The sequence below is a fragment of the Streptomyces sp. NBC_00236 genome (assembly GCF_036195045.1).
Classification (GTDB): Bacteria; Actinomycetota; Actinomycetes; order Streptomycetales; family Streptomycetaceae; genus Streptomyces.
This window is the reverse complement of record NZ_CP108100.1, coordinates 7,086,260-7,142,023: the sequence shown is the minus strand read 5'-3', so window position 1 is coordinate 7,142,023 and position 55,764 is coordinate 7,086,260. Positions and strand designations below refer to the sequence as shown.

The 55,764-nt window shown below is 68.0% G+C and carries 50 protein-coding genes and 10 pseudogenes (2 of these 60 only partly in view); 29 read left to right on the top strand and 31 right to left on the bottom strand.

Annotation, left to right across the window (positions count from 1 at the left end):
* On the top strand, positions 1 to 248 hold the 3' portion of the coding sequence (locus OG446_RS31845; RefSeq protein WP_328897250.1) for an NfeD family protein. The gene continues 187 nt to the left of window position 1, outside the view; only the last 248 of its 435 coding nucleotides appear in the window; the start codon falls outside the window, past its left edge; it ends in the stop codon at positions 246 to 248.
* 3 nt (positions 249 to 251) lie between these two features.
* A complete protein-coding gene (locus OG446_RS31840) occupies positions 252 to 1,319 on the top strand; it encodes an SPFH domain-containing protein (protein WP_328897249.1) in 1,068 nt (355 codons plus the stop codon).
* Positions 1,320 to 1,485: 166 nt separating this feature from the next.
* Here the strand turns inward: OG446_RS31840 and OG446_RS31835 are convergent, their stop codons facing one another.
* Both OG446_RS31835 and OG446_RS31830 read right to left on the bottom strand, forming a co-directional pair.
* Entirely contained in the window at positions 1,486 to 2,910 is a 1,425-nt protein-coding gene (locus OG446_RS31835) for a sensor histidine kinase (RefSeq protein WP_328897248.1), read from the bottom strand.
* The gene (locus tag OG446_RS31830) at positions 2,907 to 3,641 is read right to left on the bottom strand and encodes a response regulator transcription factor (protein ID WP_328897247.1); all 735 of its coding nucleotides are present in this window, start codon (positions 3,639 to 3,641) and stop codon (positions 2,907 to 2,909) included. Before OG446_RS31830 ends, OG446_RS31835 begins: the two co-directional genes overlap by 4 nt.
* A 170-nt stretch (positions 3,642 to 3,811) precedes the next feature.
* On the opposite strand from OG446_RS31830, the gene OG446_RS31825 reads away from it, so the two are divergent.
* The 4 genes from OG446_RS31825 to OG446_RS31810 all read left to right on the top strand — a co-directional run bounded on the left by OG446_RS31825 (position 3,812) and on the right by OG446_RS31810 (position 6,925).
* Positions 3,812 to 5,173, top strand: coding sequence for a ferredoxin reductase family protein (locus OG446_RS31825; RefSeq protein WP_328897246.1), 1,362 nt, complete (start codon positions 3,812 to 3,814; stop codon positions 5,171 to 5,173).
* A 9-nt stretch (positions 5,174 to 5,182) separates the two neighbouring features.
* On the top strand, positions 5,183 to 5,620 hold the full coding sequence (locus OG446_RS31820) for an FMN-binding protein (RefSeq protein WP_328897245.1): 438 nt from the start codon (positions 5,183 to 5,185) through the stop codon (positions 5,618 to 5,620).
* Positions 5,613 to 6,380, top strand: a complete 768-nt coding sequence (locus OG446_RS31815) for an FAD:protein FMN transferase (RefSeq protein WP_328897244.1) — start codon at positions 5,613 to 5,615, stop codon at positions 6,378 to 6,380. The genes OG446_RS31820 and OG446_RS31815 overlap by 8 nt, the downstream gene beginning before the upstream one ends.
* 122 nt (positions 6,381 to 6,502) lie before the next feature.
* Positions 6,503 to 6,925: a DUF302 domain-containing protein gene (locus OG446_RS31810; RefSeq protein WP_328897243.1), complete on the top strand. Its 423-nt coding sequence runs from the start codon at positions 6,503 to 6,505 to the stop codon at positions 6,923 to 6,925.
* Positions 6,926 to 7,067: 142 nt separating this feature from the next.
* On the opposite strand, the gene OG446_RS31805 is transcribed toward OG446_RS31810, so the two are convergent.
* Positions 7,068 to 7,973 (bottom strand): universal stress protein, encoded by a 906-nt coding sequence (locus tag OG446_RS31805; protein ID WP_328897242.1) that lies wholly within the window; start codon positions 7,971 to 7,973, stop codon positions 7,068 to 7,070.
* Positions 7,974 to 8,244: 271 nt separating this feature from the next.
* Between OG446_RS31805 and OG446_RS31800 the strand changes: the two genes are divergently transcribed.
* The 7 genes and pseudogenes from OG446_RS31800 (at position 8,245) to OG446_RS31770 (ending at position 14,503) form a co-directional block, all read left to right on the top strand.
* A complete protein-coding gene (locus OG446_RS31800; protein ID WP_328897241.1) occupies positions 8,245 to 8,922 on the top strand; it encodes a CBS domain-containing protein in 678 nt (225 codons plus the stop codon).
* Positions 8,923 to 8,994: 72 nt separating this feature from the next.
* Positions 8,995 to 9,656 (top strand): annotated as a pseudogene (locus OG446_RS31795) (CBS domain-containing protein).
* A gap of 162 nt (positions 9,657 to 9,818) precedes the next feature.
* On the top strand, positions 9,819 to 10,694 hold the full coding sequence (locus OG446_RS31790; protein ID WP_328897240.1) for a universal stress protein: 876 nt from the start codon (positions 9,819 to 9,821) through the stop codon (positions 10,692 to 10,694).
* A gap of 303 nt (positions 10,695 to 10,997) precedes the next feature.
* Positions 10,998 to 11,897, top strand: a complete 900-nt coding sequence (locus tag OG446_RS31785) for a universal stress protein (RefSeq protein ID WP_328897239.1) — start codon at positions 10,998 to 11,000, stop codon at positions 11,895 to 11,897.
* A gap of 111 nt (positions 11,898 to 12,008) precedes the next feature.
* Complete coding sequence (locus OG446_RS31780; protein ID WP_328897238.1) at positions 12,009 to 13,010, top strand: Acg family FMN-binding oxidoreductase; 1,002 nt, start codon at positions 12,009 to 12,011, stop codon at positions 13,008 to 13,010.
* 46 nt (positions 13,011 to 13,056) lie between these two features.
* Positions 13,057 to 13,704, top strand: a complete 648-nt coding sequence (locus tag OG446_RS31775; RefSeq protein ID WP_328897237.1) for a CBS domain-containing protein — start codon at positions 13,057 to 13,059, stop codon at positions 13,702 to 13,704.
* A gap of 106 nt (positions 13,705 to 13,810) precedes the next feature.
* A complete protein-coding gene (locus OG446_RS31770) occupies positions 13,811 to 14,503 on the top strand; it encodes a response regulator transcription factor (RefSeq protein ID WP_328897236.1) in 693 nt (230 codons plus the stop codon).
* 24 nt (positions 14,504 to 14,527) lie between these two features.
* On the opposite strand, the gene OG446_RS31765 is transcribed toward OG446_RS31770, so the two are convergent.
* Positions 14,528 to 16,261: a sensor histidine kinase gene (locus OG446_RS31765; protein ID WP_328897235.1), complete on the bottom strand. Its 1,734-nt coding sequence runs from the start codon at positions 16,259 to 16,261 to the stop codon at positions 14,528 to 14,530.
* 194 nt (positions 16,262 to 16,455) lie between these two features.
* Positions 16,456 to 17,316, bottom strand: coding sequence for a universal stress protein (locus tag OG446_RS31760; RefSeq protein WP_328897234.1), 861 nt, complete (start codon positions 17,314 to 17,316; stop codon positions 16,456 to 16,458).
* Between the two features lie 378 nt (positions 17,317 to 17,694).
* Between OG446_RS31760 and OG446_RS31755 the strand changes: the two genes are divergently transcribed.
* Positions 17,695 to 18,684 (top strand): Acg family FMN-binding oxidoreductase, encoded by a 990-nt coding sequence (locus OG446_RS31755; protein WP_328897233.1) that lies wholly within the window; start codon positions 17,695 to 17,697, stop codon positions 18,682 to 18,684.
* A 44-nt stretch (positions 18,685 to 18,728) separates the two neighbouring features.
* Here the strand turns inward: OG446_RS31755 and OG446_RS31750 are convergent, their stop codons facing one another.
* From OG446_RS31750 to OG446_RS31740, 3 genes are all read right to left on the bottom strand, one after another.
* Complete coding sequence (locus OG446_RS31750) at positions 18,729 to 21,128, bottom strand: glycoside hydrolase family 65 protein (protein ID WP_328897232.1); 2,400 nt, start codon at positions 21,126 to 21,128, stop codon at positions 18,729 to 18,731.
* Complete coding sequence (locus OG446_RS31745) at positions 21,125 to 21,736, bottom strand: HAD family hydrolase (protein WP_328897231.1); 612 nt, start codon at positions 21,734 to 21,736, stop codon at positions 21,125 to 21,127. Before OG446_RS31745 ends, OG446_RS31750 begins: the two co-directional genes overlap by 4 nt.
* A gap of 156 nt (positions 21,737 to 21,892) precedes the next feature.
* On the bottom strand, positions 21,893 to 22,972 hold the full coding sequence (locus tag OG446_RS31740) for an alcohol dehydrogenase catalytic domain-containing protein (protein ID WP_328897230.1): 1,080 nt from the start codon (positions 22,970 to 22,972) through the stop codon (positions 21,893 to 21,895).
* A gap of 246 nt (positions 22,973 to 23,218) precedes the next feature.
* Between OG446_RS31740 and OG446_RS31735 the strand changes: the two genes are divergently transcribed.
* Together OG446_RS31735 and OG446_RS31730 are read left to right on the top strand one after the other, a co-directional pair.
* The gene (locus tag OG446_RS31735; RefSeq protein ID WP_328897229.1) at positions 23,219 to 24,568 is read left to right on the top strand and encodes an MBL fold metallo-hydrolase; all 1,350 of its coding nucleotides are present in this window, start codon (positions 23,219 to 23,221) and stop codon (positions 24,566 to 24,568) included.
* A 62-nt stretch (positions 24,569 to 24,630) separates the two neighbouring features.
* Complete coding sequence (locus OG446_RS31730; RefSeq protein ID WP_328897228.1) at positions 24,631 to 25,281, top strand: CBS domain-containing protein; 651 nt, start codon at positions 24,631 to 24,633, stop codon at positions 25,279 to 25,281.
* Between the two features lie 5 nt (positions 25,282 to 25,286).
* On the opposite strand, the gene OG446_RS31725 is transcribed toward OG446_RS31730, so the two are convergent.
* Positions 25,287 to 25,673: a cation-translocating P-type ATPase C-terminal domain-containing protein gene (locus tag OG446_RS31725; protein ID WP_328897227.1), complete on the bottom strand. Its 387-nt coding sequence runs from the start codon at positions 25,671 to 25,673 to the stop codon at positions 25,287 to 25,289.
* Between the two features lie 43 nt (positions 25,674 to 25,716).
* Between OG446_RS31725 and OG446_RS31720 the strand changes: the two are divergent.
* Positions 25,717 to 26,704, top strand: a pseudogene (locus OG446_RS31720) (Tn3 family transposase); the annotation flags it as partial.
* Between the two features lie 72 nt (positions 26,705 to 26,776).
* Here OG446_RS31720 and OG446_RS31715 read toward each other — a convergent pair.
* The 4 genes and pseudogenes from OG446_RS31715 to OG446_RS31700 all read right to left on the bottom strand — a co-directional run bounded on the left by OG446_RS31715 (position 26,777) and on the right by OG446_RS31700 (position 29,882).
* Positions 26,777 to 27,346 (bottom strand): annotated as a pseudogene (locus OG446_RS31715) (rhodanese-like domain-containing protein).
* Positions 27,347 to 27,382: 36 nt separating this feature from the next.
* On the bottom strand, positions 27,383 to 28,126 hold the full coding sequence (locus OG446_RS31710) for a sulfite exporter TauE/SafE family protein (RefSeq protein ID WP_328897226.1): 744 nt from the start codon (positions 28,124 to 28,126) through the stop codon (positions 27,383 to 27,385).
* Positions 28,123 to 28,482 (bottom strand): rhodanese-like domain-containing protein, encoded by a 360-nt coding sequence (locus OG446_RS31705; RefSeq protein WP_328897225.1) that lies wholly within the window; start codon positions 28,480 to 28,482, stop codon positions 28,123 to 28,125. Before OG446_RS31705 ends, OG446_RS31710 begins: the two co-directional genes overlap by 4 nt.
* A 29-nt stretch (positions 28,483 to 28,511) precedes the next feature.
* Positions 28,512 to 29,882, bottom strand: coding sequence for an MBL fold metallo-hydrolase (locus OG446_RS31700; protein WP_328897224.1), 1,371 nt, complete (start codon positions 29,880 to 29,882; stop codon positions 28,512 to 28,514).
* A gap of 122 nt (positions 29,883 to 30,004) precedes the next feature.
* On the opposite strand from OG446_RS31700, the pseudogene OG446_RS31695 reads away from it, so the two are divergent.
* A pseudogene (locus OG446_RS31695) lies at positions 30,005 to 30,406 on the top strand (DUF302 domain-containing protein).
* The gene (locus tag OG446_RS31690) at positions 30,403 to 30,720 is read left to right on the top strand and encodes a metal-sensitive transcriptional regulator (protein ID WP_328897223.1); all 318 of its coding nucleotides are present in this window, start codon (positions 30,403 to 30,405) and stop codon (positions 30,718 to 30,720) included. The pseudogene OG446_RS31695 and the gene OG446_RS31690 overlap by 4 nt, the downstream one beginning before the upstream one ends.
* Positions 30,721 to 30,922: 202 nt before the next feature.
* Here the strand turns inward: OG446_RS31690 and OG446_RS31685 are convergent, their stop codons facing one another.
* The 5 genes from OG446_RS31685 to OG446_RS31665 form a co-directional block, all read right to left on the bottom strand.
* Entirely contained in the window at positions 30,923 to 31,225 is a 303-nt protein-coding gene (locus tag OG446_RS31685; RefSeq protein WP_328897222.1) for a cation-transporting P-type ATPase, read from the bottom strand.
* Complete coding sequence (locus OG446_RS31680; RefSeq protein ID WP_328897221.1) at positions 31,218 to 31,805, bottom strand: Rv1733c family protein; 588 nt, start codon at positions 31,803 to 31,805, stop codon at positions 31,218 to 31,220. Before OG446_RS31680 ends, OG446_RS31685 begins: the two co-directional genes overlap by 8 nt.
* 50 nt (positions 31,806 to 31,855) lie before the next feature.
* Entirely contained in the window at positions 31,856 to 32,350 is a 495-nt protein-coding gene (locus OG446_RS31675; protein ID WP_328897220.1) for a flavodoxin domain-containing protein, read from the bottom strand.
* 1 nt (position 32,351) lies between these two features.
* The gene (locus OG446_RS31670) at positions 32,352 to 32,804 is read right to left on the bottom strand and encodes an Hsp20/alpha crystallin family protein (protein WP_328897219.1); all 453 of its coding nucleotides are present in this window, start codon (positions 32,802 to 32,804) and stop codon (positions 32,352 to 32,354) included.
* Positions 32,805 to 32,909: 105 nt separating this feature from the next.
* The gene (locus tag OG446_RS31665; RefSeq protein ID WP_328897218.1) at positions 32,910 to 33,815 is read right to left on the bottom strand and encodes a universal stress protein; all 906 of its coding nucleotides are present in this window, start codon (positions 33,813 to 33,815) and stop codon (positions 32,910 to 32,912) included.
* Between the two features lie 176 nt (positions 33,816 to 33,991).
* On the opposite strand from OG446_RS31665, the gene OG446_RS31660 reads away from it, so the two are divergent.
* Complete coding sequence (locus OG446_RS31660) at positions 33,992 to 34,876, top strand: universal stress protein (RefSeq protein ID WP_328897217.1); 885 nt, start codon at positions 33,992 to 33,994, stop codon at positions 34,874 to 34,876.
* A gap of 44 nt (positions 34,877 to 34,920) precedes the next feature.
* Here OG446_RS31660 and OG446_RS31655 read toward each other — a convergent pair whose 3' ends face one another.
* The 3 genes and pseudogenes from OG446_RS31655 to trhA form a co-directional block, all read right to left on the bottom strand.
* On the bottom strand, positions 34,921 to 35,601 hold the full coding sequence (locus OG446_RS31655; protein WP_328897216.1) for a helix-turn-helix domain-containing protein: 681 nt from the start codon (positions 35,599 to 35,601) through the stop codon (positions 34,921 to 34,923).
* A gap of 120 nt (positions 35,602 to 35,721) precedes the next feature.
* A pseudogene (locus tag OG446_RS31650) lies at positions 35,722 to 36,127 on the bottom strand (transposase family protein); the annotation flags it as partial.
* A gap of 5 nt (positions 36,128 to 36,132) precedes the next feature.
* On the bottom strand, positions 36,133 to 36,846 hold the full coding sequence (gene trhA, locus OG446_RS31645; protein WP_328898474.1) for a PAQR family membrane homeostasis protein TrhA: 714 nt from the start codon (positions 36,844 to 36,846) through the stop codon (positions 36,133 to 36,135).
* 326 nt (positions 36,847 to 37,172) lie between these two features.
* Between trhA and OG446_RS31640 the strand changes: the two genes are divergently transcribed.
* Entirely contained in the window at positions 37,173 to 37,733 is a 561-nt protein-coding gene (locus OG446_RS31640) for a hypothetical protein (RefSeq protein ID WP_328897215.1), read from the top strand.
* Positions 37,734 to 37,908: 175 nt separating this feature from the next.
* Here the strand turns inward: OG446_RS31640 and OG446_RS31635 are convergent, their stop codons facing one another.
* Positions 37,909 to 38,055 carry a hypothetical protein gene (locus OG446_RS31635; protein WP_328898473.1) on the bottom strand — a complete coding sequence of 49 codons (147 nt, stop codon included), beginning with the start codon at positions 38,053 to 38,055 and terminating at the stop codon, positions 37,909 to 37,911.
* A 255-nt stretch (positions 38,056 to 38,310) separates the two neighbouring features.
* Here OG446_RS31635 and OG446_RS31630 point away from each other — a divergent pair, with 255 nt between their 5' ends.
* Positions 38,311 to 39,600: a PP2C family protein-serine/threonine phosphatase gene (locus OG446_RS31630; protein ID WP_328897214.1), complete on the top strand. Its 1,290-nt coding sequence runs from the start codon at positions 38,311 to 38,313 to the stop codon at positions 39,598 to 39,600.
* Between the two features lie 515 nt (positions 39,601 to 40,115).
* On the opposite strand, the pseudogene OG446_RS31620 reads toward OG446_RS31630, so the two are convergent.
* Both OG446_RS31620 and OG446_RS31615 read right to left on the bottom strand, forming a co-directional pair.
* Positions 40,116 to 40,697: pseudogene (locus tag OG446_RS31620) on the bottom strand (transposase); the annotation flags it as partial.
* Positions 40,698 to 40,885: 188 nt separating this feature from the next.
* Complete coding sequence (locus OG446_RS31615; RefSeq protein WP_328897213.1) at positions 40,886 to 41,413, bottom strand: DinB family protein; 528 nt, start codon at positions 41,411 to 41,413, stop codon at positions 40,886 to 40,888.
* Between the two features lie 287 nt (positions 41,414 to 41,700).
* Between OG446_RS31615 and OG446_RS31610 the strand changes: the two genes are divergently transcribed.
* The 3 genes and pseudogenes from OG446_RS31610 to OG446_RS31600 all read left to right on the top strand — a co-directional run.
* Positions 41,701 to 41,964, top strand: a complete 264-nt coding sequence (locus OG446_RS31610) for a hypothetical protein (RefSeq protein ID WP_328897212.1) — start codon at positions 41,701 to 41,703, stop codon at positions 41,962 to 41,964.
* Positions 41,965 to 42,096: 132 nt separating this feature from the next.
* On the top strand, positions 42,097 to 42,486 hold the full coding sequence (locus tag OG446_RS31605; RefSeq protein WP_328897211.1) for a hypothetical protein: 390 nt from the start codon (positions 42,097 to 42,099) through the stop codon (positions 42,484 to 42,486).
* Between the two features lie 435 nt (positions 42,487 to 42,921).
* A pseudogene (locus OG446_RS31600) lies at positions 42,922 to 43,146 on the top strand (hypothetical protein); the annotation flags it as partial.
* Between the two features lie 105 nt (positions 43,147 to 43,251).
* On the opposite strand, the gene OG446_RS31595 reads toward OG446_RS31600, so the two are convergent.
* The 6 genes and pseudogenes from OG446_RS31595 to OG446_RS31570 all read right to left on the bottom strand — a co-directional run bounded on the left by OG446_RS31595 (position 43,252) and on the right by OG446_RS31570 (position 47,397).
* Complete coding sequence (locus OG446_RS31595; protein WP_328897210.1) at positions 43,252 to 43,563, bottom strand: SCO5918 family protein; 312 nt, start codon at positions 43,561 to 43,563, stop codon at positions 43,252 to 43,254.
* Positions 43,564 to 43,619: 56 nt separating this feature from the next.
* Positions 43,620 to 44,024 (bottom strand): CBS domain-containing protein, encoded by a 405-nt coding sequence (locus tag OG446_RS31590; protein WP_328897209.1) that lies wholly within the window; start codon positions 44,022 to 44,024, stop codon positions 43,620 to 43,622.
* A gap of 46 nt (positions 44,025 to 44,070) precedes the next feature.
* A complete protein-coding gene (locus OG446_RS31585; RefSeq protein WP_328897208.1) occupies positions 44,071 to 45,585 on the bottom strand; it encodes a DEAD/DEAH box helicase in 1,515 nt (504 codons plus the stop codon).
* A 319-nt stretch (positions 45,586 to 45,904) separates the two neighbouring features.
* Positions 45,905 to 46,108 (bottom strand): cold-shock protein, encoded by a 204-nt coding sequence (locus OG446_RS31580; RefSeq protein ID WP_214981215.1) that lies wholly within the window; start codon positions 46,106 to 46,108, stop codon positions 45,905 to 45,907.
* 558 nt (positions 46,109 to 46,666) lie between these two features.
* Positions 46,667 to 46,863: pseudogene (locus tag OG446_RS31575) on the bottom strand (hypothetical protein); the annotation flags it as partial.
* Positions 46,864 to 47,061: 198 nt separating this feature from the next.
* Complete coding sequence (locus OG446_RS31570) at positions 47,062 to 47,397, bottom strand: helix-turn-helix domain-containing protein (protein ID WP_328897207.1); 336 nt, start codon at positions 47,395 to 47,397, stop codon at positions 47,062 to 47,064.
* A gap of 968 nt (positions 47,398 to 48,365) precedes the next feature.
* Here OG446_RS31570 and OG446_RS31565 point away from each other — a divergent pair.
* Together OG446_RS31565 and OG446_RS31560 are read left to right on the top strand one after the other, a co-directional pair.
* The gene (locus OG446_RS31565) at positions 48,366 to 48,755 is read left to right on the top strand and encodes an ATP-binding protein (protein ID WP_328897206.1); all 390 of its coding nucleotides are present in this window, start codon (positions 48,366 to 48,368) and stop codon (positions 48,753 to 48,755) included.
* Positions 48,756 to 48,809: 54 nt separating this feature from the next.
* Positions 48,810 to 48,893: pseudogene (locus OG446_RS31560) on the top strand (DUF475 domain-containing protein); the annotation flags it as partial.
* Between the two features lie 117 nt (positions 48,894 to 49,010).
* Here the strand turns inward: OG446_RS31560 and OG446_RS31555 are convergent.
* Positions 49,011 to 49,618: pseudogene (locus OG446_RS31555) on the bottom strand (Mu transposase domain-containing protein); the annotation flags it as partial.
* A 1,439-nt stretch (positions 49,619 to 51,057) separates the two neighbouring features.
* On the opposite strand from OG446_RS31555, the gene OG446_RS31550 reads away from it, so the two are divergent.
* A complete protein-coding gene (locus tag OG446_RS31550; protein WP_328897205.1) occupies positions 51,058 to 52,512 on the top strand; it encodes a hypothetical protein in 1,455 nt (484 codons plus the stop codon).
* 81 nt (positions 52,513 to 52,593) lie between these two features.
* Positions 52,594 to 55,764: the 5' portion of a hypothetical protein gene (locus tag OG446_RS31545; protein WP_328897204.1), read on the top strand. 2,706 nt of this gene lie beyond the right edge of the window; the window shows 3,171 of its 5,877 coding nt (coding positions 1-3,171); it begins with the start codon at positions 52,594 to 52,596; its stop codon lies beyond the right edge, outside the window.

Below are 55,764 nucleotides of genomic sequence, written 5' to 3'. Positions count from 1 at the left end.
TCGTGCGCCCCTTCGTGGTGCGTCATGTGCTGGACCCTCCCTCTGCCGAACGGTTCGGCGTCGAGGCCCTGGTGGGCCAGACCGCTCGGACTGTCTCGGAGGTGACAGCACTGGACGGCAGGGTGCGCATCGGCGGCGAGGAGTGGAGCGCCCGCTCCTACGACGAGACGCAGACCATTCCACCCGGTACAGCCGTCGACGTCATGGAGATCAGTGGCGCCACCGCGTTCGTATACCCCCGGGAGTGAGCCATGGAAGTCTCGGCGCTGCTCATAGCCGGCGTGATCGTTGCTCTGATAGCCGTCTTCACGGTGGTGCGGGCTGTTCGGATCGTGCCACAGGCGCGCGCTCGCAATGTCGAGCGACTGGGCCGCTACCGCCGCACGCTGAACCCTGGCCTCAACCTCGTCATCCCGTACATCGACCGGGTGTATCCCCTCATCGACCTGCGCGAACAGGTCGTTTCATTCAAACCACAACCGGTCATCACCGAGGACAACCTGGTCGTCGAGATCGACACCGTCCTGTACTTCCAGGTCACCGATCCACGAGCGGCCGCTTACGAAATCGATGACTTCCTCCACGGCGTCGAGCAACTCACCGTGACCACGCTGCGCAACGTGGTGGGCTCCATGGACCTGGAAAAGACGCTCACCTCGCGCGACACCATCAACAACCAACTCCGCGGTGTTCTGGACGAAGCCACCGGGAAGTGGGGACTGAGGGTCAACCGGGTCGAGATCAAAGCCATCGACCCCCCGCAGTCCATCAAGGACGCGATGGAGAAGCAGATGCGGGCCGAGCGGGACAAGCGGGCCGCCATTCTCGGGGCAGAAGGCCAACGCCAGTCGCAGATCCTCACCGCCGAAGGCGACAAGCAGTCCGCCGTCCTACGCGCAGAGGGCAACCGCACCGCCGAAATCCTCAAGGCCGAGGGCCAGGCCCGGGCCGTCGACGAAGTCTTCCAGGCCGTGCACCGCAACGATCCCGACCCCAAGCTGCTGGCATATCAGTACATGCAAATGCTGCCCCAGCTCGCGCAAGGGGCGGGCAGCACATTCTGGGTCATCCCCAGTGAGGTCACCTCGGCACTCGAAGGCGTGTCCCGGGCTTTCGGCGAGAAGCTGCCCCCGTCACCGGCAACCCGCGAGAAGTCCTCGGACGACAGGGCAGCGGAGGTCGCTGACGACGCTGCGCAGGCCGCCGAGGCCGCTGCACAGGCTCTCGCCGACGCGGCCGAGGCCGACACCGACACCGCCCCCTCAGCCCTCCCGTTCGGCTCACCCACCGATGGCAGTCACGATTCCGATGGCCGGTGATCTCATCGAGACTGACGCCGCCGCCTCGTCGATGTCACCAGCATCGGCGAACCGCGCGCAGTGACTGCAGCGGAACCAGTCTGGCGAAAGTCTTGAGGGGGCTAGAGAAAGGCGTCGGCCTTGTTTCCTGGAGACCCTGAACCGCCTGCGGCACGGCCGGGCGGTGTCAGCCGGGAAGGGTCAGCCGGAAGGTGGTGTGCCCGGGCCTGCTGGTTACAGTGGCGCTGCCGCCGTGGGCGGTGATGACGGCATGGACGATGGCCAGGCCCAGACCCGTGCTCCCGGTACTGCGGGAGCGTGCCTGGTCAGCGCGGACGAAGCGTCCGAACACCTCGGGTTGCAACTCTCCGGGGATACCCGGCCCGTTGTCACGCACACTCACACAGACGCCGGTGGTGTCGGTGGTGACGGTAACTGTCACTTCGGTGCCGGGGGGCGTGTGGGTGCGGGCGTTGGCGAGAAGGTTGCCGATGGCTTGCTGGAGCCGGTGCGCATCACCTGTGACGGTGACCGGCTCTTCTGGGAGTTCGAGGAACCAGCGGTGGTCGGGGCCGGCGGCGCGTGCGTCGTCCGTTGCGTTCAGGATCAGCAGCGTCAGGTCGACCGGCAGGTGTTCGAGGGGGCGTCCGGCGTCCAGGCGGGCGAGGAGGAGCAGGTCGTCGACGAGGCGTGTCATGCGCTGAGACTCGCCGTTGATGCGCTCCAGAGCGTGGCGGATTTCGCCGGGCACGGGGCCGCGGTGGCGCAGGGCGAGTTCGGCGTGGCCTCGGATGTTGGCGACAGGGGTGCGTAGTTCGTGGCTGGCGTCGGCGGCGAAGTGGCGGAGGCGTTTCTCGCTTGCCTGGCGGCGGGTGAGGGCGTCCTCGACGTGGCGAAGCATGTGGTTGAGGGCGGTGCCGACCTGGCCGACCTCGGTGCGCGGGTCTGTGTCCGGGAGCGGCCCCGGCATGGCGATCTCGCCGCTTGCGAGCGGTAGTCCGGCGACCTCCGCTGCTCTGGCGGTCACTCGTTGAAGGGGGCGCAGGGAGACCCTCACCCACAGGGCGCCGGCGATGCCGGTGACCACGAGGGCAGATCCGAACAACACGGCTTCGACCGCTTCGAGGCGGTGCACTGTCTCCTCCACCGGGTGCAAGGGCAGGCCGGTGATCAAGGTGTCCTGATCGTCGCCGTGGACGGCGACAACGCGGTAAGGCCCCAGAGCAGAGAGGCGGATGCTGTGTCCGTTTCCGTCAATGGGGACCCTCGCCAGTGCGTTGCGGTCCCTGGCCGTGAGCTGCAGGGGCCGGTCACTGGCGTCATCGACGACGGCGGCCTGGGTGACGATGCCGTTGAGGAGCCGGACGCCGAGGGTGGATTCGGCCTGGCCGCGGGTGTCGGGACGGTTGTCGCTGTCGGGCTGGGCCTCGTGTTCCAGGCTGGCAGCGAACCTGCCGCCCGAGACGGAGAGTTGTTCGTCCAGGCGCCCCATCAGGAAGCCTCGCAGGGCCAGGGCGGTAGTGATGCCGACGGCTAGGCAGGCGAGTGCGAGCAGGGTGACGAGGCCAACGGTGAGCTGGGCACGCAGGGTGCGGGGCAGCGGGCGTTTCATGGGGTGCCCGGCTTGAGGACGTATCCGACGCCGCGAACGGTGTGGATCATGGGGGTGCGTCCGGCGTCGATCTTCTTGCGCAGGTAGCTGATGTAGAGCTCGACGATGTGAGCGCGGCCGCCGAAGTCGTAGGCCCAGACCCGGTCGAGGATCTGGTCCTTGGACAGCACCCGGCGTGGGTTGCGCATGAGGAAGCGCAGGAGTTCGAACTCGGTGCGGGACAAGTCGACGGTGATCTCACCGCGCCTGACCTCCCTGGCCTCCTCGTCCATGCTCAGGTCCCCCACCGTCAGCAGGTGCGCTCCCGGCTCGGCTGTCATGCCCGCCCGTCGGAGCAACCCGCGCAACCTGGCCAGGACCTCTTCCAGGCTGTAGGACTTGGTGACGTAGTCGTCGCCGCCTGCGGTGATTCCCGTGATGCGGTCTTCGACCGCATCACGGGCGGTCAGGAACAGCACGCACACACGGGGCGCCTCGCGTCTGAGCACGCGCAGGACCTGCAGGCCGTCGAGGTCGGGCAGCATCCAGTCCAGGACCACCGCGTCGGGCCGGAAATCACGGGCCGTCGCGAGAGCGCTCGCGCCGTCCGCTGCGGTACGGACCTGCCAGCCCTCCGCGGTCATGACGCCGGACAGCACGTCCGTGACGTCGGGTTCGTCGTCGACGACCAGGACTCGGACGGGGGTGCCGTCGGGGCGGTGCAGAAGGGATGTCGTCAGCGGCTCGTCCATGGTCCTTCCAGCATCCCCCGGCACGGGCCGTGACCGCGTGAGGCGTACCTCTGAGTTTTCTCTGAATCGGTGCCGCGAGCCGCAGGCGGGTCCGTTTCAGAAGGTACGCAGAGGTTGGGCTGTGAGGCTGGCCGCCCATCGCCGGAGCAAGTCCGTGCCGGAGGAGCCCCATGACCAGCACCCTCACCACTCCCCCTGTGAGCCGCGGGATGCGCCACCGGCGTCCGCGCCGCAGTCCTGTGCCGTTCTTCGCGCCTTTGGTGATCTGGGCCGGTGCCGCAGGGGTGCTGGCGCTGTGGTGGAGCGACACAGGCTCGGTGGTCGGACCGGCGGGGTGGCTCACCGGGGCGGGACGCATCACGGGGCTCCTGGCCGGTTACGCCTGTGCGGTACTTCTCGCCCTGATGGCCCGCATCCCACTGCTGGACCACACGATCGGCACCGACCGGCTCGCCCGCTGGCACGCCCTGGGCGGGCGCTGCACCATCTCCCTGGTCCTCGCCCACACCCTGCTGATCATCTGGGGCTACTCCCTGACCTCACACACCGGCGTGGTCAGCCAGACCTCCACCCTCGTCCTGCACTACCCCGACCTCCTCAAAGCCACAGCAGCCTTCCTGCTCTTCCTGGCCACCGGGATCCTCTCCGCCCGTGCGGCCCGTCGCCGCATGAGCTACGAGACCTGGCACTACCTGCACTTCGCCACCTACCTCGCCGTCTTCCTCGCCTTCGGACACCAGCTCTCCAACGGAGCCGACTTCGTCGGCAACCGACCCGCCCAGATCGCCTGGTACACGCTGTTCCTCGGCGTCGCCGCCCTTCTCGCCTGGTACCGGTTCGCCGTCCCCGTCCGGCGGGGACTGCGCCACCGGATGCGCGTCAGCGCGGTACGCCCCGAGGCACCGGGCGTGGTGTCCGTTCACCTCACTGGCGAGCATCTGGACGAGCTCGGAGGTGAGCCGGGACAATTCCTGCGCTGGCGCTTCATGACCCGTGGTCTGTGGTGGACAGCGAACCCCTACTCCCTCTCCGCCCCCGCACACCCCCGCCACCTGCGCATCACGGTCAAGACCGCAGGCGGGCACAGCGCCGCACTGGCCCACCTGACTCCGGGCACCCGGGTCTGGGCCGAGGGGCCCTACGGCGCCTTCACCGCTAACCGGCGCACCACTCCCAAGGTCCTGCTCCTGGCCGGCGGCGTCGGCATCACACCCCTGCGTAGCCTCTTCGAGACGCTGCCGGGACAGGTAACCCTGGTCTACAGGGCCCGCCGGCCCGACGACCTCGCCCTGCGCGGTGAAATCGACGCGATAGCCGCACGCCGACAGGCCGCCGTGCACTACCTCGTCGACGAACCCGCCGAGCGCCCATCTCCTCTCACCGCCGCGGGGCTGAGCGCGCTGGTTCCGGACCTGGCCTCGCACGATGTCTACGTCTGCGGCCCGCCAGGCATGACACAAACCGCCAAAATCGCCCTACGGGAAGCCGGCGTACCCGCACGGCGCATCCACCACGAGTCGTTCGCGTTCTGAGGAGAAACCATGCGCAGAGCCGTCCTCGCCACCACCGGGATCAGCGCCCTGATCGTCGCGCTGCTCTCCCTCAAACCCCACCATCTCCCCGCCGTCGCCGGCAGCCCGCCGTCAACGCCCTCGTCGTCTCCTCAGACCTCCACAAGCACTTCGCCGGGCGCATCCACAGGCACCGGCACGTTCACCGGTGATCCCATCGACACCCAGTACGGGACGGTGCAGGTCGCAGCGACCCTCTCCCAGGGAAAGATCACCGCAGTCAAGGTTCTTCAGGCCCCGGACAGTAACGGCCGCGACCAGCAACTCGCCGCCTACGCCCTGCCCCGCCTCACCCAGGAAACCCTCGGCGCACAGAGCGCGCACATCGACGCCGTCTCCGGCGCCAGCTACACCAGCCAGGGCTACATCCAGTCCCTGCAGAGCGCACTGGACCAGGCCCATGCCTGACACCTCAACCGGGCTGCGTCACGTCGAGCACGTGATGGGCACGGTCTTCTCCTTCGATGTCCGGGACAAGCCCACTCCGGCCATCCACAACGCCGTCCAGGAGGCCGTACAGCTGCTCCACCGGGTCGACGCCGTGTTCTCCACCTACCGCCCCGACAGCCACATCAGCCGCCTCGGCCGTGGCGAGATCCACCTCGGCGACTGTCCTCCGGAAGTCCATGAGGTGCTGGCCCTCTGCGCGCAGGCCACCCGTGTCACCGACGGCTGGTTCAGCACGACGCCAGCCGGAACGCTCGACCCCTCGGGGCTCGTAAAGGGCTGGGCCACCGAAGCCGCATCCCAACTTCTCCACACATCAGGCGCGCGCAACAGCTGCGTCAACGGCGGCGGAGACCTCCAACTCCGCGGCCAGGCAACCACAAACATCCCCTGGCGCGTCGGCATCGCACACCCGCTGCACCCCGGCGAACTGGCCACCGTCATCACCGCCGACCGCACCATGGCTGTTGCCACCTCGGGCACCGCCGAACGCGGCGCCCACATATTCGACCCGCACACCGGTGTACCTGCCACTGCGTTCGCTGCCCTCACCGTCATCGGGCCCAGGCTGACCATGACCGACGCCTACGCCACCGCAGCCTTCGCCAGGGGCCGGGACGCGCGGGACTGGCTGGAAACGATGGACGGCTACGAGGCGCTCGCGATTCTGCCCAACGGCCGGGTCTGGCGGACGTCGGGGTTCAGTCGATACGCAGGGTGAGGTGGCCTCAGCCGATGGGCCGGCACGAATCCGGCTCGCCGGCTGTCCAGCTGCGCCTGCCGAGGCCGGCCCGCACCCTGGAGGTGCGCCTCCGATCGCGAGAAGAGAAGAGGTCTCACACCATGTCCTACGAGCGCACCGTGACACTGCGTGGCACCTTCGACGAGACCGTCGCCGCTGTGCGCAAGGCTCTGGCCGACGAGGGCTTCGGCGTGCTCACGGAGATCGACATGCAGGCCACGCTGAAGGCGAAGCTCGGTCACGAAATGGAGCAGTACCTCATTCTCGGTGCCTGCAATCCGGCTCTGGCGCGGCAAGCACTGGACGCGGACCCGTCAGTCGGGCTCTTGCTGCCTTGCAATGTCGTTGTCCGAGCGGCTGGCGACCACGTAGTCGTGCAGGCCATCGACCCCGACACCATGGTCGCCTTGACCGGCCTTGATGCCATGGAGCCGGTCGCGGAGCAGGCGACCCGCCTCCTCGACGCCGCCCTCGCAGTTCTCGCGGAGGATAGGGGCGGCGGGCACTCATATGGATTGGAATGATCAACTACATGACGGTGGGAGGAATGAACGCGAGCCAATTCGGCGCCTACCGCTCCCCGCCCGCAATAGTGCGCGTGAGCGGGGCCCGGCGACAACATCTGAGTTCGGTGGCACTCTGCAAGCCGCGGGAGGGCCGGTGCGTTCACAGATCTCCGTCCTCGGACGCCGGGCGGCACCAAGGCACGACGGCGACGGGACACGAAGCGTGGTGCAGCGCCCGATGGGCGACCCTGCCGAGTTCCAGACCGACCAGCGCGTCACTCCGTCGTGCTCCGACAACCAACAGGTCCGCGGCGGCCGAGCGCTGTGTCAGCACCTTGTGGGCGAGGCCCTCGACCGTACTCCTGCGGACGCGCACCTGGGGATGTTCACGCACCGCCGTCTCCAAGGCACGGTCGAGCAGCTCCGACGCCCTCTGCGCGTATTCCGTCACCTCACCGGTGAGGAGGAGGTGCTCGACCGGTTCATGCGCCGGCCGACGCCAGGTATGGAGCACCTCCAGTTCCGCGTTCCGGACTGCCGCCTCGCGGAAGGCGAACCGCACGGCGGGCGCATCCACGTCCTTGCCCCCGATGCCCAACAGGATGCGCTGATGTCGCGCCTCCAACGCCTGCCGGTCTCCTCTGATGACGACAACCGGGCAGTGGGCACGTGCGGCCACGGTGAGACTGACCGATCCCAGCAGTAGGTCGGCGATTCGACTTCTGCCCCGGCATCCGACAACAAGGGCTGCGGCTTCGTCTCCCTCCCTGAGCAGACCCCGCGACGCGTCCTCGGCGAGCACCTCCGTGGTCACGGTGAGTCCTGGTTGGCGGCGTTCGGCCCGCGCCCCGGCCACAGCGACGATGTTCTCCGCAAGGATCTGATCGGCGGGCCGGTCGGTGGTCAAGGCCGGCACGGCCCCCTCATACCGCTCCCACAGTGAGGCATGCACAATGCGCAGCGGCCGTCCATATCGTGCCGCTTCGTCGGCTGCCCAGTCCACTGCCGTGAGACTGGCGTCCGACCCGTCCACTCCTACCACCAAGGGTGATTCCACCGTCCCCACCTCCTTCCCAGTGCAGGGTGGCTCGGTCCCACGCTCGCACCGGAGTCCGTCGCGGGGTAGGGCCGGCTGGCCCCAACATGACCCGCACGGCCGCGTCGCCCCTCCATCCGTCCGCGACGAGGGCTCCTCCCTTGCCACTGTGTCCCGGCCGGCCTGCGTTCGAAGGGCCGATGGTCCCGGGAAAGGACCGTTCGGCACTGCCCACGGCCTCGGACCCGGCACCAGAGTGGGAGCTGCCCCGCGTACGGCACATCCGTGAAGGAGGAACGTCATGCAGCACCGCACCGTCTTCGAGGTGATGACGCACGACGTGGTCACGGCCGATCCTGCGACTTCCTTCAAAGAGATCGCCCGTCTCTTCAGGGAGAACGACATCTCGGCGGTTCCCGTCGTCGACGAGAACCGGCGCCTTCTCGGCGTGGTCTCCGAGGCCGACCTGCTGCGGGCCACTGCTGAACTTCCGGACCTGGAGGGCCGCTGGGCGGGCGTCCGGCTGCTGTCCGAGGAACGCGGGATGCCCGACGCGGAGACGGCGGCCGACCTGATGACCTCCCCCGCCGTCACAGCGCAGTCGGGGTGGAGTCTCGTCGAGACGGCCCGGACGATGCACCGTAAAGGAGTGAAACGGCTCCCCGTATCCGATGAGACCGAGCGGCTCGTCGGAATCGTCAGCCGCAGCGATCTGCTCAAGCCCTTCCTCCGCCGCGACTCCGCGATCCGCGACGAGATCAAGCACGACGTCCTGGTCGGCACCCTGCGCCTGGCCCCTGACGCGATCGACGTGACCGTGGAGGAGGGAGTCGTGACGCTGACGGGGCATGTCCACGAGCGCGCCGACATCCCTGTCATCGTGCGCCTCTGCCGCTGGGTGGACGGAGTGGTGACCCTGCACGAGTCGATCGACTACACCTACGACAATCTCGCCCTCGACGTGGACCAGCCTCGATGAGGTCTCCTCGGGTGGCACCGGGCATGCCTGACGGCGAGAACGTCCGGGCCGTGTGCACGGAAGGAGCGGATGATGCGGCATCGCAGGATCGAAGAACTGATGACCCGTGAGGTGGTGAGCGTACGCGGCGATGCCCCGTTCAAGGAGATCGCACGCCTGCTCGCGGAACACCGTGTCACCGCGGTGCCGGTGTTGGACAGCAGTGACCGGGTGGCCGGGGTGGTTTCGGAGGGTGACCTGCTCCGCAAGACCGCCGACCTGGTCACCGCACCGGACGGCCAGCCGGCCGTACCGGGACTGGAGGCGTGGGAGCGGGCCAAAGCTGAGGGAACGCGCGCCGAAGAGCTGATGTCCGCGCCGCCCGTCCGGACTGGACCGTGGCTGAGGCCGCGCGGCTGATGGAGGTGCACAACGTGAAGCGGCTCGTCGTCGTCGACGATGCGGATCGCTTGGTGGGGATTGTCAGTCGCCGAGATCTGCTGAAGCTTTTCCTCCGCGAGGACGCCGACATCCGCCGGGAGATCAATGAGGACGTACTCACCGACACGCTGTGCCTCGATGCGGCCGCTCTCACCGTCGAGGTGCGGAACGGACGGGTGGAGCTCAGTGGCCGGATTGCGCTCCGGAGCGTAGTCCCGGCAATCGAGCGCATGTGCGCCACGGTCGACGGAGTGGTCTCGGTCTCCACCCACCTCGACTACGACGCCGACGACCTGCCTGATCCAGCAGCCTGAGAGTCGATGCCAAGATCTCGCGCGGCGGCACGCGCTGTCGGGTCGGTACGCCCGAAGCAGCCACAGCTGAGGACCGGATAGCCCGACCCGGCCCGCTGCTCCTCCTCGGCAGAGGCAGGGAAAGAGATTCCCCTCATACGAACCCCGCCAGGGAAGGCACCCATGAACGACGTCATCGTGGTCGGACTCGATGGGTCCCCCGCAAGCGACGCGGCAGCCCGTTGGGGAGCGCGAGAGGCACTTCTGCGGAAGCTGTCCCTCCGGCTCGTCCACGCCGTGGACCGATGGCCCCCCTTCGCCCTCCCTGTCCCCACGATCGACACGCACCCCATGAGAGTCCAGGCATTGCTGAGCGGAACCGCCGATGATCTACGCACGAGGTACAGCGAACTCGAAGTCAGTGCAGTGTCCTTCGTCGGGAGGCCGGCTGACGTTCTCCGAGACGCGGCCGCGAACGCACACATGATCGTCCTTGGTGCACGCGGGCTGAGCAGTGTCACAGGGTACGTACTCGGGTCGGTCGGGATGGCGGTCATCCGGGCGACGGTCCGGCCGGTCGTCATGGTGCGGGCCGGTGACGAGTCGGCACCACCCACGAGCGGTCGGCACGCGTCGCATGACCTGGTGGTGGGAGTGGACATCAGCCGCCCCTGCGACGCTCTGCTCGCGTTCGCCTTCGATGAAGCCGCACGGCGGGCCTGCACCCTTCACGTCCTGCACAGTTGGTCACTGCCTCCACTGTTCGGATATGGCGCCGCCTTCGATCCGAGAGTGCATGCCCAGCTCGAACTGAACGCGAACGCCGCGCTGGCAGACGCGCTGAGCCCCTGGAGAGCAGCACACCCCGCTGTGGACGTCACCACTCGAGCAAGCGTCGGGCACGCCGCCACGGACCTCCTCGACAGCAGGTCAGAGGCAGGACTCGTCATCGTCGGCCGCCGCATTCGACAGTCGCCGGTCGGAACACACATCGGGCCGGTCACCCACGCGGTCCTCCACCATTCCAGCACTCCCGTCGCCGTCATCGCACACGCCTAGCGAATAGCCCGTCGCCCCTGTTCAACGCTCCGGGCAACGCTCACGGCTCGATCAGTCAGACATGCATGGCGGCGAGGGGCTCACTGTCCGCGCCCCGCTCCAGATTTACGGCCCGCCTCACCCATACGCATCCGCACCGAGGGCGCCGACGTCGGCGCCCTCCCCACGGGAGTGGCGCCCTCAAAAGGGGTCGAACGGCCCAGGACAGAGCCTCGACGGCTCATGCCCTGGGGGCTCGCGCCACCCCATCGTGGAGAAGCAAGACACCACGACCGTACCTGGAGGTGCGCTGTGCCACGCCCTGTGACTGTCGGCCTGAACGGAACGCCGGCAAGCCTCGCCGCCGCCGCCTGGGGCGCCCGCGAGGCAAGCATCCGGCGCCTTCCCCTGCGCCTTGTGAGCGCCTGGGAATGGCAGCCCTACTCCCACGCCCCACTCTCGGGGACGGAAATGCCGGAACAGTGGTCACGGCGCCTGCCGGAGGAGGCCGCAGCGCAACTGACACATAGATTTCCTGACCTGTACATAAGCACGAAGCAGCTCACCGGGCCACCCCCCGAAATGCTGTGCCGGGAGGCTGCCCAGGCAGAGCTCCTGGCCATCGGAACAGCGGGCCTCGGAGCACTCACCGGCTTCCTCATGGGATCTGTCGCCATGGCGACAGTCGCCCACACACACCGGCCCGTGGTGCTCGTGCGTCCCGAGGGAACGCCGCCGCCCGCCGACGATGCGGACCTGGCGCAGCGCGTTCAGGAAGTGGAGAGGCGGGACACCGGCGGTCCGGTGGTCGCCGGCATCGATCTGGGTCCCACCACCGATGGTGTACTGCGGTTCGCCCTCGAAGCGGCGGCCGTGCGCTCCGGAGACCTGCGGATCGTCTACAGCTGGAATCCTCCGGTGGGCTACGTGCAGGGCATCGGCGGCGACCTGCGCTGGCGAGCCGATATCGCTGCCGAAGGAGCGAGCATGGTGCGCTCCCTGCTGAAACCGTGGTCGAAGGAGTACCCGGGCGTGTCCGTGAGTGAGCAGAGCGGGATCGGATCGCCTGCGCGTCACCTCGTCGAGGCCGGGGTGCGAGCGTCGCTGGTCGTCATCGGCCGGCGAACGAATCGCTACTGGCCCCGGGAGCCGCGCATCGGGCACGTCGCCCACGCGGTTCTGCACCATTCTCCGGCGCCGGTCGCGGTCGTGCCCCAGGACTGACCACGCGGCCATCCGGCCCTCTTCGGGGAAGAACGGCCCCTGTCCGTGCCCGTGCGCACAGGCCGAGGCTGGATGAGTAGCACTTCCGCACAGTTTCGCCGGGAGATTCAGATGCTGACCACTTCGCCGAGCGACACCACGGTGACCGCTCTGGTAGCCGACGCAACTGCCGCACCTTCCCTGCACAACTCGCAGCCCTGGCAGTTCCGTTACGCCCGATCCACCCACGTCATCACGCTACGGGCCGACTTCGCACGCACCATGCCGGAGGCGGACCCCTCGACCCGCGAACTTCACATGGGCTGCGGAGCCGCTCTGCTGAACCTGCGAGTGTCAGCTGCCCACCACGGTCTGGCAGCGGTGATCGCGCTCCTGCCCGCACCGGCGGATCAGGCCCTGCTGGCCGAAGCCCGTCTGGCTCCGCTGACGGACGATCCGGCAGGAGCGGCAGACCCGCAGCTCGCGGGGCTGCATTCAGCGATACAGGACAGACACACCTGCCGCTTCCCTTTCGCCGAGCAGCCGATTCCCCCGGAGCTCCGCTCGCTGTTCTCCGATGCTGCACTTGCTGAGCATGCGGATTTCCGGTTCATCGATTCCATCCACCTGGACACCGTGCTCCAGTTGATCAGCGATGCCGCGGGTTACGACCGCATGGACCCTGCGCGTGATGCGGAACAGCGCTACTGGACCCGCGACACGAAGGCCGACGCACCCGTCGACGGAGTTCCGGACTACGCGTTCGGTCCGGGCGACGCATCCGGCAGTTCGACCACCCGCGACTTCGTGGGAACAGCCGCCCTACCAGGACGTATCCGGGTTCGGTTCGAGCGTCGGCCTCAGCTGGGCCTGCTGAGCACGGAGGGCGATCGTCCGCTGGACTGGCTCAGGGCCGGCCAGGCACTGGAGCGCGTCCTGCTCTCGGCGACCACGAAGGGCGTCTGCGCCTCCTTCGCGACACAGCCACTTGAGTGGCCCGAGCTGCGATGGACGTTGCGGGACCCCGTGCTGGGCGCGGGACATCCCCAGATGATCGTCCGCATGGGATACGGCCCCGTGGGTCCTCACACACCGCGTCGTCCTCTCCGTCAGGTGCTGGTCATCGAACCGTAGAAACGGATGCCGATACGGCACGTCGACCGATTTCCCGGAGGGCCCTGTGACTGATTCTCCGCACACCGTCAGCGACGTCATGACCCACACCGCCGTCGCGATCGGCAGTCGTGCCCCGTACAAGGAGATCGTCCGTCTGATGGCCGAGTGGAAGGTCAGCGCGCTGCCGGTCCTCGCGGGCGAGGGCCGTGTCGTCGGCGTGGTGTCGGAGGCCGATCTCCTACCGAAGGAAGCGCTCCGGAGGGACGGTCCCGGCCGCCTCGCGCCGCTCGACGAGACTTCCAAGGCCGGTGCGGTACTGGCGGAGGGTCTGATGTCGAGCCCGGCCGTGACCGTTCACGCGGACGCGCCGATCGCCGAAGCTGCTCAGATCATGGCGCGCAAGCGGGTGAAGCGGCTGCCCGTGGTCAATGACGTCGGCCTGCTCGAAGGAGTGGTGAGCCGAGGAGACCTGCTCAAGGTCTTCCTCAGGCCGGACGCAGAACTCGGCGCGGAGATCCGGCACAGCGTGCTCGGCCAGATCTCGCCACCGCTCCGGATCGATGCCGTGGTGGAGGATGGAGTCGTCACGCTCAGTGGCTCGCTGCGGGACAGATCCATGGTGCCCCTGCTGGCACAGGCCGTCCGGGCCGTCGAAGGCGTCGTGGACGTACGCATGGACCTTGACGAGCATCCGCCAGGCGTCTCTGCGTAGGCAGCACCCACGCAGGGCGGAGCATCGCTCCCCGGGTGCATCGGGCTTGTCCCTGAGACAATGGCGGGAGGAGGGGCAGAGCGCTACCGACCTCCAGGGACTGCAGATGTCCGACGACTCGACCGCCTCGGCAGATTCGCAGATCCGTGTCTTTCTTCTCGATGATCATGAAGTGGTCCGCAGGGGAATCCGCGATCTCCTGGACGCAGAACCCGGGCTGGAGGTTGTCGGCGAGGCGGCCACCGCCGACCAGGCACTGGCCCGGGGGCCGGCGCTCAGGCCCGATGTCGCCGTGCTCGACGTCCGGCTGTCCGACGGTGACGGCATCACAGTGTGCCGGGAACTGCGCTCGCGCATGCCGGACCTGGCCTGTCTGATGCTGACGTCCTTCGACGACGAGGACGCCCTGCTCGATGCGATCATGGCTGGTGCCGCCGGGTACGTACTGAAGCAGATCAACGGGTCGGATCTGGTGGCGGCCGTTCGGACGGTGGCGAAGGGCCAGTCGATGCTGGATCCCGCGACCACGGCCCGGCTCCTGCGCTCCGTGCGCGGTCCCGACGCGGACAGTCCCCCGCAGGACGAGAGACTTTCGGTGCTGTCGGAGCGGGAGCGGTCCGTCCTTGAGCTGATCGGCGAGGGCCTCACCAACCGTCAGATCGCCAAGCGCCTGTATCTGTCCGAGAAGACTGTCAAGAATCACATCTCCCGGCTTCTCGGGAAGCTCGGGGTGGAGCGCCGCGTACAGGCGGCCGTCATCGCCGCGGAGGTCCGGGAGCACATGGAGCAGGAGAAGTGACCTGTCCCCGCATCGGTGCGCGGTTCAGTCGTCTCCCGGGAGCAGCGGTACTTCCCATGTAAGTACGGTTCCGCCGCGAGGGCTCGGGCACGTGGTGACGGACAGGGTCCCGCCCAGTTGCTCCGCCCGCTCTGCCAGATTCCGCAGGCCGCTGCGGCGGGCTCCTTCCGGCATACCGACACCGTCATCTGTCACGGTCACCATGAGCATGCCGGCGTCGGCGACCACAGCAGCCTCCACATGGTGCGCCCGCGCATGGCGGGCGACGTTGCTCAGCGCCTCGCCGATGACCGCGATCACCTGATCGGCCACCTCGTTCGGGACGTCCGTGTCGATCAGGCCCTCCATGCGCAGGGCTGTGGCGAAGCCCAGTGCAGGCGTGGCGTTGTCCACCACCTGGAGAACCCTGGATCTGAGTTTGGGGGTCTTTCCCAGCGTCTCGTGCTCCCGGAGACCGAAAATGGTGGTGCGGATGATCTTGATTGTTGAATCGAGATCGTCGATGGCGCGGTTCAGCCTCTCGGTGGCTTCGGGGTGCTCGACGAACGGGCGCGCACTCTGCAGCGTCATCCCCGTCGCGAACAGTCGCTGGATCGCCAGGTCGTGCAGATCACGCGCAATCCGGTCCCGATCCTCCAGCATGCGCATTTGTTCAGCGTCTCTTCGACGGCCGGCCAGTTCGAGTGCCAGGGCGGCCTGCCCGGCGAAGCTCGGCAGCGCGGCAACTTCCGCCCCGGCGAACGACGGCATGCCGTGACGTCGTGCCAGGACCAGGACGCCGCTCAGGTTCTCCCTGGTCCCTACGCTGACTGCCACCGCAGGCCCGAAACCGTCCCACCGCTCCGGCTGCGTCGTGACCCGGGCGTCGGTCCCGACGTCCGCCACTGCGATGAGGCCGCTCTCTGCGAGTGCGACAGCGGCAAGGGTTCCCTGGCTGCTCGGCAGCACGATGCCTCGATGTGCCTCGGCCCCTTCCCCCAGAGCGAGAGAGCCGGTCAGTTCCCCGTTGGGCCCGATGAGGTAGAAGGCGCCCAAATCGGCACCGGCGATGTCCACGGCGCGTTCCAGCATTCCGCCGAGAACCTCGGACTCGGTGGAACCTGACAGCAGGGCGCTCGTGAAGTCGGAGCTCGCAGCCAGCCAGCGTTGCCTGCGGCGGCCCTCTTCGTAGAGACGGGCGTTCTCGATGGCAATGCCGGCTGCCACGGCCAGGGTGGCCACGACCGCCTCGTCCTCGTCGTCGAAGTCAGGCGCTCCCCGCTTCTCGGTGAGATAGAGGTTCCCGAAGACCTCGTCGCGGACCCGAACGGGCACGCCGAGGAACGAGTGCATGGGCGGGTGATGGGGCGGAAAGCCGTACGAGGCCGGGTGGTCCGAGAGTTCACTCAGCCTCAGTGGCACCGGGTGGCGGATCAACTCACCGAGAATTCCGTGCCCGGCGGGGAGGTGGCCGATCCGCTCCCGCACGTCGTCGCTGATGCCAATGGGGATGAACTCGGCCAGCTTCTCGCCGTTCCCGATCACGCCCAAAGCACCGTACTCGGCGTCGACCAGCGTGACAGCAGCCTCGACGATGCCGCGCAGAACCTGCGGAAGGTCCAGTTCCCGGCCCACGGACATGACGGCCTCAAGCAGTCCGTTCAGGCGGTCTCTCGTTCCCCGGACCTCATCCAGGCGACCCTGGAGCTCATCCAGCAATTCGTCGAGTCTCAGGCGCGGAATCCTGGCCGCCCGGTCCTGAGGGTCATCCCGGCCCATGGGATACCTCCGAGGACACAATGAGGCCGGACAGCGCGGGTCCGCGCGTGTTCCCAACCTAAGCCCGGCCGTCCATCGGCTCATCTCGGAGCGCTGTCCTGTTGCTCCGCGTGACGCACGAGGGCCCCGTGCGGGTAGACCTGCGCAGCGCACGGCGCCGTTGTCCGGTCACCGACGGAGTCGCCACAGCCTCTTCAGGCAGCGGGAACCGTGATCACTGGGCAATGCGCTCGGTGCAGCAGGCCGCGAACGACGGAGCCGACGCGCATTCCGCTGTAGCCGCCTTGCCCCCTGCGTCCGACCACCACTGCCAGGGCATGCTCGGCAGCCTCTGCCAGAACCTCGACCGGGGATCCGGTCAGCACCTCCCGGTGCAACCGGACGTCCGGGTACTTCTCCGCCCAGCCTGCGACGGTCTCCGACAACAGGCGACGCTCGGCCTGAAGGGATTCATCACCCCGGTGGAGCGAGAAGACCGGGGGCTGCCACACCGCGAGGGCGCGCAGCGCGCAACCGCGTATGGCTGCCTCCTCGAAAGCCAGGGCCAAGGCTGCCTTCGAGGACTCGCTTCCGTCGACACCCACCACCAGGTACGGCGGCTCCTGGGTGCTGTGCTCCACATCGCCGACGACGACAACCGGGCAGTGCGCCTGCGCGGCCACGGGGACCCCAAGTGAGCCGGCGCTGAGAAACTCCTCCGCACGGTTCAGATGCCGTGAGCCGAGCACCACCATGCGCGCGTCCTTCGAGAGATGCGCCAGCGTCGGCCCAGGACGTCCGCCCAGGAGCGAAGCCGTCGTCCCCACGTCCGGCCACCGGGCGTGCGCCCAGGCGACCGCCGCCTCCAGCGCATCCGCACCAACGCGTTCGAGTTGCATTTGGCGAGGGGTGTCGTCTACGTGCTGGGTGTCGTGCCGGGGCGGGACGACAACGACGAGCCGCAGCGCCGACCGGCGGCGGTGGGCCTCGTCCACGGCCCATGCCAGGGCCAGGTGCCAGTCCTTGACGGGGTCGATACCGACGACGATTTCGCGGCGATCCACGTTGCTGCTCATGACAGGTTCCCCATGTCCGGGTACGGAGCGGGTGATGAGTCCGGCTGAACGGCGCGCGTGAGCCGGCGGGCAGGGACCGTGCTTCGTAAGCCGGTCCGGTTGGTGCAAGCGTCGGGGCACGGACTTACCTTCAGGGTGCCATCACAGGCCGCGACGATCAGGGGGCCTCAGGGGCAAGAAGGGGCCCAAAGGTCCCATCGCAGTGGCTGGCCCCACCGGAGGCAGTGGGGAGCGGCCCGGTCGGCCCGGCCCAAGGACCGTTCGGCCCCTCCTGTGCCAGTCATTCCTGTCGGAAACTGTGACTGAGAGCAGTTCCGGACGACGCACCGGGCACCGATAACGTGGCGCCGATGATCACATGCAGAGACAGGACTCCTCATGTCGATGACTGACGATGATGCGGCAGTGGTGACATCGCTGGTCGAGGATGCCGTGATGGCGCCCTCCATGCATAACTCCCAGCCCTGGAAGTTCGTCCTCTCCACCGGTACCGGGGTCCTCGCCGTGTACGGCGATCCGGTCCGGACCATGCCGGTCGGTGACCCTGACAATCGTGGCCTGCACCTGGGGTGCGGCGCCGCACTGTTCAATCTTCGCGTTGCGGCGGCCCATCGCGGCTGGACTGCCCTCCCGCGCTTGCTCCCCCACTCGTCGGATTCCTGGCATCTGGCTGATGTGGTGCTCCAGGAGGCCGGCTCCCCGGAAAGGGAGTTGGCGGCGCTGTATCCCGCCGTACGGCAGCGGCACACCAGCCGCTTTCCCTTCTCCGACGAGCAGATTTCGACGGCGATACTCGACGGACTCTCCGCAGCGGCTCAACTGGAAGGCTGCACGCTTACTGTCCCAGGAGCCTGGCACACGGAAACCGTCATGGAACTCGTCCATGACTCGGAGCTCTTCGAGTCGGCCAGTACCTCGATGCGCGAGGAGATCGCCGCCTGGACCCGCACCGGCAGGGCCGGCGAAGGGCCGAGCACCGAAGGGATCCCCAGTGATGCCTTCGGCCCGAGGCAGTTCGGCGTGAGCGCCCCCGTACGGGACTTCGACACCCTCCACACCGAGCGGGACCGCGCCGAGGCAGCCTTCGAGAAGCAACCGCAAATAGCGCTGCTCGGCACTGTCAAGGACAGGCCCGTGGACTGGCTGAGGGCAGGCCAGGCCCTGCAGCGCGTGCTTCTGCAGGCCACCCTGGACGGACTCGCGACCTCGCTGATGTCACAGCCTCTCGAATGGCCCGAACTCCGGTCCTTCGCACGCGATCCCAGCTCCGCCACCGGCTTCGTCCACATGCTGCTCAGGCTCGGCTACGGTCCCACGGGAGCGGCCACTCCGCGCAGGCCGGTCGACGAGGTCCTCACCATCAGGTGACCGTGTGTTCAGGACAGGACAGGGTGTGGCATGCGCTCTTCCGGTCAGTGGCGGGGCAGCCGGAACCATCGCTCTCCCCCGGCAGGCACCACGACCCGTCGTCCCTCCGCCAGCAACACGACGAGCGGGCCAAGTGGAGAGGCGGGAACGCTGATGCCGATCCGGCCGGGCATCATGCGGATCCGGATGCCACGATGGCCACGGAAACACAACGTGAAAGAGACCCGGGGGATTTCGGGCAGCGCGACGGGATCCACATGAAGCCCCTCGGACCCGGCCTCCAGCCCGGTGATCCCACGCTGGACCATGTCCAGCGTGCCCGCCATGGCGCCCAGGTGTATGCCCTCGCCGGTGGTGCCGCCCTGGATGTCCGCCACGTCGCTGAGGAGTGCCTCTTCGACGTGGCTCCACGCTTCCGGCCCCTTCTGGCGAGCGAGAACCCAGCCGTGGACAAGACTGCTGAGGGTCGAGCCGTGACTCGTGCGCTTCGCGTAGTACGCGACGGTCTTCCGCCATACCTCGTCGTCGAGCCGGTATCCGAGCCTGGTGAACAGTCCGTCGAGATCGGCGGGCCGGAAGAGGTAGCCGAGCATGAGCGTGTCGGCCTGCTTGGACGCCTTGTACCGGTTGACCGAGTCGCCCTCTGCCTCCAGGATCCGGTCGAGTCGGCGGATGTCCCTGTAGCGACGGCTGTATCGAGCCCAGTCCAGTTCCTCGAGCCGGTCGTAGTTCTCGAACTGGCTGACCACGCCTTGGTGGAAGGGCACATACATGCGGCGGGAGATGTCGTCCCAGCGCTCCCGTTCCGTTTCGTCCAGGGAGAGCTGCTCCATCAGTTCCCGGCGCCGCGCGTCGGGAAGTTCGTCGAGCAGGTCGAGGCCGCGGGCCAGTACCCAGGCTGCGGTCACGTTGGTGTAGGCGTTGTCGTCTATCCCTGGGGTATCGGCTTCCGGGTAGGCGTCGTGGTACTCGTCGGGTCCGACGACTCCTCGCAGCCGGTAGCGCCGCTGTCCGTCGTCGAAGGTGACGGCGCCCGCCCAGTACCGGGCGACCTCCAGCAGGATCTCCGCCCCTGCGGAGTGCAGGAATCCGCGGTCTCCCGTGGCCTGCGCGTACCGCCACCCGTTGAGCGCGACTGCCGAGCCCACGTGGCGCTGGAGGTGTGAGTGGTCGGGCAGCCAGCGGCCGGATTGAGGGTTGAGGTGCAGCGACTGGGTCTCCTCGCGCCCCGAACCAGCGCTCTGCCACGGGTACATGGCGCCGCTGCCTCCAGCTTGCCTCGCCGCGGCCCGAGCCGCGGGCAGCCGGCGGTGGCGGTACATGAGCAGCGCGCGGGCGACCTCGGGAAAGTGCATGGTCACGTAGGGCAGCACGAACAGCTCGTCCCAGAAGACGTGCCCCCGGTACGCCTCCCCGTGCAGCCCTCTGGCCGGCACGCCCACGTCCAGTTCCGCGGAGTGGGAGGAGAGCGTCTGCAGCACGTGGAAAAGGTGCAGGCGCAGGATGTGTCCCGCTTCTCCGGGCACATACAGCTCCGCCTCGTGCCACAGGCGCTGCCAGGCGGAACGGTGTGAGGCCAGCAGTGCGGAGAAGTGGGGCGCGTGCGCGACGTCGTCCACGGCTGCTGCCAGGGGGTCGGCGACCGGCCGGTCGCGCGAGGTGTGCAGCGCGACGGTTTTCGTGACCATGGCAGACCCGCCGGGGGACATCGGAAGCATGTATCGCTGCACGGCGGCGGTTGCGGTGTGGTCGTCCACGACCGGTGCGGCAGGAACGGTAAGTGTGCGGGCGGCCAGCGCGAACCGGACAGCTGATTCGGCTGTCCGGCAGGTGAGCCACGCGACTCCACGGGGTTCCGACCCGGCGCGGTGGGCTTGCAGGTGACGTCCGTCGAGTGCACGGTAGCGCTCGACACCGGCATTGGTGACGTCACCGTCGAGGACCGATTCGACTTCGAGGGTTCCGCTCCAGCCGTATGCGCGGAACAGGCTGCGTTGCGCGGCGAGTTGCGGGGCGGCCATGTGGACGATCCGGTGATGGGTGACGCGCAGACCGCGGCCTTCGGCATCCTGGAAGAGGAGGCGGTGCGTGAGTATCCCCGCGCGGAGGTCGAGGCGGACGCTGTACCGTCGCAGGTCCTCGGAGTCGGGGGTCAGCCACTTGCCGGGCGGTCGCCCCTCGGGCAGGCAGCGGTAGCGCAGCAGCGTCCAGTTCGGCAGGTTGACCATGTCCTCGTTCTCGACCCGTCGGCCGGCCACCACCGAGGTGAGGCGGTCGTAACCCCCTGCCATGTACGTCCCGGGATAGTGGACGGTGTCCGCCCGGCACTCCGGTGCGGAGCCACGCGTGGCGAACCTACCGTTGCCGAGCGTGCACAGTGTCTCGACGACGTGCTCCGCGTGCGGGTCGTACGTGCTGTAGTTCCAGGTCCAGGCCGCTGTCATGAGGGTGCTCCCGGTGGGTCACCGATGAGTTCGGTCAGGTCTCGCACGACGAGGTCGGCGCCGCGATCGGTCAGCGCAGCTGCCTGACGGGGGTCTGACGTGCGGTTCACACCGATGACGAGACCGAACTCTCCGCGTCGTCCTGCCTCCACGCCGGCGACCGCGTCTTCCACCACTGCGGTGTGCCGGGGGTGCACACGCAGACGGGATGCCGCCTCCAGGAACAGAGCGGGGTCCGGTTTGCCGGGGAGGCCCAGTCGTGCCGCCTCTCCGCCGTCGACGACGACGTCGAAGAGACCGTGGATGCCGGCTGATTCCAGGAGCTCTCCGGCATGCCGGGACGCGGATACGGCGGCGCACCTCGTGCCCCCCCGCCCGCAGCGCGCCGAGTGCTGGTGTGACGTCGGCGAATGACGGGACTGCCCGGGTTCGCAGTATTTGTGTGAAGGCCCGCTCCTTGCGTGCGGCGACCGCCCACACGCTCGCGCAGCCGGGTGGGTCGTCCGCGTTTCCGGAGGGCAGTGGGAGACTGCGGGCCTCCAGGAACGCCCGGGCCCCGTCGAACCGCGCCTTCCCGTCCACGAACTGCCGGTACTCCCCGTCCGCATCGAAGGGTGCCTGTCTCCTCCCCTCGGACGCCAGCGCCTCCAGACAGCCGTCGAAAGCCTCCTTCCACGCCGAGGCGTGCAGGGAGGCGGAGTTGAGCAGCACACCGTCCGTGTCGAAGACAATGCCGTGTATGTGCGGGGCGCCGCGCATGGTGGTCATCGGTCGGCCGGGGCGCGGACACTGACAGTGTTGTGCTGCGGCCCGCCCAGCGCCACCTTGAGTGCTCCGGTGTCTGCCGCGCGCCCGAACACGTCGTATGCCTCCTCCATCTGCCCCAGTTCGAACCGGTGGGTGATCAGCTCTGCCGCCGGCAGCCTTCCGGCTGCCAGCAGGCGCAGCAGCATGGGGGTGGACGAGGTGTCCACGAGGCCGGTGGTGATGGTGATGTCCTTGATCCAGAGGTCTTCGAGGTGCAGTACAGCCGGCTTCCCGTGGACGCCTATGTTCGCGACGTGGCCGCCCGGCCGGGCCATGCGCGTGCACATCTCGAACGATTGCGGAACTCCGACGGCTTCGATGACGACATCGGCCCCCAGGCCGCCTGTCAGGTCTGCGACGAGCTGTTCCGGCCGCTCGTCGGCACGTGCTGTCGCCTCCGTGCCCAGGGCGCGTGCAGCAGCCAGTCGGGGCTCGGTCAGGTCCACGGCGATGACCCGCTCGGGAGCGTAGAGGCGAGCGGTGACGACGGCCGCCAGGCCGATGGGTCCGGCGCCGACCACCACAACTGTGTCGCCCGGTCGTACCGCGCCGTTCAGAATGCCCACCTCGTACGCGGTCGGGAAGATGTCGGCCAGGAGCACGGCGTCGAAACTGTCGACGGCGTTGGGAAGCGGGTGGACGGAGAGATCGGCGAAGGGCACCCGGACGTATTCCGCCTGTGTGCCGTCGATGGTGTGCCCGAGGGCCCATCCGCCGCCGCCTCGGCATTGGCCGTACCTGCTCTCGCGGCAGAAACGGCACCGCCCGCAGGCGGAGATGCAGGAGATCAGGACGCGGTCACCGGGACGGACCGCACGGACGTCGCGCCCGGTCTCCACTACGGTGCCCACCGCTTCGTGGCCGAGCACGCGCCCGGGTTCCACCTCGGGCACATCGCCCTTGACGATGTGCAGATCCGTCCCGCAGATCGTCACGGCGTCGACCCGGACGATCGCGTCGGCGGCGTCCTCGACTCTCGGGTCCGGCGCGTCCCCCCACTCGATGTGGCCGGGGCCGCGGAAGAGGAGTGCCTTCATGACGTGGCCTGCTTCCTGTCTCTCGTCCACAAGGTCACCGCCAGGTTCACCCAGGGCCCGGGGGAGCCGCATGGGCCGGTCGGTCCCCATCAGGGCCCCTGGCGGGCCCATCCGACTTCCTTCACCAGGTGCGATGGTGGAACTGCCCACTCACGTCAAGGGGTGTCCATGTCCGAAGCGACTCCTCGGCCCGTCCGAACCGGCCTCCGACCTGCACTGCTCACCTTCCTGGGCGGCGTGGGAACCGTGACCGGAAGCAAGTTCCTGATCGAGGGCGACCGCTCCCGCATACTCGTCGACTGCGGCCTCTTCCAGGGTTTCGCAGACCTGAGGCGGCGCAACTGGGAGAAGCTCGCCCGGGACGCCCGCGACATCCACGCCGTGCTCGTCACCCACGCGCACCTGGACCACTGCGGCTATCTGCCCCGCCTGGTCCGACAGGGATTCCGGGGACCGATTCTCATGAGTGCCGACAGCGCCCGTCTCGCAGAGATCGTCCTGCGTGACAGCGCCCACCTCCAGATGGAAGCCGCCCAGCACGCGAACGAGCACGGCTGGTCCAAGCACCACCCGGCAGAGCCCTTGTACGACGACGCCGACGTGGAGAAGACCCTGTCCTACTTCGATCCCATTCCTGTTGGCAGCGAGACCGAGATCGAGGCCGGCACCCGAGTGACCCTGCACCGCGCAGGGCACATCCTCGGCGCCACGTGGGCGCACCTCACTTTGGAGGACGGGCACAGTCTTGCCGTCTCCGGCGACCTCGGCCGCCCGGGCCACCCCCTGCTCCTGCCTCCGGAGCCGTTCTCGGGTGCCGACGTGCTGCTGGTGGAGTCCACCTACGGCGACCGCCGCCACGACCAGGAGAGCGGCCGGTCCGGCTTCGCCTCGGTCATCGAGCGCACTGTGTCCCGGGGAGGCACCGTCGTCATTCCCGCCTTCGCGATCGACCGCACCGAAGTCGTCCTGCATGAACTGGCCGGGCTCCGAGACAGCGGGGTGCTGCCGGGATCCGTGCCGATCTACGTTGACAGCCCCATGGCTCTCGCTGCCCTGGACGTGTACCGGGAGGCACTGCGCAACCGGTCTTCCGAGCTGCGGCCCGAGGTCCTCGATCGGGGGCCCAACGCGCTGAGCCCGGAACCCTTCCTGGCCGCCCGGACGGTGCAGGAGTCCATCGCCATCAACAGGTCACGGGGCCCAGCCGTCATCGTCTCCTCGGCAGGCATGGCAACGGGCGGCCGTGTCCTGCACCATCTGCACCGGCTGCTGCCCGATCCCCGCAACAGCGTCGTCATCGTGGGCTTCGCCGCCGCCGGAACACGTGCCAGAGACTTGGTGGACGGTGCTCGCGCCCTCAAGATGTTCGGCGAGTACGTTCCGGTGCGCGCCGAGGTGGCCGACGTGCCGCACTTCTCCGGGCACGCCGACGCGGGCCAGATTCTCGACTGGATGCGCAACGCTCCACCGCCGCACACCACTTATCTGGTTCACGGCGAGGAGACGTCATCTCAGGTGTTGCGGGCCCGCATCGACCACGAGCTGGGCTGGACAGCCGTCGTCCCGCGCCCCGGCGAGGCGGTGCTGATCCGATGACGCACAACCACCGTCCCTGGTACATCGTCCGTCCAACCGTCAACTCCCCTGAGGACAGGACCATGAGCACGCGCCCCTACAACGTCGCCGACGTCATGACGAAGAAGGTTGTGGCGGTTGCACCAGGAGCCGGTTTCAAGGAGATCGTCGAAGCCATGGCCCGGTGGAAGGTCACCGCCCTTCCCGTTCTCGAAGAAGAGCACCATGTCATCGGGGTGGTCTCGGAAGCGGACCTGCTTCCCAAGGAGGAATTTCACGAGCGAGGCCCCGGTCTCATCGAACAGATGCGCCGCCTGGGAGACACGGGAAAAGCCGGCTCCCTGTGTGCCAGAGACCTGATGACAAGTCCGGCCGTCACCATCTCCCCAGACGCCCTTCTGCCTCAGGCCGCACGCCTCATGGCCACCCACCACGTCAAACGCCTCCCTGTCGTCGACATGGGCACGTTGGCAGGCATCGTGAGCAGATCTGACCTGCTGAAGGTGTTCCTCAGGCCGGACTCCGAACTCGCCGACGACATTCGGCACCAGGTCATCGAGCGTCTCTTCCCTCTCCCTTCGGCACACGTGCGGGTAGACGTCACCGACGGTGTCGTGACCCTGTCCGGCGAGGTACACGACAGGACTCTGATCCCGGTGGCCGCCCGGCTGGCGCAAGGTATTGAGGGCATCGTGGACGTACGGTGCGAACTCACCGCTGCCGAATCCCCCTGAAGCGATCACCGATGACTGCGACGCCACGCGCGTCGCAGTTCGTCCGTGCCCCAGACAAGAACGGGAAAGACCGCAATAAGGACGACAACGTCCAGAGGGAGGGAGGCCGTACCGAAGAGATCCTGCAGGATTGGCACGTAGACGAGTACGGCGGTGAAGGCGAGTTCGAAGCCAATGCCAGCCAGCAGCAGCGGGTTGGTGAACAGGCCGATGTCTCGCAGGGCGGCATGGTCGGTGCGGGCGGCCAGTGCGGTGCCGATCTGACAGGTGACGATACCCGCGAAGGTGGCTGTGGTGGCCGTGATGTACGTCCCGCGCAAGGGCGAGCCCTCGCCGGTGGGCCGGCCGGACTGCCAGCCGCCGCGCCAGAGCACGTAGAAGAACGCGCCCATGACCAGGCTGCCGACACGACGCCGAGGTAACCCCAGCTGCGGATCAGCATGTCGCGGGAGATCACTCCCTGCCGGTGCGGCCGGGGCGGTCGTTTCCTCGAACCTGATGACCGAGTGGCACCAGCGCTACCTGGGCCCCGGGGTGATGATTTATTGGCACGTGGAGCGGAATTCGGTCTGTATCTACTCCCAGCTCAAGAGCTGTTCGGCCTCTGAGGTCGCCTCGATGATCGAGGGCGTGCTGCGGCACTGCACCGATATGGAAGTGGACCGGGCCGTACACCGATACGCACGGCGCCTCCATCGTCGGGTTCGCTTTCGCGCACATGCTCGACTTCAAGCTGATGCCGAGGCTGAAGAACATCGGCTCGGCGAAGCTGTACCGGCCGGCGGCCGGGCAGGACGAGAAGTGGCCGAACCTGGCGCCGGTGCTCGCCACCAAGACGATCGACTGGGACCTGATCGCCCAGCAGTACGACCAGATCGTGAAGTACACCACCGCTCTGCGCCTGGGCATCGCCGAGGCCGAGCAGGTCCTACGCCGCTTCGCGCGGGGAGGGCCGAAGCACCCGACGTACCGGGCGATCGAGGAGCTCGGGCGGGCGGTGCGGACCGCGTTCGTCTGCGACTACCTCGCCGACGTCGAGATGCGGCGCGAGATCCACGAGGGGTTGCAGGTGGTGGAGAACTGGAACTCCGCGAACAAGGCCCTCTTCTACGGCAAGGACGGCGTGGCCGGTTCGGACAAGGAGTCCCAGGAGGTGTCCATGCTCGCCGTCCACCTGCTCCAGTCCGCGCTGGTGCGCGTCAACACGCTGCCGATGCAGGAAGTCCTGGCCGACGACAAGTGGGCGGACAAGCTCACCGACGCGGACCGGAGGGCGCTGTCGCCGCTGTTCTGGACCCACGTGAATCCGTACGGCCGGTTCGAGCTGGACATGAACAGCCGCCTCGATCTGGACCTGTCCATCCGGGCGGCGGTACCCGGCCCACGCACCCCGCAGGGAGAAGCAGTCGCAACCTCGGCGTAACACCGGGACTATGCACCCTGGCGCCGAACAGCCCGCGAGGGCAACCCTGAGCTGCTCTTGCGCGCTTCGCGGTCAGTTGTGTCGCAGGGCGGCGAGGGTGATGTTGAGGTCGGTGCGGTTGGTGCGGTTGTAGGGGAGTTTCCCGAGCAGGGAAGCCATGGCGCAGCTGTTGGAGAGGGCGGAGTAGACGAGGCCGGCGGCGACGCCTGCGGAGATCAGCTGGCAGGCGGGGTGGACTACCTGGCCGAGGAGCAGCCGGAGCAGGACGAGGGAGCCTGCGGTGAGGCGGACTTGGCGGTCCATGGCCCATGTGGGCGCTGCGGTGGTGGCCGGGCGGTGCAGCTCTCCTCATGCCGAGGCCCAGGCGGCGGTTCCGCCTTCGAGGCTCGCGGCGGGTATGCCGTTGGAGGCCAGTGTGGTGCCGGCGTTCTGCGAGCGGGCGCCGGAGGCGCAGACCATGAGGAGGTCTCCGCGGTCGGCCGCCTCGCGGAGGGTGGGCAGAGCGTGTTCGAGGTCGTCGAGGGGGATGTTGTGGGCGCCGGGCAGGTGTCCACCGGCGTATTCGCCGGGGGTGCGTACGTCGATGACGACGAGGCTGTGCAGGCGCTCGCGGACAGCGGTGGTGGTGAGAGTCGTGGTCATGGGTTTGTTCTGTCCTTCGGTTCGGGTGGGGCTGGGTCAGACGAGGGTGTCGACGAGCATGAGGGCGGCCACTGCGAGCAGGACGTAGGCGAAGACGTGCTGCAGGCGGTTGCCGGAGATCTTCGCGGCGAGGCGTTTGCCGTCCCAGGCGCCGAGGATCGCGGCCCCGGTGAAGGGGGCGATGACGGCCCAGTCCAGGCCGTCGGCGGTGCCGGTGCGGGTGGCGAGCGCGGCTAGTGAGTTGATGATGATGACCAGGAGGCTGGTGCCGACGGCTGCCTTCATGCGCATGCCGAGGACACTGACGAGGGCCGGTACGGCGAGGAAGCCGCCGCCGACGCCGAGCACGCCGGTGACGGCGCCGAGGCCGGCTCCGGCCCCTGCGGCCCTGGCCGGCCGCGGGGGGTGGTCCGGCGCGGGGCGGCTGGGGCGGAGCATGCGCCAGGCCGCGAGTGCGGCGATCACCGAGAATGCGACGGTCAGTACGGGGGCGGGGATGCGGCCGGCTGCGGCGCCGCCGAGCATGGCGGGGCCGATGCCCGCGGCGGCGAACAGCAGACCGGCCCGCCAGCGGACGTTGCCGTCCCGGGCGTGGGCGACCAGGGAGCTGATGGATGTCGCGGCGACGATGATCAGGCTGGCGGTGGTGGCGGCGACGGGACTGAAGCCGAGCAGGTAGATCAGTGCGGGCACGGCCAGGACGCTGCCGCCCCCACCGAGTCCGCCCAGGGCCAGGCCGACCACCGCACCAGCCACCAGGGCCAGGATGAGCACGCTCATATGACCGTTCCCGCTGCCCCGGCGGTGTCCTGGATTGGCAGTCCCTGGCGGACCCATTCCTTCATACCGCCGGTGACATCGACCGCGTCCATGCCCCGTTCACACAGCAGGTGGGCGGCATGCTGCGAACGCTGCCCGGAGCGGCAGATCAGCACGAGGCGCGAGCCGGCGGGTACGCCGGGCACCGTCGCTCCGGCCGTCAGCCGGGACAGCGGCAGGTGCTGCGCACCGGGGATGTGCCCGGCCTGCCATTCCTCGGCCTCTCGCACGTCCAGCAGGATGGCGGTGGCTTCGCGGAACACGCGGTGAGTCTCCATGACGCCGAGCCGGCCGGGACCGGTGGGGAAGACGGGCATGGCGGGGCTCCTCTCGTTCAGATGGGGGTTCAAGCCGCGGTGCGGATGGTCAGGCCGGCGTCTGCGGCCCGGTCGAAGCCGTCGTCGACGGCCACCACGTCGCGCCCGGCCGCGTCCAGCAGCGAGGCCGCGATGCCGGCCCGCATGCCGCCGGCGCAGTGCACCCACACCTCTCCGGCGGGCACCTCGTCGATCCGCTGGTACAGCGCGTGCACGGGAATGTGGACCGAGCCCTCGATGTACCCGCCCGCCCGCTCGGAATCGCGGCGGACGTCCAGGACCACCGGCGTGTGCTCTGCCCGGGAGAGCGCGGCTGCCAGGTCGGCGAAGACCGCGCGGCGGAACGAGGCGGGAGCGTCACCGGGGCGCAGCCAGTCGGACGGGGCGCCGGTCGCGGCGGCTGCGGGACGGTCGATCCCGACCCGGACCAGTTCGCGCTGGGCTTCGGCAAGCTGCTGGGGTGTCTCGGCGAGCAGGGTGACGGGCTTGCCCCAGGGGATCATCCACGCCAGGTAGGTGGCGATCTTGCCGTCGGCCTCGAAGTTGAACGAACCGGCGACGTGGCCCTGGGCGAACGCGACGCGGTTACGCAGGTCCACGACCCACTCGCCGGCTGCGAGCCGGGCGGCGATCTCCTCGGCGTCCGCGCGGCGGGGGGAGGTCAGGTCGACGGGGTCGGGGCCGGCCGAGTTGGCAGGGCCCATGTGGGCGTAGTAGGCGGGGACGTCCTCCAGGCCCGCCAGCAGGTCGGCGACGAAGGAGTCGACGTCCTGGGCCAGGGCGGCGTTCACGGTCTTCTCCCGGCCGATGGTGCTCGCGTCGCCCTCGGCCTGCCCGGAGGAGCAGAAGCTGCCGAACCCGTGGGTGGGCAGGACCGAGGTGGCGTCGGGCAGTTCCGCGGCCAGTCGGTGCGCTGAGGCGTGCTGGGCGCGGGCGAGGTGCTCGGTGAGGCGGGGCTCGACCAGGTCGGGGCGGCCCACGGTGCCGATGAGCAGGGAACCGCCGGTGAACGCGGCGACCGGTGTCCCGCCGTCCTCCAGGACGTACGCGGTGTGGTGCGGGGTGTGGCCGGGCGTGGCCAGGGCTCGTACGGCCAGCGCCTGGTCGAGCTCGATCACGTCGCCGTCGCTGACCGGAACACGGGCGAAGGAGACCTGGGCAGCGGCCGGCACCAGGTAGGCGGCGCCCGTCACCCGGGCCAGTTCCAGTCCGCCCGTCACGTAGTCGTTGTGGATGTGGGTCTCCACCACGTGTGTGATGCGCACCCCGCGCCGCGCCGCCGCCGCGATCACCTGGTCGATGTCACGGGGCGGGTCCACCGCCACGGCGGTCCGGGCGCCGCCGGCCAGGTAGTGCCGGTTTCCCAGGCCCTCGATCTCGATGGTGTCGACGAAGAACATGTCCGCTGCTCACTTCCTTGGGTGGATACCCCCCCGGGTATTAAATCCACGGTAACAGATTACCCCCGGGGGTATAGTGGGAGGTGAATCACCCCCTTCACCCCAGGCGGGGAAGGAAGATCATGGGATACGACCGGACCATCCGAGTCCACGCCGACTTCACCCGAACCGTGGCCGCCGCCAGGCAGGCCCTTGCCGCACAGGGTTTCGGGGTGCTCACCGAGATCGACATGGCCGCAACCCTCAAGGCCAAGCTCGACCGGGACATATAGGACTACCTGATCCTGGGATCCTGCAACCCGCAGCTGGCGGAGCAGGCCCTCGACGCCGACCGGAGCGTCGGACTCCTGCTGCCCTGCAAAGTGGTGATCCGGACCGAGGAATCGCAGACAGTGGTACAGGCGTTGGACCCAACGACCATGGTCACTCTGACCGGCCTGGACGCCGTGACACCGGTCGCGAACGAGGCAACCCGCAGACTGGACGACATGCTCGCCCAACTCGCCAAGGAGCTCAACGGATGAACCCGACCCTGCCGAACCCGGCCCCGGAAGCCGCCGGGGCCGTAACCGCCGCGGACGAAGCCTCCGCCCGGGCCGTACTCAACCGCCTGCGCCGGGCCCAGGGGCAGCTGGCGGGAGTCATCACGATGGTCGAGGAAGGCCGCGACTGCCGGGACGTGGTGACCCAGCTCGCCGCCGTCAGCCGGGCACTGGACCGTGCCGGCTTCAAGATCATCGCCGGCCGTATGCGCGAGTGCCTGACCGCCCCCGAGGACGGCGGCACCCCGGCCATGAACGAGGCGGAACTGGAGAAGCTCTTCCTCACCCTGGCATGATCACTGCCGCCCCGCTCCGGCAACAGGGGCGGGGCCCACCCGAGGGCTCCCAGAAACGACCCTTTCCCGGAGCAAGATAAAGAAAGGTCGGCGGAAGCCGACCGAGACCTGGATTCACTGTCACAACTCGTTCTCAATCAAATACGGGTTGAGGTCTGTTTTGGGAAATGTTTGTGACAGTATCCGGGGCCATGACGGACCCTCAAACCGCACAGATGCCCGACACCGCCAGGTCCGCGACGAAGGCGAGCCCGGCCGCTGCCCACAGAAGCAGCGCCAGAGGATGGATGAGCTGAGTGACCAGCTCCCGCACGAAGGAGGAGTGCGCCCTGGCACGCACCTCGTTGGGGCCGTGAACAGCAAGGCGCCGGGCCGCCTCGCGGGCCGACAGCCCGTCGGGGCCGGTGGCCAGTTCGCGGCGCAACCGTGGCACAGACTCGCTCGGATCGAAATCCGGGCGGAGCGCGGGGAGCGAGGTGTCGCCGCTCGGGGCAGACTCAGTCATCTTCGTGTCCGGGTTCCCGGCGGAGCCGACCGGTCCATACGGGTTCGACCTTTTCCCACTCCCGCTCCCACGCAACGAGGCGACGACCCATGGCCCGTCGGCGGACCAGCAGGACGGCAGCGGCCGCGGTCAGTCCGACGACACCGGCAGCCCCGCCACCGACGGCCATGGAGGTGAACACCCGCTGGGAAAGGCTCGGCGGGGACTGGGCCTGGTACGTGCCTGCGTCATTCACCCAGATCGCCACCTTGTTGCCCTTGGGGGTACCTGCCCGGACATGAATGCTCCCGCTCCGCGGGACGTGACCGGGGTACTGCCACGAGGCCGGAGCAATGGACAGGGGCGTCGCCCCGTAGCGGGCCGCCGGGGCGACGCCGGCCCGGTCGGTCGTGGTGGCGATGACCCGATGCCGGTGTGCGGCCACGTCCGTGTCTGCCCGGGCAGCGGTCTTCCACACCGCTCCTGCGCTCATCGCGCCGCAGATGAGCGCGATCACCGCGCCGATGACCAGAGCAAGGCGTCCGAAAGGCTTCGTCCCGGAAAGGCCGCCGCCGGGAGCCGGGGAGTCGTCGCCGGCCATGTCGCACCTCCGTAGCCGGAAGGGTGAGGCCCGGGCATCGCTCAACGAAGTCAGGTGAGTTCGTCGGCGATGTGGTGGGCCCATTCCTGGATGCGTTCGGGGTTGCGGAAGTCACCGCCCTTGCCGCGGCGGACCAGCGCCCGAGCGATCCTGCCTGGGGTTTCGGCAGCAAGCGCCCCGCCGAAGGTGATGTGTTCCCTCGCGTCGAGTCTCTTCATCCAGCGGGCAACGCCGTGCACCGGGGGTATGTCGCGCTGCTCGGCGGAGCTGTCGACAGGGCCACTGCTGAAGAGCCAGACGGAGCGGCGCCGGAGTTGCTCCGCATTGCGCCGGGCGCACCGGGTCGCTTCGCCGTTCCAGCGTCCGGCGTACAGCGCGCCACCGAGTACGACCGCGTCGTAGCCGCTCAGGTCCCTGACGGAGTCGGCCGGCTGGACGACCGTGTCGAGGCCGTCTCCCCGCAGCGTCCTCCCGAGCTCGTCAGCGATCCCCGCAGTCGCTCCGTGCTTGCTCCCGAACGCGACCAGCACGCGCTTCGACGTCATGTCACCGCTCCTCGCCCCGGTCGTCGCCGCGCTTCACCGGGATGCTGTACTCGCTCTCCTCCGGCCGGTCCAACAGTGCGGCGCGAACGGTGAGGACACCGTCCGTGTATGAGGCATCGACCTTGTCAGGACGGATCGTGCCGGGCAGACGCACCGTTCGCCGGAAGGATCCGTAACGGAACTCGGAGTGCTCCTTGTCCTCCTGCGACTCGGCATGGTCCGCGTGCACGGTGATGAGGTTGTCGTCGACCGTGACGCGTATATCCGATTCCGGTTCCATGCCCGGCAGTTGAGCGCGCAGGACGTACTCGCCCTCCTGGTTCGACACCTCGATCGGGATGGAGTGAGCGGCCGACCCGGGACGCCAGCCGGGGAGCCCGGGGAATTCGCTGCCGAACCAGTCCACGAGATCGGGGAGGAAGCTGCGCCTGTGTTCAGTCTTCGTGCGTGTCATCATGTGCTCCTTTCTTCGGAGATGTGGCCGACCTGGTGCGGCGCCCCCGCCCCGACAGTGGCGATACGTCCGGACAGCGTGGAGCGTCGTGCGCGACAAGGGCTGTCACGGTTCATCGCCCGCCACCGCGAAGTCGGGGGGAATGATTTCGACGGGACACTGACCGTGATGGAGCAACGCATGGCTGACACGCCCCAGCGCCGGTCCCGCCCGGAACACTCGATGCCTGGTGCCCATGACCAGCAGGTCGGTATGGGTCGTCGCCTCGACGAGGACACCGGGGACGCTTGTTCCTGTCTCGACGTGATGGGTGACCGGGAGGCCGGGGCAGCGCGCCCGGACGCGGTCGGCCATGGCGGATACCTCGTGCACTCTCTGCTCTGCGATTCCGCCGATGTCGTCGAGCATGGTGGTGACGCTGCCGACATGAGCCAGCACGTTGCACACACTCAACAGACGCAGGGACGCTTTACGGGCCTGTGCCTCGGCGGCCGCCACCGTCAGCCAGTCGAGATCGGACGCGCCGTACACCGCAGCAGTGACCTCACCCGTCTCGGCCCGGTCCAGTTCGCCTCGTACGACGATCACCGGCACCTTCGTCCGCGCGGCCACGCCCAGACCTACGGAACCGAGCATCAAGGCACCGAACCCGCCCAGCCCTCTGCTCCCCACAACGATCGTTCCCCGATTCCCGGCAGCCGCGTACAGGCCGGCCACCGGCTCCTGCCGGCTGAGCTCCTTCGTCACCGTCAGGCCGGGGAACTGTTCGCCTACGGCATCTGCTGTGCCGGCCATCAGGTCGCGCGCCGTTTCGCGCAACGCCTGGATGGTGTCGGCTGACGAGAGGATGGCGCGCCGGTCGGTATCGGTGGCATGGACGATGTGCAGCGGCCGCCCGCGACGGTCGGCTTCCGCGGCCGCCCACAGGGCAGCTGCCCGTGCTTGTGGGGATGCGTCTATGCCGACGACAACCGCCCCGAGTTCCGGGGGGCCGGGAAAGTCGCTGGTCATGGCTCCTCCTCGGGAGTGGCCCAGGGCTACTCGACCACCGTTGCACCGAACGGCAGCAAACACGGAGGGGCCCTTCGGCCCCGATCGAGACCTGTCGGCCCTCCCGCTACCGAAAGCACCCAGCGAGGCTGGATACGTGGTTCCCCATCCGGAACCTGGTCCGAGGAGGCCCTGTCATGACTCGTCACGTCACCGTCGGAGTGGACGGCTCGCCCCAAAGTGCTGCGGCAGCGCGATGGGCTGCTCGGGAGGCCGGGCAACGGGCCGTTCCACTCCTCCTTCTGCATGTGGAAGAGGCGCCGATCAGCCCCGAGACACCGCGGGATTTCGCCCAGGCGGAGGCCGACCGCACCGAGAGCCTGCTGCTCGACGCTGCCGACCGGGTCCGCAGCGACCATCCCGGCCTTGAGGTCGCGACCGCTGCGAAGCACGGTCGAGCGGCCGATGAACTCACGAGCGCCGCGAACGACGCCGAGGTGATGGTGCTGGGGTCACGAGCTCTCGGCAGGGTCGCCGGCTTCCTCGCCGGCTCGATCTCCCTCCCGGTGGTCGCCACCTCGCGCCAACCAGTGATCCTCGTACGAGCAGAAGGCGCCACAGGGCCTCAATCGTCGACTGAAACGGTCGGCACTGCGGACTCGGACATTCTTCTCGGGCTCGACATCCGTCATCCGTGCGACCCGCTCATCGCCTTCGCATTCGGCGAAGCCTCCCGCACGGGCAAGGATCTCAGGGCCATACACAGCTGGTCCCTGCCGGCCGCGTACGGATATGCGGCGATCATGGACCCGGGCATCGGCGTCGAACTGGGACAGCGTGTCACCGAAGGGTTGGCAGACATGATCCGGCCCTGGCGGTCCAGGTTCCCCGAAGTCACGGTGACGGAGAAGGCGGTCACCGGCCCGGCGGCAGCTGAACTGATCCATGCTTCCCGGGGTGCCGCCCTCCTGGTGGTCGGACGGCGCAGCCGGGGCGGCCCCGCAGGCTCTCACCTCGGCCACGTCGCGCAGGCCGCGATCCATCACAGCGACACGCCGATCGCCGTCGTCCCGCACGAGTGAGCACATCGGACAGGGCCGGAGCCGAGCTTCGGTGTACCCCGAAATCAGCCGTCGTCGCCCGGTGCACCAGGCACGATGATCCTGCGCCCTGTGACGCGTCGCGGCGAGAGCAACATGACGTGCTGGCGCCCTCCCCCCGCCCACGGGGTCGAGTACGCAGCCTCTCTGAGTCGGCGAGACGCTTCCTCCTCCGCCACAGCACGGACGGGCCCGACGAGCAGCACGCTCCACCCTCTGCTGAAGGCGTCGTCGATGTGATCGGCCTCGAAAGCGATCTCTGTGCCGTCGGCGGCGGCGAGCGGGGAGTGCTCGGCAGTGCTGAACATGACCTCACCGTCCAGAACCTGGTAGTTCAAGGGCAGCACGACCGGCCCGTCCCCTTCGGCGAGTGCAACCCTCCCCACACCGTGATCGCCGAGGAGGGCCCAGGACTCCGATTCGTCGAGTTCCACCATCTGGGCCTGCGGGGCCGCTCTTGCAAGCCCCGCAGGCAATTCCTCGGTCGCGCCCGTCAGCTCCTCGACGGAAGTTTCGAGGGCGTTGGCCAGCCGAAGCAGGAAGCCGATACCCGGCGCCGCCGACGAGTGCTCCTCCACGTATTCGATGTAGCCGGGGGCGGCAGCTGCGCGCAGCGCCACATCCTGTCTGGACAGGCCGAGCTGCTTGCGACGCGTGGCGACACGTCGGCCGATGTCACCTCTCGCCGAATGCGGTGGTGAGGGCATCCTCGGGCTCCCTGTCTGTCGAGGCACGTCGTACAGGCCAAAGCTAGCGAGAGTCGGGGCCCGGCGCAGGATAGAAGCGCGCTGGTGTTGATCGGCGAAGGGAGTGAGCCTTTTCCAACCTCAGTTTGAGCAGGTCAGGTGCAAGGTGAGGACGGCCTCGACAAGGCTGGTGACGCGGGACGTGATGCAGCGGAGTTTGCGCAATAGGCGCCAGCCCTTGAGGTGGCCATGGCCTGCTCGCCGACGGCGCGGATGCGGGCGTGAGCGACATTGACGGCCTGCTGGCCGGCGGAGAGGTTGCGGTGTTTGCCGCGGAAGGGCACCCGCACCGTGCCGCCGGCACCCTGGTAGCCCTTATCTACCCAACAGGGGAGGTCTGCGTCGGCCAGGACGTCGATGATGCCGTGGGTGCGGGCTGCCTTAATGTCGTGCACAGCGCCGGGCAGCGCGGCCGAGGCCCACAGTAGGCGGCCGAACGGGGCGTGATGGCCTGCACGTTCATGCCGTGCTTCTTATGCTTCCCGCTCGCTGTCAGTAGGTGGCCAGGGAGATGGCGATGTAATGCGCGGTGAAGGCTGCCACGGTCAGGGCGTGGAACACCTCGTGGAAGCCGAACCAGCGGGGTGAGGGATCGGGGCGCTGGAGGGCGTAGACGACCGCGCCCGCGCTGTACAGCAGACCGCCGGCCACGATCAGGGCGAGTACGGCTACTCCGCCGGTGTGCAAGAAGTCGGGCAGATAGCGCACCGGTGCCCATCCCAGGGCCAGGTAGCACGGTGTGTACAGCCAGCGCGGGGCCCCGACCCACAGGACCCGGAACGCGATTCCGGCCGACGCGCCTGACCACACGATCCACAAGAGCACGGACCTCTGGTCAGGCGGCAGGAGGAGCTCGGCCAGGGGGGTGCAGGTGCCGGCGATGATCAGGAAGATGTTGGCGTGGTCGAGGCGTCGCAGAAGAGCCTCGCCGAGCCGCCCCCAGGTGCCGCGGTGGTAGATGGCGCTTGTCGCGAAGAGCAGCCAGGCAGTGACCGAGTAGACGGCGCAGGCCATGGTTGCCTGCGGGGTGCGAGCCAGGCAGATGAGAACGAGGCCGGCGATCAGCGCGGCGGGAACCATTCCGGCGTGGAGCCAGCCGCGCAGCCTCGGTTTGACCGGTTCCACCAAGTCGGCCGCGTGCTCTACCAGAGCGGCAACCGGGTGACCATTTTCTGCGGCACCGTTACCTTGTGGTTCTCGGAGCATCCCGAATGCGCGGTGTTCCGCACGCTCCGAGGCGACGTGGACACCTTTGGCCTCAGCGGCGTCAAGGGGCACGGCTTCCCGTCCTCCCCCGGACTCCTGGGCGTCACTGGCAATCATGCGTTCATGGTAGGAGAGCTCGCAGGAAAGTCTGTCGAGAGGTCGGTTGTGAAGCCCGTCCCATGTCGCCGGGTGTGGGCTCTCCCGCTGTGCGGCCCCTTGCTCCCGCCACCGATTGAACACTCAAAGCCGAGTAGATCGGCTGGTTACGGGGAACGATCAGGGCTTCCGAACCGGCACCACCGCTCGCCTACCCGCAAGGACCACCGATGCTTCCTGAGGTCCACCCTCACGTATCCGCCTCCCTCAGGGGCCAGTTGGAACACCAACTGGTCCTGGCTCCAGACCTCGGAGCCAGCCATCTCGATGTGGAGCGCGTCGCCGGCATCGCAGTCGTCGCGGCTGCGCACTCCAGTGGCTACGCGGCCACCGGCCACCTCCTCGGACTGCTGGCCGCGCTCCCCGACCCCACCGAGACCGGCGAACGCTTCTGGTCGGACTTGTGGAGGTCCTCCGGCACCGCTTACCTGCTACCCGCCACCCTCAAGGCCGACATGTTGCAAGCCCTGGCAGGCAAAGGGACCGCTCTGGCCCGGCAAATCCTCTCTGCCGTCGATGAGATGACCCCGCCACAGCGCGTCGCAGCCGGTGAGGTCATCGGCCAAGCCCTCGCCGAATCCGACCATCTCCCCGACCTCAAGACACAGGTCATCGGAGAACTGTGGCTTCGAGATCTCGAACTCACCGCCTGGCACGTCCTGCACGCCGACCGCAGGGCGGACGATCCCACTGGCCGGAAAGCCTTCCTCGAAGCCTGGACGAACGCCTGAAGGCCGCTCCTCCACCTGCACGACAACAGCCTCACAGGGCGTACGGCTCCTGAGCCGCCGCGCGGCGACACCGTGCTTTCGGACCTCGTGGTCCAGGACTCGGAATACCCCTCGACGCGTGCTTGGACGCGATGTAGGCGGACATCAACGGCTGAGGTGCGAACCCGTAGAACGACTACATGTTGATGATCCGGCCACGGCCCTGGGCCCGTATGAGGGGCAGGTCGACCTTCGTCATGCGGATAACGCCGAGGACCTTGATGTCGAGGACGCGCTGGTGTTGCGCCACAGGGCTTTCCACGGTGGCGCCCGACGAACCGATGCCGACGTTCTTGACCAGGACATCGATCCGGCCGAGCCGGTCGCGCGCTTTCCCGCCATGGCCCTCTGGAATCCGCCTCAGACGGTCATGCGCTTTCGATCTTTGCTACTGGTGAAAGGCTGCCGCATGGACGTTTGTGACGATCCGGGCCTCATTACGTGCCCGCAGTGGGGTAGCTTGCCTTCTCGTGCTCGCCAGAGAAGTCGTGTCACCGGGTACGTACTGGGGCGAGCACGAGAGCGGGAAAGGCTCCCCATGCGAGACATCGGAACGGTGCGAGACACCGGAACGGACGGACTGGGTGAGGCCCTGGCCGCAGCTGAGGCGGCACCGCCGGTGGAGTCCGTCGACGTCATAGCCGCAACGTTGCGAAGACAGCTCGGGGCCCGTTCCGTGTCGTTCCTGATCACCGACTTCACCGGCGCCTCCGTCGTCCGCCTGGGCACCGCGCACGACCTCGACGTGGAGCGTCCCGCAGATCCGATCCCCGTCTCCGGCACCGTCTACGACGAGGTGATACGGACACAACGGCCGCATGTGGAGGCCGTAGGGGGCGGTGGCTTGACGCGGGTGATCGCACCGGTCACCAATCGCGGGGATGCGCTCGGGCTGCTGGAGCTCCATGTCCCCCACCCCCCTGGCCCGGCCACCCTGCTGAAGATCAGCCGGAGCGCCCACGCCTTGTCCTACATCATCATCGCGAACCGGCCCTTCACCGACCTGTACCAGTGGGGCCGGCGCACCTCCCCCCTGAGCCTGGCCGCCGAGATCCAGCACCGGCTGCTGCCCACGTCGCTGGCCTGCGAAGCCGCCCAGTTCGCAGTCGCCGGCGCCTTGGAACCGGCCGAGTTCGTCGGCGGCGACACCTTCGACTACGTCATAGACCGCGACCACGTCCAACTGTCTGTCACCGATGCCATGGGGCACGACGTGGACGCCGCCCTCTTGGCCACCCTCCTCGTCGGCGCACTGCGACGCGCCCGCAGGCAGGGAGCCGACCTCGCCGAACAAGCACAGACCGCCGACCGGGCCGTGGCCAAGCACAGCGGCGGCCGCTACGTCACCGGGCAACTGCTGCGTATCAGCCTGCACGACGGACGAACCGAGTTCATCAACGCCGGCCACCCCTGGCCCCTGCGCCTGCGCGGCGGCAAAGTCGAGGAGATCGCACCGACCATCGACATGCCCTTCGGCTTCCTGGCACCCCACACCTACACGGTCCAGCACCTGGACCTGCGGGCAGGGGACCGTCTGATCATGCTCACCGACGGGATGCAGGAGCGCAGAGCCGCGGACCTCGATCTGCCTGCCCTCATCGAGAACACCCAGGATCTGCACCCCCGGGAGGCCGCCCGTGTCCTGATCGAGCACGTCGTCCATGCCCATGACGGGCTCCTACAGGACGACGCCACTGTGATGTGCCTGGACTGGTACGGCACCGATTCCACCCGCCGCGACGCCGACCACGGCGCCGACCTCGCCGAAGCCTCCCCCACGGTGGGACAGCACACCGCACCCCCAGGGCCCGCGGACCCCCGAAGTTGAAGTTGCCCAGCCAGCCTCAACCCAGGACAGTCCATGCCCAGCCCAGGGACCGACTCGACGCGGATGTACTCCGGCTTGCGCCCCCTCGGACCTGCTGCCGGACTGGAATCTCAGAGAGGGGCTGAGAGTGGGGAATCACATGGCCGCATATAGGGACATCTTGTTCGCCGCCCGCAGGCACCCCGCGCCTTCAGTGACAAGACCTCAGCCTGTCATTTATCCAGTCGGCGGGGCTTGGTGCCCTTCTTGTGATGGGCGGGTCTGGTGTACGCCTCACCGGTTGCGAGGACCCGTCCCACGTCATGACGGGTTGCCGAACGGCTGTTTCTTGAACCGAGTGGGCGGCCGGGGCCAAGTCGGGAGGGCGCACGCGCTGGCGTCGGGGTCTGAGCGTGGAGGTCTCTGAACCCGGTTCAGGCGGGGGTCGTGGTCACCCGCGCAGTGTGCCGCCCTGCCTCGGCCGTCCGGGCCGGTTCACCGGCGGTAGCAGTGGCTTAGACCGACCGGCAAATGGATCACTTGAGCCGGCGTGTGGTGGGACGCTGATCCCAACGGTAGTGAATGGTGGCGTGGCGGACCAGCATGCGGAAAGTGACGAGTGCTGCCGCCAGGTGGAGGTAGAACTCGACGACAGTGCTGTTCTTCTCGGTGCAGCGTCGTAGCTTGCCGTAGCTGTTCATCCACGAGTGCGTTCGTTCTACGACCCACCGCTTGCCGGCCTGGATCGGGGCGGGCACGCCCTTGCGGGCGATCTCACTGGTGAAGCCCAACTCCCGAAGCAGAGCGCGGGACGTGTTGCTGTCGTAGCCCCGGTCGAGGTTGACGTTCACGTCGTCCGGCAGCGGCCCGACCTGGTCCATGGCTGCGTGGAGAGTCGGTCCGAGCAGGGGCGAGTCGTGGCGGTTGGCTCCCGCCGCGACCAGGCCGAGCGGGACGCCGCGGGCGTCAGTGGCGACCGAGCGTTTCAGGCCCTGCTTCCCGCGGTCCACCGGGGACCGGCCCGCACTTTGGCCGCCACATGGGGCCTTGGTGATGCAACCGTCCACGGATATTTCGGACAGTTCCAGGCCGATCATCCGGTCGTACGCTCGGCGAACTCCTCCCGAGCGGGCAGGAGCGCCACGAACTGGTTCCAGAGCGGTTCGAGCAGGCAAGATGGCAGTGCGGGCACGGCTGTCCTTCGTGATCACTGAGCGTAGAGAACTCCATGATCACGTGGGCCCGTGCCCGTTCTGGTGCTCATCCATCTCCCGGGCGCCCGCTGCTGGACGTCTGAGAAAGAAGCTCAGTCACCCGTTGCCCCGTCGGTCCGCTCTCGCAGGAAGTCGGCGTGGCCGTTGTGGCGGGCGTACTCCTGGATCATCAACATGTAGACCCAGCGCAGGCTGAGGGGAACTCCGTAAGAGGACGTGAAGGTCTCGTCGAGGTCGTGTCCGGCCGCCGCCGCGTCGCACGCTCGGACCTCGGCCTGGAAGAATACGAAGTCTCTCTCCGCATCGGCTGCGTGAACTCCGTCGAGTCCCTCATTGCCATCTGCCGGGCCGGTGAAAACGTCTCCGATAACCTCACCGGCGAAGCTTCGCCGGAACCACCATCGCTCTATTTCCGCCATGTGCCGGACCAAGCCCAGCAGGGTAAGGTCCGACGGCTCTACGGTCGCCCGCGCCAATTGGGCCGGCTCAAGCCCGGCGCACTTGGCCTGCAACGTCTCCCGGTGCCAGTTCAGCCAACCCTCCAACATCTGACGCTCAGTTACGGTGCCCAGGCCGCCTAGGTGCTGGGTACGCTCGGCCCATGGCGCTGTCCATGTCATGGAACCACCCTGCACCGCCGCCCGGGAGGGTTCAAGTGGGTAAAGTGGCAGCGCAGCCAGGCCGTCCTTTGTGATTACTGAGCGTAGTGAACTCCAAGATCACGTGGACCCGTGGCCGTTCTGATGCCTCCGCCGCCTCCCGAGTGCCTATTGCCGGTCGGTCTTAACCGCTCTGTTCTGGTGAGCTGAAACAACCAGCCTGGCCCTGCTGGCCAGGGCCAGAGCACTATCACCGCTGATAGCGGCCTGGCCCTACCCGCAGGGCCGGAGCAGGGAGACTAGGGATCATGACCGGCCGTCGACCGCTCTCGCCGCCCGCCTTCTCCGAGCCCGCTTCCGACGCTCCCGTACCCGCCCAGGCGGGTGGGCGCCGGCTGACGCCGGTCGACCAGGGCGCCGACTTCCGCCAGCCGCCCGGCGAGCCCGAGCCCGCACCCGCCCCGGCCCGACGTCCGCTCGCCCCGGCGGCCTCACCTTCTCAGACTCGGACCGCCATATCTGAGCGCTACCACCACGGGTTGCGCCACGTCCAGGACCAGCTCACCGCCTAGCCCCACCGCCCGGTGTGCCAGCGCCTCCACCTGGACAGTGGTCGTAGCCGGCCCGGCTCCCGCCTCGGATACCGTGTTGCTCTACGGGGTGCCATAACGGATGTGACGCCCCCCACCGGAGGTAGTCAGCGTATGAGTTCAAAGCGCAGCAAGAATCCAGCCCTGCCCGTACTTGACGACGCATTTCGACTCGCGTCGGTCAAGGACGCCGAAGAGTCCACCCGTGACTTGGCCGCGCGGCTGGCCACCACCGAGCTGCGCCGGGTTTCCCACCCGGGCCGGGTCACCTGGGAGCCCACCGATCAGGCCGAGCCCGTACCGGTCCCGCCGACGGTGGTCGACGGTGACGGGGACCTGTGGCTGCGGGACCGGGGCACTGGCACCTGGACCATGCCCGAGTTCAACCCGAAGGAGTTCCCGGCCCGCTGTGGCGAGGTTCTGACGTGGAACCAGCTTGCCCGCGAGTTCGGCCCGCTGACCGCACTGGCCGACGACCGCCGCATGGGCGGCGGCCGGCGCTGACCGCGCAACCTTCTGGGATGAACGCGCCCCTGAAGCGCCCGTTACGGGTAGCTGGGAGCTCCAGCTCACCGCCGAGCTCGACGATGACGGCGAGCAGGTGAGCCTGGTGGTGGCGTGCGACGGCCTCGAGCAGCGTGGTGCGGGCCAGGCGCCACCCGATGTCCTCGGTGCGGCCGGCGTCGGTGGACCAGCCGGGTAGCGGTCGGCCTTCATTTGCCGTGGTGAGCGCGCGGCCCAGCTCGCCGATCGGCTGCTGCCAGTCGGCCAACTGCCCGAGCAGACCACGCACCAGCTCGTCCACGGCGGCCGCCGAAGGCCCGCGCTTCGGCGCCGGCCTCGGCGAGGACGTCTTCGTCCAGGTCCTCGAGGGCCTCACGCCACGGAGCGGCCGCAGCGTCGAAGCGGCCAGGGCGGCGTGCAGCTCGGCGTCGAGAGCGGCGGGTATCGGAGGTCCTGGCCGACTCGGCCAGCCTGAGCGACTTTTCCGCCATGTTCACCACTGCGGCCCGCGTGGAGAGACCGCCCACCCATCTGCATTTCCATGTGGCTCGGATTCTCCAGGGCACCGTGGGGATCCCGGAGACAGGCGGGATGTACCGGGTGGCGATCGAGGACGTCAGCGCCTGGACCATGGGCGACTTCAGCTACTCCGAGCACTGACACACTGCCGCGCCGGGGCGCCTCGGTACGGGGTGAGGGTCCGACCGGCGCACCCCGGTCGGACCCTCACCGCTGCTCTGTCGGCGGCTCGCGCCTGCCCGTCGGTCAGGCTGCCGCAGGGGCGCCGAGCATCGCGGAAGCGTGCTGCAACGGTGTGCGAACCCTCGTGAGCGCGGCGGCCTGGGGAAGTTCGCGGCAGGTAAAGCCGAGCTGGGTCATGGCCCTCAGGACCTCGCCGGCGCTGAAGTCGCGGCGGTCCTGGCGTGTGACGACCTGACCGACCTGTTTGACGGGGTAGGTACGTCGGCCGATGATCACTGACTCGCCGGAAGCCTGCTCGGGCTTGATGCCCTTCATCGATTCCAGGACGCCGGTCCTGGTGAGGTCGAACGGAAAGCGGGCGATGACACAGCGCATGATGCCTCACAGGGAGAGGAACGAAGTGGGAGTGGTTCTGCCGCAGTGGTGACGGCTCAGCGGGCAAGGGCGAGGACACCCAAGGCACTGCCGTGTTCGTCGACCACAGGCAGGGCATCAACCTGGCTGTAGTGCATCATGTGCCCGGCTTCGGCCATCGTGGTCACTGGCGAGGTGAACGGCCCTCGGTCGCCGAGGATGTCCCGCAGCTGGACCCTGTCCGAGTATGCGGAGCCGTCACGGGTCTGTGTGAGCTGAGCCTGGGTGACCAGTCCGATGCACAGGCCGCTGTCGTCGCAGACAAGCAGATGCCCGGTACGGGCACTGGCCATGACGGACAGGGCCACCTCGACGGTCATGTCGTCACAGACCTGCGGTCCGGCGGTGTCCATGACGTCGGCCACCGTCCTGTGTACGACCGTGGCATTCGTCGAGCGGGGCTTCATCTGAACCAGCGTCAAAAGGTGCCTCCTGCATAAGTGGGTCAGCTTCCGGCTCATGAAGTTCTCAGGCCGCCGCGTCGAAGGAGGACTGCCGCACGGTCACGCGCCGGGCGGCCGAGGCGGGGCTGCGCCGGCCGCGTGAGGACGCGCTGCGCTGACGCCGCTCGGCCACCGGCGCGGTGATCGTCACGGGGATGCCGGAGGGGGTCTGGGCGCCGGTGATCCGGCTGAGTGCTTCTTCGCCGGAGCGGACCTGGGTGGTTTGCGGCACGATGCCGGCGGCGGTCATGAGGCGGGTCATGTCGCGGCGCTGGTCGGGGGTGACCAGGGTGACGACGCTGCCGGATTCCCCTGCCCGTGCGGTACGGCCGCCACGGTGGAGGTAGTCCTTGTGATCGGTCGGCGGGTCGACGTTGACGACCAGGTCAAGGTTGTCGACATGGATGCCGCGGGCCGCGACGTTCGTGGCCACGAGCACGGTGACATGCCCGGTCTTGAACTGGGTCAGAGTCCGGGTGCGCTGCGACTGGGCCTTCCCGCCATGCAGTGCGGCGGCCCGCACCCCGCTGGCGAGCAGGTGGTCGGTGAGCTTGTCCACGGCCCGCTTGGTGTCCAGGAACATGATGACCCGGCCGTCGCGTGCCGCGATCTGCGTCGTCGTGCGGTGCTTGTCGGTGCCGTGGACGTGCAGCACGTGATGTTCCATCGTCGTGACCGCGCCTGCGGACGGGTCGACGGAGTGGACGACCGGGTCGGTGAGGTAACGGCGGACCAGGCGGTCGACGTTGCGGTCCAGGGTCGCGGAGAACAGCATGCGCTGGCCCTCGGGGCGGACCTGGTCCAAAAGCGCTGTGACCTGGGGCATGAAGCCCATGTCGGCCATCTGATCGGCCTCGTCCAGAACAGTGATCGCGACCTGGTTCAGCCGGCAGTCACCGCGGTCGATGAGGTCCTTGAGCCGTCCCGGCGTCGCAACGACGACCTCGGCACCGGCGCGCAGCGCGTTGGCCTGCCTCCCGATCGACATTCCGCCGACAACGGTGGCCAGGCGCAGCCTCACCGAGCGGGCATAGGGGGTGAGCGCGTCGGTCACCTGCTGGGCCAGCTCACGCGTCGGCACAAGGACCAGAGCCAGCGGCTGGCGGGGCTCGGCGCGCTGACCGGCGGTGCGGGCCAACAGCGCCAGGCCGAAAGCGAGAGTCTTGCCGGAGCCGGTACGCCCGCGCCCCAGGGCATCACGGCCCGCCAGGGTGTTGGGCAGAGTCGCACCCTGAATCGGGAACGGAACGCTCACGCCCTGCGCGGCCAGCGCGGCGAGCAGCTGCCCCGGCATGTCGAGGTCGGCGAACGCCTCAACCGCGGGCAGCGCAGGAGTGACCGTCTTCGGCAGGGCGAACTCTCCCTGCACCGCCGCGGGCCGCCGACCATGTCCGCCCGACCGGCTCGGACCCCCTGAACGGCTCGGGGCGGACGAGCCGAGACGTGCGCCGCCCCGCCGCGGACCGGCATCGGATCCGAAGGCGGGAGAGTCGGCCCGGTTGCGGCTGGAGGAACGGCTGTTCGTACGTGTGGGGTTCATCGAGAACCTTCCTTGATACACGGCACGCACCAAGGAATTCCCGCAACGGAAAGACAGTGCAGGGAATCACAAGAAACGGACCGAATGGAATGCGAAAGAATCTGGCGCGCAGTGAATCAGGTGCGACACGAAGGCGATGAAATAAGCGAGTCGCACGGGACGTAAAATCCCGGACGTCGACCGGTTTCAGCTCCGAAGAAGCACGGCCCCCTGGGGAAGGAATAGGGCGATGCTCAGGGGAGGCCACTGCGGGAATTATCCGTAGCTGGGGCCCGCACCCCGAGGGATGCGGGCCCCAGCTACGAAGTACGCGACAGCGTCAGGCCGGAACGATGTTCTCGGCCATCGGGCCCTTCTGGCCCGGCGCAATGTCGAAGATGACCTTCTGGCCTTCGAGCAGCTCACGGAAGCCCTGGGCTGCAATGTTCGAGAAGTGGGCGAACACATCGGCGCCGCCACCATCCTGCTCGATGAAGCCGAAACCCTTGGCCGCGTTGAACCACTTCACAGTGCCTGATGCCACGTCATGTCTCCTCCGGGGGCAGTACGCCGGGATCCCCGATGCCAGGTACCCGGGTCGCCGCGATGATGCCCCGACCGGAAAATGACCGGCAATAAAAGCGCTGCCAGAGGCCGAAAATTCTGGCGAAGGCGCTTGAAGTTTTGGGAACCACGACTGCAACTGAGATCGACAGTAGCATGCCGTAACGGCCCGGGCACGGTAAATAACTTCGCTCTGTTAGTTGCGGTACAAACACTCCCCGCATGGCACGTTAAACCCTGATCTCACGGTCATAGATATTGCCCTACCCCCAACGCACGGTTCCATGAAGAGAGCGGTCGCTGTACGCGGCTGGGAGAGCACGCTTCCCGGTGGCTTCTTCCTGTCGGCCGGCGCCACCATAAGCCAGCACTCCGATCTCGACACAGATCAGAGGCGGGCACTGTTGCTGCGCAGCCTTGCTCGCATCCCGCCCAAGATCCGGCCACCGCCGACTGAAGGCCGGCGCACATGGTGGGGTGAACAATCGGACAGCAGAACCCGCCCGGGGCAGCCGTACGCCCCGAGCGCGGGCGGCCAGGCAGGGTTCATGTCCTCGGCCGCAGGGGCGCTTTGGCCCCGGGCGGCATCGAACGAGGCTTCACCTCAGCGAGCTCACGAAAGCCCGAGGCGTTGATCGCGGAGTAAAGGGCGTACACGTCCGGGCCCCCTCCGCCCTGGGCGATGCAGCCGAGTAGCCACGTCTCATGCTTTCGAGCCGATGCATGCTCCCGCAACGTGCCGAAGGCGGAGGTGATCGCGTGGGGTCCTGCGGCACAGCAGAACGCCCCCGCCGAAGACGCAGACAAAGGGGACTTCGAACCACGACGGCCTGCGCAGACGCCCGCACACCCTGCCACCACGGGAAACGGTCCAGAAGTCACGCCCCGACACGTGTGGGCGGGGACCCGCCGGTGCCGGGCGGGCGCGCTGCCTCAGGCCATGGGCGGACTGAACGGTCCTGCGGCGCGGTGGTGTTCGGTGTTGATGCGCTGGGCTTCCTCGAGTTGGTCTTCGAGGATGACGATGCGGCAGGCGGCTTCGATGGGGGTTCCGGCATCGACGAGTTCCCGGGCGCGGGCGGCGATGCGCAACTGGTAGCGGGAGTAGCGGCGGTGGCCGCCCGCTGAGCGGAGCGGGGTGATGAGGCGGGCTTCGCCGATGGCGCGGAGAAAGCTCTGGGTGGTGTGGAGCATGTCGGCGGCCCGGCCCATGGTGTAAGCGGGGTAGTCGTCGTCATCGAGACGGCCGAACGAGTCGTCTGCTGTCATTGCACCTCTCTGTGAAACGCGTGGAGGGGCCCTGGCGCCAATGGCACCAGGGCCCCGAAGGAACTGCTACACCATCTGCCGGCCCTCGTGCTGCACCGGCCTTCTGTTTCCGCAGACCCGACCTGAACGGCGCCGGGGGTACGGGGATCGCGGTTGCTTGACCGGAGACCACCTCACTATCGATGTCCTGCGGTACCCGGGCTCAAGACTTCCGCCCGGGCGATCCTGATGGCGCTCGGCTCCTCCGTTCTTCCCTCTGGATGAACTACTTACCAAACGGGACCTGCGTACTGCTGATACCGCGAACTGCTGGTGGCTTCGAACAGCGCCACTCTTCGGCAGCCAGCCCCGTCGCCCGTCCTGCATCTGCTCTGGCTTGGAACCCCACTGCCAAACCTCCCGGCACGCGCGCCCGCAGCCGACGCCTTTACCGAGGTGCTACTCACTGACCTCACTGCTGGGTACTGCCACTGCGGTACTGCTCACGGCGGCCCCTCATCACTGCGGGCCACCCGGTCCGGCCGTCAGCCCCGTCGCCGTCCTGCAATAACCCTGGCTTCGAAACTCCACCACCGCACCGCACTACGAACTACAACTCCGTACTACTGACCGGCAGTTCGTCCCTGCCAGGCCCTGCTCGATCTCGACTACGAGAGAAACCATAACCACACCACTCCCCAATGTCTACTCCGGCCGATAGAGATTTCTGCGTCCTGGCCGGAGAGATAATCCGTCCGGACCACCGCGGGAACGCGCGGGCAGGTCATACCAACCGGAACGGCCCGCTCCGACCAACGCTGCTGCGCCGGCCCCGGCTCCGCACGCCGCAGCCTCCCCGTCCGGCTGCGTGGTCGAGCAGCCGGGGACATCCCGCAGCCCGGGGCATCATGCGGTTAGCGCACCGCAGGCTGGGCATAAGCACCGGCCAGAGGACAGGGCATTGACGATCCAGAGACCAGGGTGACCCGATGGACACAATGAGCGTCAACATCGCACCCGCCCGCTCAGCGACAACCATCGCCGGCGCACGCGAGACCGCCCGGGAGTTCCTCGAAGGTCTCCTACCGGTCATCGCGGCCGAAACCGCCGACTCCGTCGTCCTGGTCGTCTCGGAGCTCGTCACCAACGCCCTGCGTCACGGCGGCGGAACCTGCACCCTGGACCTGACCGCACACCCGGACAGCATCGATGTGACCGTCCACGACGGCAGCCCACAAACCCCGCGCATGCGCACCCCCGACCTGAACGGCGGCACCGGAGGCTTCGGCTGGCCCATGGTCAATCGCCTCGCTAGCGCCACTGCGATTACTCCCCGGCCGCCCGGCGGGAAAACCGTAAGCGCCCTTCTCGCCCGGTAACAACAAAGCGCCTGCGCCAGTCGGCATGCCGGAGCGCGCCCTCTCCGAGATTCACTCCGCATCGGCGCCATGTACGTCCGCTCCCTCACCGTGCGCCTGGTCCGCCAGGGCACTCTCGACGACCACGTCAACCTGGAAACACGGCGTCGGTCCGCCGCCACAAGCGCTTCGCCGAGCCCGAGGGGCCGGACGGCGAACTTTGGACGACCAGCTCGGATGGCATTCAAGAAGCCAAGGAAGCTGGTGAGCCAGCCAACGCGGCTCGTAGTGGGCCTCTTCCAGGACCGGCGAACCCGGCTGGCCGCGCGGGTGGCGGGCAACCTCGGGGGCCGCACCGTCGTCGTCGACCGTGGTGACGATCAGCTCGTCGCCGTGGAAACGGGCCCAGACCCTCGTATCGGTCAGCTCGTCCGGGACCGAGTAACGGACCGCCTCGACGGAGATCGTGGCTTCCCAGGTCACCCAGAGGTGGTCCTGACAGTGGCGGTGGGCGGGCGCTTCGGCAGCGGGTGCAACCGGTGAAGTTCTTCCGCGAGCCGCTCTACGGGCTTGCGCCGAGTTGCCCTGTGAATACGCGAGTTGACCTCGTGACTGAACGCCCGGCAGGCGGCTTCCAACTCGCCTAACGTTTGGTACTGCTCAGGCAGGTTCACGTCCTTCGGCACGAGATCGGTCTTCGCGATCTTCACTGTCGACTCTGACCCACCCTTCGTCTCCGGGGCCGCCGGCAGGCAGGTACGGATGGTCATGCCGTAGTGCCGGGCGACCTCGACGATCTCTGGACTGCGGACCGCGATCCCCGCGACGTGGTCGACGGTCACCGTCTTCTCGTTGCCGGAGAGCACGCAGGCCGGGACCCCACCGTGGAAACTCCACATCAGCGAAGCGCCGCTGCGTTTCAGCGACGGGCACCGCGGCCATCAGGGAAGCAGACAACGGCGCTCTCCCCGGCCGGGGTTTACGAGGCTGCCTGCTGCATCCGCCACGGCTCCGCTGCCAATCACAGCCGAGTGCGAACACCCTCAATACTCGCGACGATCCCCGGTTTCGGTAACCGGGGATCGTCTGCTACATGCCGCACCGCGAGGCGAGAGCTCGCCCGTCGCAGTCATACGGACCGCCCTCAAGAGTCGCCCCGTCGAGCGCAAGGTCAGGAGGCGCACAGCACACGATGAGCGCCAACCATCCATCATCAGCGGGAGTGTCTTGTTCTTGGCTCTTTCTCGTAGTCGGTGGTGACGTCGAGTGGTCGTTCACGATCATGATCTCGCGAAGGAGGTCAACTCCCTTGTGATTCGACCTCCTCCGCCACCGCATCCGGCTCGCCTGACAGTCACCCACTGTCACCACCAACTACGGGACAGAGTCAAAAACAAGACACTCCCGCCTGATCAGAGAGACATCCCACAGGTGGGCAGTGCGGCCACATCTTGCAGGAAAGAGCACCAAGTGGGGGGTGGATGTCCGAGTAGTGCGCTAAAAATCAGTACGGGGCAGAAGAAAGCGCGGGGGACGTGATGTTGCCAATCACCTGTAGTGCGACCCGTGGTCGTCGCTGGGTCACGACCGCGGGCCGGATACGGAGCCACCGGATACGGGGCCGCCAGCGAGGGGTGCGCCGTTGTCCTTCCATGAGCTGACTCTGGGCTCCGACGCGATGCCGGGTGAGGTGAAGGAGGAGTTGGTCGCCTTCCTCGAAGACGTGGCGCGGGTGCGGCGTGGGCCTCTACACGTGTGCACCGCGTTCAACGCCGTGTACTTCGGATATGACCTTGATGCCGGCGCCTACAGCACAGGCACCCTTGACCCGGAGGCGTTCACTCTCCTGGGCTCCGATATCCGGAATCCGCTGCCGCCAGTGGGTTCCTTTGTGCGAATAGAGCGTGGCGCGCACTCATTGTGGGGAGAGGTCTGTGCGTCGTTCGGTGCCTCGCCCGACGTCGAGGAGGACGGATGGACTCCGGGCGCACTGTCGGGAGCACCGTTTTCGGGAGGGCCGGAGGTCGCGCCCGCGCGTGCGGTAGTTGACTGGGACGCTCTTGGAGCGTTGACGTCCGTTGAGCACAAAGAACTTGCCCGAATGCGTAGGTCCCCTGCTGGGGTAGTGAACCGGTGGGGCCACTTGGTGGGGACTGCCGACACGAGCGGTCTTATGTCCGGGCGGGACCACAGCGGGCTGTACCGGAAGTTTCTCATGGGCCCGGGACAGCGGTTGCTGGCGGCGGGAGACCTGGGCCCGTTACTCCAGGACTCTGCGGACACCGTGGCGGCGGAGCGTGCTCTGCAGGAGTGCTTCAGAACCTTGGAGGAGTTGTTGCGCCAGGCTCCGGGGTTGGCTGTATGGGACCTGTATGCACAGCCTGTTGACCGGCATCAGCAGTTCGCGTCCGGCCCGGTGGCAGCAGAGATGGTGGATCGGTTCACACGACCGGCCCCGGGAGGTTCGCCACGCTACACCGCGGTATGGCCGGTGCTGGCCGGTTGGGAACGCGAGGTGGGTGATGAGCACGCGTTGGAGCTCACCGCGGCGGCCTCGGCAGTGGTTGATGCCAACCTTGCGCTGGCCTACCAGGCCACCGCGGGCGATCTGCGCCGCAACGTGGACTTGCGGATCGATGACAGTTGGCAGCAGGGCGGCATCTGGCGGGCTCAAACGCTGCCGGTTGACGCGGTGTTGGCGGACTGCGACCCGTTGACGCCAGCTGGCTTGGGGCATCTGGAGCATCTCCTACCTGGCGCTGCCAAACGCACGGGCAGCGCCAGCCCTAGGCAGACCGACTCTGTGGTGCATGTGGAGCATCTGGACGAAGCGCTGCTGGTGGTTTCGGTGGCTCTATCAGAGGCGGACCTGTCGGCCGGGCGACTGCCGCTGCCGGATGCGGTGCCATCCCTGTTAGGCAAGGGGCCTTTGACGCTGGAGGTGCACCACAGCGGCCAGCTGTTGGATCGTGATCTAGCCCGGCAGCATACGCAACGCGGGCCCGGCGGGCTGGGATCCGTGAACTGGCCGGATTCCTTCTACCCCGGCATCAAAGTCAATGTGGCTGCTGCGCGCTCCGGCCGGCAATTGATAGTCACCACGACGCTCCTACCCGATCCCGTGCGGGTGGGGGACGCTCTCCTGGCCTGGTGCTTCGACCCGGTGCTGCTGGCCGAGGGGTGGGGCCTGCTGGATATCCCGCCCCCGCCGTTGAGTCCCGGGCCGCCGACGCATCGGCCGAACGGTGGGGGGTATCGGCCGCCGGTGACGGCACTGGAGGTACTGATCGTGGCTGCATTGTTGCGTGATGGAAGGGTCGGTACGGCCCGCTCCCGGTCGTTGGACGGCCAGCAGTTGAGTGCGGCAATGTTCGGCCCGGATGTGGTCACGCCGCCCTTGTTGTGGACGGTGATCCACACCTGCGAGGACATGGCGGCAGCTGGTCTCCTTACCCGCACGATCGTCGCTCACGACGGCGTGCTGCCGGAGGTGTTCACCTGGTGGCCCGACACCGAAGAGGCCCGGGAGGCACAGCGAATCGCCGTGGGCGCCGATACGGCCGTGCGGCAAATACGGCACTGGCGGCGCCCCTGGGAACGCAGGCTGCCGGACGGGCACAACGCCACACCCGCTGCACGTGCGCGATATGCCCAGTGGCGTATCGAGGTCGACGGCCCTGACGCTGACACCGAGCTACCCGAGGGACACACATTCGTACGCGGCCATCGCAGAGGCGAGGGACAGGCCCCCGCCTGGCACCAGCATCTGCATCGCTGAACTACTGAGAGGAATCCTGTGGCACGACGCACGCCGCGTACCCCGCATCACACTCTTACTGAGCCGCAACGCACCCAGTACTTGGCCCTGGAGCAGGCCGTCGCAGAACTGCCTGACCCTGTCGGGGATGTGCTGGCACTGGTTACCGAGGAGCAGCTCTCCTCAATGCTGGAACGCCTCAGCCGTAAGAACCGCACCGCGGTTCTACAGGAGTTGCGCACTCCATCGGTCGGGCAACCGAGCACCCACGCGGTACGGCAGGCGCTGGGAGCCTTGCGGCGCAGCGAAGGGGCTCAACAGACACACACCATCGGCACGCTCACCCAGCCCACGCTCGACGGTATGCGGGACGGACTGTCCATCTGGTTGGAACAGGGGTCTGACCAAGACCTTTCCGGATTGGAAGAGCTGGCTCCGGACCGGACCGTACTGCTGCTTACCGGTCTGGTTCAGTGGAGGGTCACACACCTTGCGGTCCCATTGCTGCACTTGGTGCTGCGCGACCATCCCCTGTCGTCGTGGCCCGCCGAGGATGCCGACGCCATTGTGCGGGCCTGCCAGGCATTCGAGGAAGCCCATCGAAGCCGTCCGATCGACAGCACGGCGTCCGAACCAGCTCCTCGGCCGGTGGAGCCGCCCGTCGATAGAGAGGAACCCACGGTACCGGATGAACCTGTCAGCACCATCGATCTGAGTACCACAGCAGCCTGTACGACGCAGGCCGAACGATTGCGTGATGCCTTTGCGTCGGCCAGCAAGGTCGTATCCGAGGCTGCGACCTTGCTGGCGGCAGGCAGGGTGGTGCCCCCTGACCTGCTACAACCCGTCACGCAGGTAGGGCAGGTTGTCGATGAGGTGCGCACGGAAGTAGCGCTGGCACTGCACGAGCACGGGCCGTATCCGGAGCAGGACCTTCCGGGCTTGCTGGATGCGCTGGAGACACTGGGAGCTGCGGCTGACCAGGATTACGCACTACGGGAGATCCTGCAGCGCGTCGCAGCGGCGAGCGGCCCGGTGGGACACCCAGCGATAGCACAACTTCGTACAGCCGCAGAGTCGTTGTTGGCCGTCAATAAGTGGGCTGCTCAACAGGTTCAGGAGGCTAAATGTCTAGCCACGGTCGCGGAGCTGGCGTACGCAGTGGAGTCGGACGATGACGATGGAGCCGACGCACTGACCGAGCGACTGCGTCAGACACTACCCCCGGCCATCGCACCTGTGTTGACCTTGATACTGCGCGGCAAGGCTGTCGTTCCATCTGTTCCCACCAGCGCCGACCTGAAAGGCGGGACCGATCCAGGAGGCGCGCACGAACCGGCGCCACTAGTATCGGCTTCCTTGGAACTCCCGCCCCTCCAAAAACCAGGCGGCATCCCGCCCAGCGACGGTGCGGAGTCTTCAGACACTGATGCATCGCTGATCCCGGTCCCCCGTCACGGGTTCGACGTCGAGCCAGGAGCTCTGGCGGCTGGTTCTTCCAAGCCAGCACCGCCCTCAGCGGCTCCTTCGGCGGACCGCACGGTGACCGTCGACAGGCAGTGCACACCAGTGCGACCAAAGGCCGCCCGCACCACGGCGGAACTAGCAGTCTCGAAGCCAGAGACGCCTGCCAGCCTTCCTGCTCCTGCCGCCTCTCCCGTCCTTGCCGATCTGACCGCGCGGGGCCAGCTGGCTCTCGCTCACCACGCCGCTAACGCTCTCGGCAGCCTCGCCACCGCCTCGGCGCTGCGCTCCCTGGTCCTGGCCGAGGCCATGCGCTCGGACACCGGCGCCTGCGCCCACGAACTACGTGCGGCGGTGACCGATCAGCTGCAGCACGGTGTGCCGGACTCCTTGGCCGATCAGTTGATCGTGTTGGCCGCCGCCGTCCGGTCCGGCTTGCTCGCAGGAGATCCCGACAGTGGCGAACTCGCCTTGAAGATCGCTGCGCAGTGGCACGACTTGCCCAGAACCAGCGCGGTCGCTACCGCAATTGCTCACGCGTCCGCCCGGGGACAGTTGTCTGGACGAACCACTCTCAATGTCCTGGCCGCCCGCCCCGATACTGGTGATGACCTTGCCGTCATCTGCGACACTGCCCGCGCCGAACTGCGCACCAGCCCCAACCTCAGCAACCTGCGGGCAAAGCAGTTCGCCGAACAGTGGTGGGCACCCGACGGCAGGATTGGTGCCCTGCTGCATGCAGTGGCCGATGACCGACGGGACTTGGCAACCAGCACCCGACAGAAGTTGCGGGACCTGGGTGCGCCCGGGGCGCTGTCCACCTTCTTGGACGCTGACGACAGGGCAGCCCGAGGCACATCCCGCAAACTCAAGAACGCTGCCCGCTCGCGCATACTGCAGTACGCCGCCAACTCCCTCGACGTAGTCCAACAGTGGCTGGTGCTCATCGCCGAGGTCCAACCTCGTGCAACCGACCCTCTTTCGTTCCTGCACGAGGCGGTCCAGCCGCACCGCCAAGGCATGACCGATGAGCTGACCGCCCTGACCGAGACCGACCCGAAGTCCCTCACCGCGGCCGCGGCACGGAGCTGTTTGGCGAGCCTTGAGACAACGGCGCGGCTTTTGGCTGGCGGAACCCTCACCGGCACCGAGCCTGAACCGTCCACCGTCCTGAACAGTGACCTGCTGCGGGCCCCCGACCTTGAGCTCAACTCCCGCCTCGTCCCTTCCCGTACCCCGACGCTGGACGACGTCACAGCCGCCGACCGCGCCGACTGGGCCCAGGCGGTGCGCGCGAATATCGACCGGGAGAACTACGCCATCGCCCGGATCGCCCTGGACGCACTGGACGCACTGGAACAAGCGGACACTACTTCCCCAACGCTGACAGACGAACTGCGTGCCACGTTGCACACCCGGCGTGCCCATAGCGGCAGCGCGATCAAAACCCTGCACGGCGAACTGACGCGCGATATCGACACCGCCACCCGGCTGGGCCGGGTGCCCGAGCACGGGCGCGCCCGGATCACCGCCCGGATGGAAGCCGCGCACAGCGCACTGGCCGGCGATGCTCTCGGTGCTGTCCGCCGCGAGTGTGAGGCCATTCGCGAGGAACTCACCGTTCTGGGTGCCGAGGCCGCCCGGTCCCTGCAGGAACGGGCCACCGTGGAGCTCAACGAGGCCGACGCGCCCACCCGACTGACTGACGCTGTAAGACAGCTGATCGTCGAGGGTGACCTTGCGACGGCCGAAGAGTACTTGCTGGCGGCCCGCGAGGGGAACACGCCGCCACGTGCACAGCACACCGCG

Excerpts from the sequence above, each read along its gene's own strand:
- OG446_RS31605 (WP_328897211.1), top strand. The coding sequence starts at position 42,097 with ATGAGTTCAAAGCGCAGCAAGAATCCAGCCCTGCCCGTACTTGACGAC.
- OG446_RS31770 (WP_328897236.1), top strand. The coding sequence starts at position 13,811 with ATGTCCGACGACTCGACCGCCTCGGCAGATTCGCAGATCCGTGTCTTT.
- OG446_RS31765 (WP_328897235.1), bottom strand. The coding sequence starts at position 16,261 with ATGGGCCGGGATGACCCTCAGGACCGGGCGGCCAGGATTCCGCGCCTG.
- OG446_RS31640 (WP_328897215.1), top strand. The coding sequence starts at position 37,173 with ATGCTTCCTGAGGTCCACCCTCACGTATCCGCCTCCCTCAGGGGCCAG.
- OG446_RS31570 (WP_328897207.1), bottom strand. The coding sequence starts at position 47,397 with ATGACAGCAGACGACTCGTTCGGCCGTCTCGATGACGACGACTACCCC.
- OG446_RS31665 (WP_328897218.1), bottom strand. The coding sequence starts at position 33,815 with ATGACCAGCGACTTTCCCGGCCCCCCGGAACTCGGGGCGGTTGTCGTC.
- OG446_RS31710 (WP_328897226.1), bottom strand. The coding sequence starts at position 28,126 with ATGAGCGTGCTCATCCTGGCCCTGGTGGCTGGTGCGGTGGTCGGCCTG.
- OG446_RS31700 (WP_328897224.1), bottom strand. The coding sequence starts at position 29,882 with ATGTTCTTCGTCGACACCATCGAGATCGAGGGCCTGGGAAACCGGCAC.
- trhA (WP_328898474.1), bottom strand. The coding sequence starts at position 36,846 with ATGCTCCGAGAACCACAAGGTAACGGTGCCGCAGAAAATGGTCACCCG.
- OG446_RS31780 (WP_328897238.1), top strand. The coding sequence starts at position 12,009 with ATGCTGACCACTTCGCCGAGCGACACCACGGTGACCGCTCTGGTAGCC.
- OG446_RS31685 (WP_328897222.1), bottom strand. The coding sequence starts at position 31,225 with ATGACTGAGTCTGCCCCGAGCGGCGACACCTCGCTCCCCGCGCTCCGC.
- OG446_RS31690 (WP_328897223.1), top strand. The coding sequence starts at position 30,403 with ATGAACCCGACCCTGCCGAACCCGGCCCCGGAAGCCGCCGGGGCCGTA.
- OG446_RS31610 (WP_328897212.1), top strand. The coding sequence starts at position 41,701 with ATGACCGGCCGTCGACCGCTCTCGCCGCCCGCCTTCTCCGAGCCCGCT.
- OG446_RS31835 (WP_328897248.1), bottom strand. The coding sequence starts at position 2,910 with ATGAAACGCCCGCTGCCCCGCACCCTGCGTGCCCAGCTCACCGTTGGC.
- OG446_RS31595 (WP_328897210.1), bottom strand. The coding sequence starts at position 43,563 with ATGCGCTGTGTCATCGCCCGCTTTCCGTTCGACCTCACCAGGACCGGC.
- OG446_RS31725 (WP_328897227.1), bottom strand. The coding sequence starts at position 25,673 with ATGGGCGCGTTCTTCTACGTGCTCTGGCGCGGCGGCTGGCAGTCCGGC.
- OG446_RS31815 (WP_328897244.1), top strand. The coding sequence starts at position 5,613 with ATGCCTGACACCTCAACCGGGCTGCGTCACGTCGAGCACGTGATGGGC.
- OG446_RS31585 (WP_328897208.1), bottom strand. The coding sequence starts at position 45,585 with ATGAACCCCACACGTACGAACAGCCGTTCCTCCAGCCGCAACCGGGCC.
- OG446_RS31800 (WP_328897241.1), top strand. The coding sequence starts at position 8,245 with ATGCAGCACCGCACCGTCTTCGAGGTGATGACGCACGACGTGGTCACG.
- OG446_RS31630 (WP_328897214.1), top strand. The coding sequence starts at position 38,311 with ATGCGAGACATCGGAACGGTGCGAGACACCGGAACGGACGGACTGGGT.
- OG446_RS31675 (WP_328897220.1), bottom strand. The coding sequence starts at position 32,350 with ATGACGTCGAAGCGCGTGCTGGTCGCGTTCGGGAGCAAGCACGGAGCG.
- OG446_RS31615 (WP_328897213.1), bottom strand. The coding sequence starts at position 41,413 with ATGACATGGACAGCGCCATGGGCCGAGCGTACCCAGCACCTAGGCGGC.
- OG446_RS31730 (WP_328897228.1), top strand. The coding sequence starts at position 24,631 with ATGAGCACGCGCCCCTACAACGTCGCCGACGTCATGACGAAGAAGGTT.
- OG446_RS31825 (WP_328897246.1), top strand. The coding sequence starts at position 3,812 with ATGACCAGCACCCTCACCACTCCCCCTGTGAGCCGCGGGATGCGCCAC.
- OG446_RS31750 (WP_328897232.1), bottom strand. The coding sequence starts at position 21,128 with ATGACAGCGGCCTGGACCTGGAACTACAGCACGTACGACCCGCACGCG.
- OG446_RS31655 (WP_328897216.1), bottom strand. The coding sequence starts at position 35,601 with ATGCCCTCACCACCGCATTCGGCGAGAGGTGACATCGGCCGACGTGTC.
- OG446_RS31755 (WP_328897233.1), top strand. The coding sequence starts at position 17,695 with ATGTCGATGACTGACGATGATGCGGCAGTGGTGACATCGCTGGTCGAG.
- OG446_RS31820 (WP_328897245.1), top strand. The coding sequence starts at position 5,183 with ATGCGCAGAGCCGTCCTCGCCACCACCGGGATCAGCGCCCTGATCGTC.
- OG446_RS31745 (WP_328897231.1), bottom strand. The coding sequence starts at position 21,736 with ATGCGGACGGGGAGTACCGGCAGTTCGTGGACGGGAAGGCGCGGTTCG.
- OG446_RS31840 (WP_328897249.1), top strand. The coding sequence starts at position 252 with ATGGAAGTCTCGGCGCTGCTCATAGCCGGCGTGATCGTTGCTCTGATA.
- OG446_RS31740 (WP_328897230.1), bottom strand. The coding sequence starts at position 22,972 with ATGAAGGCACTCCTCTTCCGCGGCCCCGGCCACATCGAGTGGGGGGAC.
- OG446_RS31565 (WP_328897206.1), top strand. The coding sequence starts at position 48,366 with ATGGACACAATGAGCGTCAACATCGCACCCGCCCGCTCAGCGACAACC.
- OG446_RS31670 (WP_328897219.1), bottom strand. The coding sequence starts at position 32,804 with ATGACACGCACGAAGACTGAACACAGGCGCAGCTTCCTCCCCGATCTC.
- OG446_RS31660 (WP_328897217.1), top strand. The coding sequence starts at position 33,992 with ATGACTCGTCACGTCACCGTCGGAGTGGACGGCTCGCCCCAAAGTGCT.
- OG446_RS31790 (WP_328897240.1), top strand. The coding sequence starts at position 9,819 with ATGAACGACGTCATCGTGGTCGGACTCGATGGGTCCCCCGCAAGCGAC.
- OG446_RS31810 (WP_328897243.1), top strand. The coding sequence starts at position 6,503 with ATGTCCTACGAGCGCACCGTGACACTGCGTGGCACCTTCGACGAGACC.
- OG446_RS31830 (WP_328897247.1), bottom strand. The coding sequence starts at position 3,641 with ATGGACGAGCCGCTGACGACATCCCTTCTGCACCGCCCCGACGGCACC.
- OG446_RS31705 (WP_328897225.1), bottom strand. The coding sequence starts at position 28,482 with ATGCCCGTCTTCCCCACCGGTCCCGGCCGGCTCGGCGTCATGGAGACT.
- OG446_RS31680 (WP_328897221.1), bottom strand. The coding sequence starts at position 31,805 with ATGGCCGGCGACGACTCCCCGGCTCCCGGCGGCGGCCTTTCCGGGACG.
- OG446_RS31760 (WP_328897234.1), bottom strand. The coding sequence starts at position 17,316 with ATGAGCAGCAACGTGGATCGCCGCGAAATCGTCGTCGGTATCGACCCC.